Raw genomic sequence first — 51,496 nt, 5'->3', positions numbered from 1 at the left:
CCGGGAGGGGTTGCCGAATTATACCGAAGGCATCGGGGTGCGCGCCGTCGCCGGCCTTTTTCTACAGCCTCAACGTTTGACGTGAGGGGCCGCCGTAGCGGCGAAGCCGCGAAGGGAATCCACAAGCGCAGCTTGTGGGCGGTCCCTCTCGACGGAATTGTTAGATTCAATTTAGCTAGAACGGAATGTCATCATCAAACCCCGGCATTGGCTCGACGTAACGTTTTACGGCATTTAGACGTGCGTGAAGATTGGCGAGTGCAATCCGCTGCTTTTCTAGCGGGGCGCCTCGAAGAAATTGAAGAAAGTCTTTAAGTATCCATGTCGCAAAACCTTGCTTTCTGTAGTAGTACTGTCCAGACATAAGTGTTCTGAGCATAGGCGCGCAATCTGGAATCTCAGTCTCCAACATGCAGTTTCGGTACGCGGCCTCTAGTTGACTCCTGATTCGATCTAGATCGTTTATATATTTTGTTCCTTCTTCGATCTTCGTTACATGTTCGATGACCGCATTTGCGAAGTATCTATAAGCGTTTTGCTCATGTTCTTCAAAGTCAATATCTTCCGACCGCCGAAGGGTCAGTTCATTTTTTGCCTCAAGGAAGGAAGAGATTCTTTCTGCAGGGTCTCGGCGACACATACGCTCAAGCAATGCAGTGTGCTTGAATTGCTCAATGCCAATTTCTGTGATCAGTTTCTCAAAGAGCTTGGCTACAAAATAAACTTCAGTAGAGTGATCGTAAACTCCCGCTGCAAATTCAAGCGGCGGTTCGCACCACCAATTTAAACTAATGCTCTTGTCAAAATCCACCGTAGCCTCAACGCGCTTTCCAAACCCAAGATCGATTATCTTCAGTATCCCATCGTCACGCACCATAATGTTTTGTGGACGAATGTCTCGGTGAAGAATTTGTGAGGACTCTAGGTAAGCAAAACCATCGATCGCCTGAATAAATACTTCGTTGACCGTTTCTGGCTTAAAACCAAGGTGCTCTTCAATATCCGACCCTTGCACATACTCCATAAGGATATAGCCGGTTAGCTTTTCCGGGTAGACGTAATAATTGAAAACGCGAACGACGTTTTGATGGTGCACTTCGTGCAACAATTTTATTTCTCTCAAAAAATTCTTGAAGAGTTCTTGGCGGAGCGATTCGATGATTGGCGAGTATTTCTTGCAAACGAAATTGCTCTCAATCACATCGTCACGAAGTAGAACAGTCTCCCCGCACGCGCCGCTGCCTAGGCGTTTCACTAGAACGTAATCTCGGCGTCGCAAAAACGGAATAACCGATCCAGGTGTAAGTGCGGTTGTCATGGCGCTTCAGAAATCTAACGTGGAAGTGAGTGGCCTGCGCGGCTTTTCGCGCAGGTCCGCTCGACTGAAAAGTTAGACCTCGGCGAGAATGCCGACATATATCCTCACGAGGTTCTTAAGAAGACTCGACATTCGAACTCCCTCGTCGCGAAGTGCATCCGCGGTGCTGTTGCATATGCCCTTCAGGACATCTCCGATCTCCGTAATCGCTCCTGTCTTTTGATCCTTCAGCGCATATCCACGCTCCCAAGCCATAGAAACGAGATTCAGGTCAAAGTGATCCTGCCCTTTCCATGTCGGCGATCCATGAACAAGGGAGTTTCGCAACTCGATCGTTGTTTGAAATGCGTCGTGAAATGCCTTTCGAACTAGTGGAACCTCTTCCTTCTTGACGTATCCGCGATCCGCAGCAGCCTTAACAACTTGGCTGTGAATTTCTCGAAACCGATAAAACTCGTGGAAATAGGTTCTGACAAGCAGGTAGAACCTGGTCTTAGGTGATCCTCGAAATAGAACGTAATCCGTTGGGAGCGAGCGCATGTCGTTAAGAACCATATTTAGGTTATCAATCACGCCATTGTTCTCGGAAATCCACATAAACAGGAAGAACGCTCGATCAAGAGGCTCAGTAAGCTTTCCCAAATCTATGTTGCCACTCTCAGTCGGAAGTCCATCGCGTTCCATTCCCTCGATCATCAACGGCCCAAGTTGTTTTAGGTCATCGAGATGTTCTAGAGGGAATGGGACCTCCTGTATCTCCGAAATGAGTTGGCGATGAAATGACATTGGCGAGGTCTAACGTGTAAGTAACCTGCAACCGCGCGAGGCGGCTCGTTCGAAGAGCGCACCGCTTTCGGTTGTCAGGTTGACCGGAAAGTTAGGATATGAATTATTCGAGATCATCTATTTGTAGGGCTTTGGGATAACGACGCCGAAGAATCCAAAATAGAAAAATCCCAAGTCCGACATAGAGAATCCCAGCGAGAAACAATATGACACTCGTGGGTCGTTGAACAGGTACAGTAGCCTCCGTAAATGGGAACAGTAGCCCGAATAGGCCAATTCCAACGCCAGCAATGGTCACCATTGCGGCAAGGAGTCGCGGGGACATCTTGAGAGGGAAGGCCCTTGCTGTTATGCGACGGGAAATCACCCGCCCCAAGTCCTTGGGTCCATTTGGCATGCCTCGAAGCGTTCCTAATAGCGAAAGATGCCTTCTTTCACTGGAATGCAGAACTTCCAATACGGCGCCATCACCGCGATCGAGGAAGTCAAAAGTAATCGTTGCTGCATTTGATTGTTCGCTAGATGTATTGACGCGAATACCTGTCACATCCCTGGAGTGTTTAAGAATTGATGCTGAAAGAATTTCTGCATCCTGGCTAACTTCTAATCTTAGAGGGTCGGCCCTCACTACGCCTTTACCATCGATCGTTTGTTCGCCTGCGTTCCAAAGAACAATCAAAGACCTGGTAAGCCTCGGTATGGGTCGTCCCTTGTACTGAACGGTTACCTCGGCGGGAAGCTTTGCCTCCGCATGCCCGAGTAACCTGTCACCCAAGGTCCTGTACGCGAGAATGGATCGCTGGCGGGTTAGAACGTAGGTAACTACAGCCGCAATGATTCCTCCTAGGCCAATTAAAGATCCCACCCAACCTGGCGCTAATGCACCGAGTATTTTTTCTATCAAAGCCATCCTTTCAGAGACTACAAGTGGAAAATCCTAACGTTGAAAATCACCGGACGAAGGCAAGCGCAGCTTGCCGGAGGTCCGGTGGATTGTGATGTTGGGCGTCGTGCTACCCATGAAGACAAGCCTCGGCAATTTGCTGCACGCGAGCCATTGTGATGCCCTGCTGCTGTTCAAGTGACAGCGGATGGTCGGAGGGCTCCAGAACAATGTTGGGACGCTCGCCAACAGGCATGGTTTGGACGCTGGTCTTGAGACTCAAAGTGGTGGGCTCGTAGGGCAACGCACTTTGCAGCCAACCAAAATACGGAGGCTCCGTTTCGCGCCCTTTGCTATGCCAAAGTTCGCTTGCCCGAAGAAAGCTCTTCTCGCTCAGCGAGACCCATGCAAGCCAAATGAACGGGCCAGGCCCATCGATGACAGGGAGAAGAATGCGACCGAGGACAAAAAAGTGCTTGTCATCCAACACACATTGGTCGGAGGTAAGTTCGCCGCGAGAACTGCGCTCAGCCTCCGGCAGGGAAAGCCAAAGTGCGGGTGCCCTAGCACCAAAGCACATTGGCAACTCATCGTGATATTGCCCGCAAGTGGCGCAGACGAAGCCAGTCATTGTGACGCCCATGGTTCAGGCTAAGGGGCCGGCTTTAGCCGGTCCCGAGTGAGCGAAGCGAACGACTTGAACCGATTGTTAGGCATGAGGTTACTCAGTAAGCCGTTGTATTGGCTCAATTTCATTATCCTCAAACCATGTGTCTTTATCGGAGGTTGGATGCCCTCCGAGCGCGTTGTAATTGACAGTTAATTCAGTGTCTTTTGTTATTTGAGATACAGCGATGAACCGTAAAAATTGACCATTACCACAAGCCTCATAGCGTAGGTTGGCTGGGTTTGAGTGGTTGTACATACTGCCATAACCAAGTGCGATTGCATGAAAGTCACTCATTTTGGCTAGGGCATTCCAGTTGAAAACTATATGACGTATTTCTGTGGGCAGATCATCAAAGTCTCCTGATACGAGGATTACAGGGCAGATCTCCACTATTTCCCCTGGAGAAATTGATCGGTTTGCATAGACTCCGCGACCAATAGCAGTCCCGGTATCTTTGACATATCCAATGGCTGGTTGTGAACGCATGCTTTTGCCTAACGTGTTGTAGACAGCAAGCCTGCTGCGTAAGTGGGAAATCTGACGAATAAAGCCAGAGATCCATTATGTTCATTTGTCATTGAAAACATCGCTTTACCCAACTTTTCGTAATCTTGAAAAGTGCATACGCAGCAGGCAAACCCGTCGTGTGTTCGGACTGCGCTTTCCCCATCCGTCCGCTTGCTTGTCCGGCACCGCAAACACGCCATCGACAAGCGCCACATAAGACTTCTCCAGTCTGCTCGCCAACGGCCGCCGTTCGCCGCAACGTCTTGTTACAGGCGTGTATCTTAAGCCAAAGCACGGCCTTCAGTGTTTTGGCATAGCCGCCCGGTATGACATAGATCACGGATCGGACATCTCGCTTCAGGCCCCGTCAAGACTGTCCTCGCTGAAACGCCAGCCGCGCCAGCATTTCAGGGTCTGTTCGAGCCTTTCAAGACGCACCGTCCGCGTCTGCCTCCGATCGCGCACCCACCTGCGCCACCTTCATCCGCATCAGCAACGCATGCAGCATCTCCGTCGACAAGCCATGCAGCACCAGCCGATACCCCGCTCGCAGCGTGCTCATCGGCACCAGCGGGTGCTTGTTGTTGAGCAGGATCAGGTGCTGCGGTGCGCCGAGTATGATCGCGGCGTAGATGCCGATGGTTTCGTCCAGCTGCAGCGAGTTGGCCGCGCGCCAGAAGTCGTTGTCGGTGAGGAAGAGCTGGTAGATCGGGGTGAAGCATTCGATCGCGGTCTGCAGGTCCATGAAGTTGAGCTTGGCGTCGGGCATGGCGTCGAGGCGGACGGCGGGGTCGGTGATCATGCTGAGGTCGGGCTGGGCGACGAGGCCGAGGGTTTGATTGCCGTCGCGCAGCGCCTGGTTGAGGCGGATGACGAAGTTGAACAGGTTGAGGTCGTGCTTGAGGAAAAGCTCGTCTTTGAGCTCGTCGAGCGCGACCGGGGTGATCGGGCTGGTTTCGACGGGGATGGGCGAGTTGCGGGCGATAAATTCCAGGATCTGGGCGCCGAGGGTGAAGTGGCGCAGCACCAGCCAGTTGGCCTCGGGCGAGACGAAGCGCTTCATGCCTTCGGCGAGCAGCCAGTGCAGTTTGCGCGAGGCGGCCCAGCGCTTGGGTAGCAGCAGCTTGACGACTTGGATCAGCACGATGAAGGCGCGGGCCAGCGGGCGCACGAAGGGCAGCAGGAACTGCCGCGACACCGAGCTGGAATCTGCCAGCCACGCGGCCTTGACCGGGTCGGGCAGGGGCGTGCTCTGGTCGAGGTAGAGCGCGAGCCAGGGGCTGGGGTCGCGCGGGTCGTGGGCGCGGGTGAGGAAGTCGGGGGCGGGCTTCACGCTTCAGTGTCCAGGATGTCGTGGAACTGCATCAGGTAGAGCTGGGCGGTGCGGCGCGCGGTGCCGAGGATGTGGCGGGCGGCGTCCGGGTCGACGGCGATGGCGAGCTCGACCGCGGCGAGCCAGCGCTGCAGGTGGTGCTGGTCGTTGGTGCCGTGGTAGTCGAGGAAGCGGAAGGCGGCGGGCGGCAGTTCGAGCTGGCGGCGCAGCAGCGGCAGCAGCGCGGGCACGATGCGCTGGCCGGTGCCTTCGATGATGTAGATGGCGCCGAGCAGGCCGAGCGGGTTGTCGGTGGCGGCGAGCGCGTGCAGGTAGGCGTTGAGCGCCTCGCCGCCCGGGTTGCGGCGCAGCGCATCGAGCGGCGCGGTGCCGCCGGCGGCGAGGTAATCCTCGTACAGGATGCGGAAGTCCTGCTGTTCTTCGCCGGCATGGGTTTCGATCAGTGCGCCGAGTGCGGCGAAGGGGGCGCTGAGCGAGGCCACCGCTTCGCGCATCCACTTGCTGCCTTCGCGCACCTGCGGCACCCATTGCGCGGTCCAGCTGCGGTAGTCGGCGACGGTGAAGCGGCCGGCGACGAGTTTGTGCACCACCGGCGTGCGCCACACTTCCGAGCGGTAGTCGTGCCAGATGCCGGCCAGATGGGTGAGCAGGTGGCGCAGGTGGGCGGGGGCGTCGTCGGGGTCGTGCGGCGGGGCGGGCAGTTCAACCGCGAGCGCGGAGGGGGCGGTTGCGGGCTGGGCGAGGCGTGATGCGGTTTGTGCGTTTTGCGGGGTGCTGTTCGGCGCGCTGTTCGACGCATCGGCGGCTTCGACTTCGAGCAGCATGTAGGCGGCGCTGATGCGGCCGGATTCGGGGATGAAGCAGAAGATCTGCTCGCCCGGGTGCAGCTCGCGGCTGTCGAGGAATTCGGCCAGCATGATGTAGATCGAAGCCGCGCCGGTGTTGCCGCGGGTGGCGAGGTTGCTGTACCAGCGCTCGCGCGGGATGCTCAGGCCGGCCTTGTCGAGCAGGTCTTCCACCACCGGGATGAAGCGCGCCGACGAGTAATGGCAAAGGAAGTGGTCGACCGTGGCGGAATCCACCCAGCCTTCGCGCACAAGCTTGACGTATTCGTGGATCGAGACGTCGAACAAATGGGGCAGCAGGCGGATGTCCTGGCGGATGGCGAGCGCGCCGTCGGCCTCGGCTGCGGACGAGGACGGATAGTCGAGGAAGGAGGTGCTGCGGTCGGGCGACAGGCCGAGCTGCATGCACACCGGGTAGTCGCCGGCGAAGCTTTTCTGGTGCACCCACTTGAGCTTGAGGCGCAGGCCCTTGCGCGCGCCCGGGCTGCGGGTGAGCAGCAGCGCGCCGGCGCCGTCGGACAGCATCCAGCGCAGGAAGTGGGCGTCGAAGTCGGCGTCGTAGCCGCGCGGGGCGAAGCGGCTCTTCTTGAACATGCGCGAGGGCATCTCGGCCGCGGCGGCGATCGCGTGCCGGTGTTCGCCGAGCTCGATCGCCTGCGCGGCGTGCTTGATCGCCAGCACGCCGGCGGCGCAGATGCCCTGGCTGGAGAGCGTTTCCATCGGCGGCGCGCCGAGTTCGCCGTGGATCATGCTGGCAAAGCCGGGCATCAGTGCGTCGCCGCCGGACGAGCCCACCGCGAGCAGGCCGGCGTCGGCCAGGTCGACGTCGGTGCGCGCCAGGCAGTCGCGGATCGCGGCGGCGGCGAGCTGGGCATGCGACATCGTGGTGTTGCCCTCGGCGTCGATCGCGTAGTGGCGCTGCACGATGCCGTTCTCGCCCAGGATGCGCGCCTTGATGCGGCCGGAGAGGCGGTTGAGCGGGGCGATGTAGGCGTCCATCTCGTCGTTGCCGATGGGCGGGCCGGGCAGGTGGAAGCCGGCGGCCTCGACATAGACGTGGTCGAAACGGGTGGGCATCAGGCGGTCTCCGAGGGGGGCGCGGCCGGCGCGGGGGCGACGGGGCGATGGTCGTTGTTATGGGAGGGGGCGGAAGGGGCGATCGGGGCCGTGTCGCCGGTGGCCATCAGGCTGCGGCTGCGCAGACGGGGCACGAACAAGGCAAGGACGAAGCTGCGGAACATGTAGGGCAGCAGGCCGCCGGCGTTCAGGCGCGGGTCGACGTGGTCGCGGTAGTCGCGGTGCAGGCGGGTGAGTTCGGACCAGTGCGCCCGCGGGTGTTCGTGGTGAGCGGTGTGCAGGCCGATGTTGAACAGCAACGGATTCACCCAGCCTTCGAAGTTGCGCGCGTAGTTGGTGCGCGAGTGGCCGTCGGCGTGGGCGTGCTGCAGGTAGTTGGTGGCGAGCAGCCAGTGCAGGCCGTGCAGTTGCGGCAGCAGTACCAGCAGCAGCCACTTCTCGGTATCGATCGCGGCCAGTGTGCCCCACAGCAGCGCGACCGCGGCGTACTGGTGCAGCGCGTGGCGCCAGGCGCCCGAGCCGCGCCGGCGCTGGGCCAGCAGCCAGCGCACGAACAGCGGGTAGAGCACACCCACCGCCTGCAGCGGGTGGATCAGGTAGCCCCACAGATGGTTGGTGTCGCCGCCGAAACGGTAGGTGCGGGCGACATCCAGCGGGCCGTGGCGGTAGCGGTGGTGGTTGGCGACGTGGGCCGGGTAGAACACATAGGTCGGGTGGCCCTGCAGCAGCGTCAGCCACAGGTCGGTGAGGCGGTTCAGGCGCTTGCTGCGCCACATCCTGCGATGGGTGTGGTTGTGGTGGATGACGCCGGTGCCCAGTGTCAGGAACAGCATCGCCGCATACAGGGGCAGCGCGATGCCGTGCACCCACTGCCACGCGGCGAGCGCCGGCAGTGCCGCCATGTAGGCCAGACTTTGGAGGTCGCGCCGGTTAAGCAGCACGGCCGGCCTGGCGGGCAAGGTCGCGGGCGATGCGTTGGTGCGCCGCGTCCGGCGGCAAGGCGGTGCCGAACAGGCGATCCATGAACGGGAACATGAAACCGTAGTTGCCGTTGAAGCAGGCGTGGTGCAGGTGGTGGCGGCGCGCGCCGTTGAGCCACCAGCGGTCGCGGTGGGCGTCGGGCAGGAAGTCGTAGTTGGAATGGCCGATGCAGTTGAACAGCAGGCTGAACAGCGGCGCCGACAGCAGTGCGGCGAAGGCGAAATCGTGCACCACCATGGGCAGGATGATGATGTTGCCGAGCATCGCCGCCTCCAGCGGATGAAAGCTGTAGGTAGCCCACGGCGTGGTGACGATGGAGCGGTGATGCGGCAGGTGGAAGCGGCGCAGCCAGCGCGTGTGCAGCAGCCAGTGGTTGGCGTAGAAGTGCACCTCGTTCCACACCACCAGTACCAGAATCTCCAGCACGATGCGCCACCACGCGGGCTCCACCGCCAGCCGCGCCCAGCCCAGCTGCAGCAGCCCCCACGGAAAGATCATGCCGGCGCCGAACAGCACCACCGACGAGGCCGACAGCAGCAGCTCGCGGCGCAGCTGGCCGGCGCCGAGCGGGCGCGGATCGAGCTGCCCGCCGTGACCGAGCGCGGGCAGGATGCGGCGGGTCAGCACCCAGGTGAGGGCGCCGAAGCCCAGGTAGATGGCACCGAAGAACAGCCACCCGGCGAGGATGATCTCGTACCAGCGGGATTCGAGCAGGAAGGCTTGCATGGGGCGCGAGGGTGGGCAGGTCGGGGGGCAGGTCGGCGGACCGGGCGAGTGTAAGCGACGATGCTCACCTTATGCCAATGGGTGATGCGGGCAGTGGCCCGGCTCAATGGGCAGCGCAGGGCCGGCGCAGGGCAATTTCCTTCAATACACGGACGCAGCGGATCGCGATCATGCCCTGGCTTTCACCACACCTGCATGGAGCGACTCCGCCGTGACTACGTATTCATCGATCCGCGATTCCGATCCTGTCCCCGATCCCGCCCTCGCAGCCGCGACGGCGCCTCCGTGGGCGTCGACATGGAGGCGGTCGCGCGGCGCGGCGACTTGTCCCGCGTTGGCCCACGTGGTGAGGGGGTGAGCGATGGAACCCGCGCTGTTCACCTCGATGGCCGGCTTTGCCGTGGCGGCCTCGATCACGCCGGGGCCGGTCAATCTGGTGGCGCTGGCGTCCGGCGGGCGCTACGGATTTCGTGCCGCGATGTGGCACGTCACCGGGGCAACGGTCGGCTTCGTTCTGCTGCTGCTCGTGACCGGGTTCGGGCTGCACGAACTCATCGAGCGCTGGCCGCCGCTTGCCGGCCTGATCAAGTGGGCCGGCGTGCTGTTTCTGCTCTACATGGCGTTCAAGCTCGCGCGCGATGACGGGCAGCTGTCGTCCGGCGGTGACGAGGGGCGGCCGTCGATGCTGGCCGGAGCGGTCATGCAGTGGCTCAACCCCAAGGCCTGGCTCGCGGCGATCGCGGGCATCGGGGTCTATTGCGCAAATGGCGACACCGGCTTGCTGTGGCAGTTCGCCGCGATCTACTTCGTGATCTGCTATGTGTCGATCGCGAGCTGGGCCGGGGCCGGCCTGTTCCTGCGCCGCTTTCTGCACGATGCGCGCAACATGCGGCTGTTCAACCGGCTGATGGCCGCGGTGATCGCCGGCAGCGTGGTGTATCTGCTGTAGTGTGGCTAGCGCCGAGGTGCGGTGTATTGGCGCGGGGTGGCGGCGACGTGGCGTTTGAACAGGCGCTGAAAATGGGCCTGGTCGGCAAAGCCGGCGGCGAGTGCGACGTCGGCGATCGGGCGTCCGCGCTTGAGTTCGGTCTGCGCGTAGCGGATGCGGCGGTTGATGAGCCAGGCGTGCGGGGTCATGCCGTAGCGCGTCTTGAAGGCCCGGATCAGGTAGGAGGGCGACAGCCCGGATGCGGCGCAGATGTCGTCGAGTTGCAGCGCGCCGGTGCAGTGGGCGTCGATGAAGTCGGCGGCCCGTTCGAGCCGGTGGTTCGGCGGCAGGTCGCGCTCGTCGCCGACTGGATCGAGCCGGTGGCAAAGCGTGTCGAAGTAAGCCACCGCCGCGCTTTCCATGCACAACACGTCGCTGTCGGGATCGGCGAGGGTATCGAACAGGGCGTTCAGCCCGCGGTAGAGGCCGGCGTCGGTGCTCACGATCGTGGCCAGGGCTCGAAAGTCGCGTGCGCCGGCGTCCTCGTGCCCGTACTGCCGGCGCGCGAGCCAGGCCACGTCCACGTAGAACATGCGGTACGACCACGCGAGGTCTGCAATCGGGTTGCAGGCGTGCACGTCCTCCGGGTTCATCAGCACGACCGTGCCCGGGCCGACGTGCGCCTGTCGCCCTTGGTTCCAGTAGATCGACTCGCCGCCGGTGATGATCCCCACCGAGAAGGTCGGGTGGGCATGGCGGTCGTAGCAGACCTTGCGGCCGTCGTCGACCGAGCGCGCCTCGATGAAGGGCAGCGCCGGGTCGCGCCAGAAGAGATGGGTGTCGGGCTGTCTTTGTGTCATGGGTAATTCAGCATCCCAAGGGTGAGGCATTGTGCGACCGCCGGCGGGAAATGTGTAAAGGGCAGGCGGTTTTTTCCCCACTGTGGTTTCGGGCGAGCTATCGACACATGCGGTACAGGCCCATGTCGACATGAAAGTGATCGCGATGGGCGGCGTTGTAGTCCGGGCCGAGTGTGCTGTTGAAGCTGGCGCAGGCGCCTTCGTGCACCCGGCGCAGGAAGCGTGCTTCGTCGCCGTCCGTGGTCCAGTCGCGCAGCACGCCGATGCGCCGGCCATCGCGCAGGCGGAAACCGACGATATCGAGCGCGTTGGCCGATGCATGCTGACTGCGCCGTTGGCTGCCCGCGACGCGCCGGCAGGCGAAGCTGCCGACATGCTCGACCAGCGCCACCGGCTGACCGAACACCGCTTGCGCGGCGGGTTGCAGGTGGTGTCGCTCGAACAGGGCAAAGGCCGCCGCGAGCGGGCAGCTGGCGACAAAGCTGGTGTTGAATTTCAGTTCGGAGGCCTGCACTCGCAGGACGTTGTGCAGCGGGCAGTCGGCATCCGCGCTGCTGTCGGGCAGGGGGATATAGCGCAGTGGTGAGGTGACCAGGGCCTGCCGACACAGCGCCGGATCGTCTTGCAGGCGCCAGAGCTTGTACGAGGTCAGCAGGTTCGGCGTTTCCCTGATATCGAGCGGCGCCCAGGGGTTCCAGCGCGCCGGTACGTCGAGCCATTGCCGGTACACGGCCACGGGCAGCGCAAGCAGGGCAAACACCACCACAAACAGCAGCAAGCGGCGCAAGCCATCCTCCTGTCAACGTCGACGCGCAGCACATCCGCAACCCGCTTGACCGGGACAACGGGGTTCGGTTCAGCGCGGGCGTGGCCACGCCCATCGCTTTCGGGCTGCCCGGGCGCTTGCGGGCGGTCTTGCCAACGATCCCGGCTTGGCCGATGCTTGAACGGCGAGCGTGACCTTGTCGATGCCGCGGGTGGCGGTCGGATGAGTGACAGCAGGAGGCCGTGATGGAGATGAAACGCATCAGTTCCGGGAAGTTGCGCGCGATTGGATACGATCGGCAGGCGCGCACCCTGCGGGTCGAACTCGACGATGGCAGCGCGATCGAGTATGCGGGGGTCGGGGAAGAGATCTGGCGTCGGCTGTCGGGTTCCGGCTCGGCGTGGAGCTATTACCGCGACAACATCGAGGAGGAGTTCGCCGGCCGTCGGGTCGCAGCGAACGCGGCGGAGAAATCGAATCCGCTTGATGAGCTGTTCAGGAAGTAGGGTTCGGCAGGTTTCACGAGCAAGGGAAGCGCTTCGGATCTCTGCAGCGTTGTGATCGGAAACCACGAATCGGAACGATCGTCCGCCATGTCCCGCATCTTCCTCAGCCACTCCAGCGTCGACGAACGCGAGGCCGTCGCCCTGAAGCAGTGGCTCGCCGACAACGGCTGGAATGATGTCTTCCTCGACATCGATCCGCAGCGCGGCCTGGCGGCGGGCGAGCGCTGGCAGGAGGCGCTGCGCCAGGCGGCGGATCGCTGCGAGGCGGTGGTGTTCGTCGTCTCCCCGGCGTGGGCCAAGTCCAAGTGGTGTCTGGCGGAGTTCCTGCTCGCCAAGAGCCTGAACAAGCGCGTGGTCGGCGTGGTGCTCAAGGAGGTGGCGCTCGGCGAACTGCCCACCGAGATGACGGCGGAGTGGCAGCTATGCCCGCTCGTGGGTTCCGGCAGCACCGAAGCGGTCCGGTTCGTCTATCGCGAAGCCGAGGACCGCATCGACTTTCTGGCCAACGGCCTGTTCCGGCTGCGCGACGGCTTGCGCCGCGCCGGGCTGGAGGCGGACTTCTTTCCCTGGCCGCCGGTGGACGATCCGCAGCGTGTCCCCTACCGTGGCCTGGAGCCGCTCGAGCCCTGCGACGCGGCGGTGTTCTTTGGGCGCGACGTGGAGATCCTGCGCGGGCTCGACGCCCTGCGCGGCATGCGCGCGAGCCTCGACAAGCGGCTGTTCGTCATTCTGGGTGCTTCCGGGGCGGGCAAATCGTCGTTCCTGCGCGCCGGATTGCTGCCCCGCCTGGCGCGCGACGATCGGTATTTCCTCACGCTGGCGCCGGTGCGGCCCGAACGGGCGCCGCTGACCGGCGAGCGCGGCCTGGCACAGGCGCTGCGACGGGCGCAGGTGGCGTTGAACCTGCCTGCCACGGCACCGGGGCACCTCAAGGCGCGGCTGCGCGGCGAGCAGGGGCCGGCAGAGCTGGCGGCGCTGTTGCGTCAATTGCAGGACGCCGCGGCCGTCCGCCTGCTCCATCCTTCCGACGGCGCCCCGCCGCCCACGCCGGTGCTGCCGGTGGACCAGGCGGAAGAGCTCTTCAACACCGATGCGGGGGACGAGGCCCGGACCTTTCTGCGACTGATCGGTGGTGCGCTGGGCGCGGCGGGGCAGGACGTGGACGGCTTGATGCCGGTGCCGATGATCGTCGCGTTCACCATCCGCTCCGACCGCTACGAGCCCCTGCAGGCCGCCCCTGAACTGGCGGGCCTGCAGGGCGTCGTGTTCGACGACCTCAAGCCGATGCCTTCGACCCGTTTCCGCGAGGTCATCACCGGCCCTGCGCGGCGTGCCACCGAGGCCGGCGAGCCGCTGAAGGTGGAGCCGGCCCTGGTGGACCAGCTGGTTGAAGAATGTACCCTGGGCGGCGACACCCTTCCGCTGCTGGGCCTGACCCTGGCCCGGCTGTACCGCGACTGGAGCAGCGACGGCGCGCTGAGGGTGGATGACTACCACGCCATGGGCGGGCTGGCGAGCGTGGTCAAGACCGAGATCGAGTCCGTGCTGGCGGCCGACCCGGCGCAGCGCGATCGGCAGCTCGAACTGCTCCATGCCGCCTTCGTGCCCTGGCTCGCCACCATCAACCCGCAGAACGACCAGCCCATGCGCCGCGTGGCGCGGCTGGCGGACCTGCCGCCGGACAGTCACGGGCTGATCCAGGCGCTGGTGGACAGGCGGTTGTTGCTCACCGACCAGCGCGACGGCGAGCCCGTGGTGGAGGTCGCCCATGAGGCGCTGCTGCGCCAGTGGGATGTACTCTCGGGCTGGCTGGCGGCCGAGCGCGAAGACCTCAAGGATGCCGACGTGCTGGAGCGCGCGGCGCAGGCATGGGACAAGAGCGGGCGGAAGGATGCCTGGCTGATGGAGGCAGAACGGCTGGCGATTGCCGAAGCGCTGGCGGGCAGGCGCGGATTTACCCGGCGATTGGAGGGCTGCCGGGCGTTCCTGCAGGCGTCGCGGGCGCGCGAGGATGCGCGGCGGGCGGAAGAGGAGCAGCGTCGGCAGGAGGAATTGGAAGCGGCCCGCCGGATTGCGGCGGAGCAGGAAAAGCGCGCGGAGGTGGAGGCGCAGGCAAGGCAGGATGCGGAGGCCGCTGCCCGGCGGCTGCGTGCGGGGCGGGTGAGGCTCAGGGTGCTGGCGGCGGTGGCCGTGGTGGTCGCGGGTGGCGCCTTGTGGATGTGGGACGAGGCCACCAAGGCCGAACAGCGGGCGACCGAATCGTCGGTGCGGGCCAATGCGCTGCGGCTGGCTGCGGAGGCCAGGGCGATGCTGGCCGGCGCCCTCGACGGCGGCGACGAGCGGGCGCTGCTGCAGTTGCTGGCAGGCGCCCGCAGCTCGCCGGGGTCGGTGGACCGGGAGATCCTGGATGTGCTCAAGGGACGGGAACTCCTGAAACTCAGGACGGTGGGCATCAATGAAGCGCCTCGTGCCGTGGCGTTCGGCCCCGACGGCAGCCGCGTCGTCGCCGGTGGCAGCGACGGCACGGTGGAGGTCTGGGACACGCACAGCGGCCGCTCGGTGGCCTTCGAGGGCGAAGTCCACCATGGACCGGTGAACGTCGTGGCGTTCAGCGCGGACGGCAGCCGCTTCGTCACCGGCGGCAGCGACAAGCGGCTGATGCTGTGGGAGGCTGCAGCCGGCCGGCGCATCGGCGAACCGCTCAAAGGGCACGACGGCGCCATCAACAGCGCGGCCTTCAGTCCCGATGGCGGGCGCATCGTTTCCGGCAGCGACGACAGGACGCTGCGGTTGTGGGACGCCACAACCGGCCGGGCCATCGGGGACCCGTTCGGCCAGCACGAGGCCGCGGTATTGGGGGTCGCCTTCCCGGATGCCGATCACGTCCTCGCCGGGGGTGCCGACGCCACCGTGCGGAAGTGGGACGTCGCAACCGGCCAGGCGGTTTCGTGGCCGCTGCAGGGGCTGTACTCGACCAGGGTACGAAGCATGGCCTTCAACGCCGAAGGCAACGAGGTGGTCGCCGGCACCGACGACGGGTCGCTGCTGGTGTGGGACGCATCCACCAGTGGGGAGCTGTTCCTGAATCCGATCAAGGGGCACCAGGGTGAGGTGCGCAGCGTGGCTTTCAGCGGCGACGGCCGCCGCATCGTCTCGGGCGGCGACGACAGGACGGTGCGAGTATGGGATGCCGGCAGCGGCGATCCGGTGGGCGTGCCGCTGGAAGGTCACGGCAACCCGGTACTTGGCGTGGCGATCAGCGGCGACGGCGGCCGGGTCGTCTCCAGCGGCAATGGCGAGCCCCTGCGCCTGTGGGATACGAGGGTGGCCCAGCCGCTGGCCACGCCCTTGGGAGGCCAGGACCACCAGGTGTCGAGCGTGACCTTCAGCCCGGACGGTAGCTTGGTCGTTGCCGGCAATCTGCGCAACGGCTTGCGGATGTGGGATGCGTCGACCGGCCAGCCGCTGGACGACAAACCGTTCAGGGGACATCTGTACTGGGTGTCGAGCGTGGCCTTCAGCTCCGACGGCAAGCGCATCGTCTCCGCCAGCCATGACGGGACCTTGCGCCTGTGGAATGCCGGGGCCGGCACTCCGTTGGGCGAGCCGCTGGGCACGCTGGGCGGCCCCCCCATGACGAGCGTGGCCTTCAGCCGTGACGGCAGCCGCATTGTTTCGGGTAGCGGGGACAACACCCTGCAGCGGTGGAATGCCAGCACCGGCGAGGCCCTGGGTGTGCCGTTGCAGGGACACCGGCAGGGGGTCGAGAGCGTGGCCTTCAGCCCGGACGGCGCCCGCATCGTCTCGGGCAGCCGCGACAAGACGCTGCGGCTGTGGAATGCGAAGGACGGACAGCCCATCGGCGAGCCACTCACAGGACACGAAGGCGCGGTGACTTCGGTGGCCTTCAGTCCCGACGGCAGCCGCATCGTTTCCGGCAGCCAGGATACGACACTGCGACTGTGGGATGCAGCCAGCGGCGGCGAGATCGGCAGGCCCCTCGAAGGGCACCGGGGACCGGTGTCCAGCGTCGCCTTCAGTCCCGACGGCCGGTACATTGTTTCTGCCAGCGGCGGCCCCCTCGGCATTTCGCCGCCCTCGCTGAGCTTCGAGATCGATACGGCCCTGCGGCTGTGGGATGCCCGGACCGGGCGGCCGCTGGGCGCGCCGCTGCAGGGACACACCGACGAAGTGTGGGGCGTTGCGTTCAGCCGCGATGGCAGGCGCATCGTATCTGGCGGGCGCAGCGGAACGCCCTACCTGTGGTCCGCCCCCGATGCATGGCCCGATGAGCTTTGCGCCAGGGTCCCCCGCAACCTGAGCCGCAAGGAGTGGCACGAGTGGGTCTCGCCGCAGATCGACTACCTATGTCAATGCCCCGGTCTGCCGATCCCGCCGGACGACCCGGATTCGAAGGCCGCTCCGGAACTTTGCCCGGGCAAACCGGGGGAGTCGTCGTTCGCCCCTGGCCGCCCATCCGGCTGAGCGCAGAAGCACCTTACGCCCGACCCGAACCGGCGCGGCGCGATCCGGTCCCGTGCGCCCAGGTCGTTGCCTGGGACGTCGCGGGCGCGGAGACAGCATCGAGACAGCTATTTCTTCTTTTCGCCATACATGCCGGTATCGGCGTGCCCCAGCAGGGCGTCCGGGTCACGGCCGTGGTCGGGGAACAAGCTGGTGCCGATACTGACCGAGACGGTCGCCGATTGCGTACCCAGCTGATAAGGCTCGCGCAGGATCTGATGGATCTTGTCGGCGATGGCACTTACGTTGTGTTGCTGGCTCGGTCCTTCGAGCAGCACGACGAATTCGTCGCCGCCCAGTCGCGCTATCGTGTCCTCCTCGCGCACGGTGTCGGTCAGGCGCCTGGCGACTTCGACCAGAACGGCGTCGCCGGCAGCGTGCCCCATCGTGTCGTTGACTTCCTTGAAGCGATCCAGATCCAGGAACAGCAGGGCAAAGCTTTCCTCCCTGCGCTGCGCACGGGCAATTGCCTGGTGCAGACGGCTGGTCAACAGGCTGCGGTTGGGTAGCCCGGTCAGCGGATCGTGATCGGCGGCGTAGGCCAGTTCTTCCGTTTTCAGCAGTGTTTCGGTCACGTCGCGCAAGATCGAAACCGCGCCCACCACCTCGTGATGGCGGTCGTAAAGCGGGGTTGCCAGCTCCTCGATGACCCGCCGGTCGCCGCACTCCTGAATCATGACCGTCTGCTTTATCACCGGGCTGGCCGTGCGCAAGGTGTCTTCCATGGCCGTGCTGGTGCGCTGGTGTCGATGCCGATCGAAGCTCTCGAACACCTCGCTGGCCGGACGTCCCTGCGCGCTGGTGGAGCTGCGGCCGCAGAGTCTTTCGGCAACCGGATTCAGGTACTCGATACGGCCTTCGGCGTCGATCAGGGCGACGCCCTCGCCGATCGAGCTCAGGACCGTCAGCAGCCGATCCTTTTCCAGCACCAGGGCTTGTTCGGCACGGTCGCGCCGCCGGTTCTCCTCTTCCAGTTCGCGCTTGTCGAAGCGCAGGATCAACGAGGTCCGAACCGAGCGATGGAAATTCAACGCGGAAACGACCGTGCTGATGAAGAATATCGAGGTCATGACACCCATGAGGATGTGCAGCGTCGTGCCAAGGGTGACGTAGCGAATCGCCAGCGGCAGCAGCGCGGGTAACAGGAACGCCAGGCAGCACTCCATCCTGAACGCCAGGACCGTGACGCTGCCGGCGGACATGCCGGCGAGGACAAAGGCGACGAATACCTCATGAGCAACCGATTCGTTCGGAATCATGACGTAGGCCGTTGCCCCCCAGACGATGCCAGCGAGGGCGGTACCGGCCAGATAAGTGAAGTTCCATCGCCGCGCCGCGTCGGGACCCGGACGGAGGCGGGCATAGCGGCGGACGAACCACGTGCGCAACGCCGTCACCGCGACGAGGGCTCCATACCAGGAAAGCACGGCCGGAGTGGCAACATGGGCGGTCTGAACAAATGCCAGGATTGCGCCATTGACCAGTGTGACAGAGTAGGCCAGCGGCGCATTCCTGTAGAGCAGGGCGACTTGTTCAGCGTAAAGCTGAACAGCGTACCTGCCTTCAACGCCGTCACCCTCCATGGCCGTCCCGCATGACCGCTCCTGGTCGCAGTTCGCAGTAACCGGACCCATCAGGCATCAAGCGCGATGATCGACGCACGCGGGCCGAGTCTCGGTCCAATATTCCAATCTAGGCCAAGTTCGCGCAGAAAGCTGCCAAACAACGCGGGTACGGACGACCGACAGGAACGGCTCGTCCGTGACCGATCGGTCTGCCAGGCTGGTCGGGCCCTTGCCGTCCGGTCTACCTGTCCTTGGTGCTCCCTGCGAACGCCTGGATATTGCGGGTCGGCCCGGACACGATCAACAGGTCTCCGGGCAGGACGCGGGAGCTGGGGGTCGCGTGTTGAAAGTCTTCATTGGCGCGCTTGATCCCGACCACCGTCACACCAAAGCTCTCGCGCACGGCCGATTCGGAAAGCGCACGGTTGTGTGTAGGCACCGGTGCGTGAATCTTGGCGATGGCAAAGCCATCGTCAAACTCGATGAAGTCCATCATCCGGCCGGTGATGAGATGCGCAACCCGCTCGCCCATGTCCGCTTCGGGATAGACCACGTGATGGGCGCCGATACGTTGGGCAATCTGGCCATGTTCCGCCGTCATCGCCTTGACCCAGATGTCCTTGATGCCCAGTTCGGTGAGCGCCATGATGGTCATCAGGCTCGCGGCAAGGTCGGTGCCGATGCCAACGATGGCGTGGGCAAAATCGGCAACGCCCATCTGTCGCATGACGTTCACATTGGTCGAGTCGGCCTGGACCGCGTGCGTCAACAGGTCTGCCCAGTCCTGGACCGGCTCTGCGTCCCGGTCGATCCCCATGACATCGTGCCCCAGGCGCATGAGGGACTGTGCGACCGAGCTGCCGAAGCGCCCCAGTCCGATGACCACCACACTGTCGCCTTTCGAAAAGGCGAACTGCTCCGTAAATAATCTACCCAACAATTGGATGCTCCTCAGGATAGCGGAAGGGCATACGCCGCTCGCCCAATACCAGCGACGCTGCAAGCGTAATGGTGCCGACCCGGCCGATGTACATCAGCAAGGTCAGCATGAGCTGACCCGATGGCGGCAGATCGGCCGTGATGCCGGTGGACAGACCGACCGTGCCGAATGCCGAGATGACCTCGAAGATGACCTGATCGGTGGGAAAGTCCGTGGTGCGCAGGATCACCAGTGTCCCGAGCACGACCATGACACTGCCGAGTACAAGCACCGTGATCGCCTGACGCTGGGCCGAAGGGCCGACGCGGCGCCCGAACGCTTCGCTATCGCTGCGTCCGCGAATCTCGGCAACGACCAGCAGCATCAGGACGACTGCCGTGCCGACCTTGACCCCGCCGGCCGTCCCGCCACTGCCCCCGCCGACGAACATCAGGAAGTAGTGCAGCGCCCAGCTCTCATGAGTCAGCGCACCGATGTCGATCGAGTTGAACCCTGCGGTTCGCGCCGATACCGAGGCGAAAGCCGCCGAGAGCAGTTTGTCCGGCATCGCCATCGGGCCAAGGGATCCGGGATTGGTCCACTCGAACAAGAGTACGGCGACAAAGCCGCCGAGCAGCAAGGCTCCGGTGCCGGACAGCGTGAGCTTGGTGTGCAGCGACCAGTGGCGAGGGTCCCCGATCTTGAAGCGCAAGTCGTGGAGGACGGGAAAGCCGATGCCGCCGACGACAATGGCGACCATCACCGGCAACAGGATCAGCGCATCGGTGGCGTAGCGCATCAAGCTGTCCGGGTGAATGGAGAAGCCCGCGTTGTTGAATGCCGAGACCGCATGAAACAGCCCGCTCCATGCGGCCTCGCCCCATGGCAGGTCGTGCGTGACGTGCAGCCTGAGGGTAAGCAGGGCAGCGATGACCATTTCCGAGACGAAGGTCACCACGAGTACCAGCCTGGCCACACTGGAGACGTCACCCAGGCCGAGCGAATGGGTCTCGACCTGGGTGATCAGCTTGGTCCGTAAGCGCAGGGATCGATTGACCATCAGGCCGAGCAAGGTCGCGGCGGTCATCATGCCGAAGCCGCCGATCTGGAACAGGATCATGATGATCGACTGGCCGAACGTGGACCAGTAGGTGCCGGTGTCCACAACCACCAGACCGGTCACGCAAACCGCCGAGACGGCCGTGAACAATGCGGTCAGCCACGGCGCGCCGTTGCCCTCGCCATGGGAGACCGGGAGCATCAGGACGACGGTGCCGAGCGCAATCGCGAACAGGAAGGCCAAAGCCACGGTGCGCGTGGGGTGCAGTAAGGATTTCATGGGAGGACTTCAGCGCTGCTGCGGGAGGGTTGCGGCGATCAGGAGGGTTACCGGAACCACGTTGGCGAAACGTGCGCCGCCCCACGGCGATACGATGCTGGCATCGGTTTTCTCATTGTGGTTTTCTGCGATCCACGGTACGGGGGGCCGGAAACCGCGGCAGAAGGTCAGGAGGCGGTGGATGTTAGAGGTCCGAATGTAAAGATGGTACAAAGATCGCAGCAGCACATCGCACCTTGCCACCGCGTACGGCATCGTGAACCTGAAGGACGGATGGGTTGCCGAGCGAGCGAAGGCGCCGATGTCCGAACCAGTGCCCGTTGCCCGCACGCACCGAGTGCTTCGCCGCCGACTGACAGTCACGGCGCCAGCGTCCGCGCCACGCGGAATCCCACGCAATAGCTGCGCTTGAACGGTTCCCACGCCTCACGTCGTGCAGAGCGCAACTGGGTGGGGGGGTAGGCCCAGCATCCGCCGCGGATCACCCGCGTGGCGCAGTTCGGGGCGACCCAGGCTGCTCCGGTGGCTCGGGTGCTCGCCGGCATGTCGGCGTAATCGTCGTGGTAGCAGTCGGCGACCCATTCGTGCACGTTGCCGTGGGTGTCCATCAGGCCGAACACGTTGGGGCGGTAAGCGCCGACGCGGGCGGTGCCGACGCGAACACCGTCGGCGCACCAACGGTTGGCGTTCCAGGTGGCGTCCAGCGCCCGGTCGGCACCGTTGCCGTACTGGCACAGGCGGCTTTCGTCGTCGCCGAAGGCGTAGCTGTCCTGGTTGCCGGCGCGCGCCACGTATTCCCATTCCGCCTCGGTGGGCAGGCGGTAGTCGGCGCCCGTCCTGTTGCTCAGCCAGCGCAGGTACGCCACGGCGTCGTCCCAGCTGACGCACACCACGGGGTGGTCGTTGGCCTGCTCGAAGCCGGGCGAGCGGAAGTCTCGCCCGGGAATGTCGTCCCACACCTTGGAGGGCGAGGCCGGGTCGATGATGCCGATGCACTCGTTGCCGGTCTGATGTCCGGTCGCCTCGACGAACTGCCGGTACTGGCCGATCGTGACCTCGAAGCGGCCGACTGCGAACGGTTCGGCGATGCGCACCGCCTGGCGCGGCCCCTCGTGGCGATCCTGCGCCGCCGTCCATTCGGTGTCGAGCGAGCCCATGAGCAGCGGCCCCGCGGGAATCACGATCATCTCGGGGCAGTCGGGGCAGTCGGCGAAGCGCGACAGCGGCTGCCGGCCCGCCGGGCCGTCGGTTGGCGCCGGCGGCATGCCCGCCAGGCGCTGCGCGGCGGCCTTCCCCTCGTCGCTGTCGCGGAAGGTGGTGAGGAAGTCGGCGACCTCGCGCCGGTCGTCGGAGTCCTTCACCTTGCTCCAGGCGCGCGAGCTGATGTACTGCATCCACAGGCCCGCCTCGCGGCCCTCGGGCGTATCCGGGTGGCGGTTCACGAAGTCCGCGAGCAGGGCGGGATTGGTCTTGTCGGCATAGGTGAGCGTGCGCCATTCGCGCGCCGACGGGCGAATCAGCGCTTCGAGGCCGAAGGCGGTGGGCAACTGCCCGGCGTAGATGGCAGCGAACAGGCCCCCGGCGATCAGCAGCACTGCCGCCGCGGCGAACAGCGCGCGCAGCAGACGGTGATGCCGCACCCGCAGCGGCAGGCGCCTGGAGACCGTGGCGACGAGGCGGTCCGAGTCGCGGTGGAAGTATTCGCCGCGTATCTGCAGGGCGTTGCGCTCGACCAGCGGGCGGATATCCTCGGGCAAGTCGCCGGCACCTGGCACGGCGGCGCCGTCGACCAGCACCGGAATCACGTGTACGGTATTGCGCCGCAGTGCCGAGGCGATTTCGATGCGCACGAAGTCGCTCGCATTGTCGATGCGCCGAAGCCCACCCGCGTCGGCCGAACTCAGCCAGCGCGGCCCAATGACCGCGAGAAAGACGTCGCACTGGGCGACCTGCGCGTCGAGCAGGTTCGCGAAATCTTCGCCGGGCGGAATGTCGTCCACGTCGATGAAGACGCGCCGCGGCGGCAGCGTGCGAACCAGACGGTCGCGCAATCTGCCCGCCCAGCCCGAGCTGTCGTCACGGCGGTAGTTGATGAAGACGTTGCCACTCATCGGTGTCTGTGCCGGTACCCCCACGTCAACCGCGGGGATGGGCCCTCCGTACCTTGTTGCAATGGTCTGTCCGGTGTCACTGTGGCAGACGAAGCACGAACAGCGCAACGGCATTGTCACGAACTTGACACCCGCCCGGGCGCCCACTAGTTTTAGACTAAAGTTTTAAGCCCATGTCAAATCAGGATCGGTTGGTTTTTATCTGCTATCGGTGAAAGATCGTTCGCCTCACGGGGACGGGAGGAACCAATGCGTTGCCTGCGAAGCAAGCGTGTGTACGCTTCCGTTCTCGTTGCGGCATTCACCTTGGCGAGCAACCATGGCGCGCTCGCCCAGAGTCGGGAGGTGACCAGCGCGCAGGCGTCCGCCATCCGGGCGATTCCCGGCACGGTAGGCCTTGCCGGATCGTACGGTCGCATCGAGGACGATCGCGAAGGCTTTCTCGGCACGACGCGCTGGCATCAGGAGTCGGTTTCCGGTGACATGCGCATGGGAGGTGCCTGGTTCGGTCTGACAGTCAATCACACCCGGTCGAAGAAGGACCTCGACGAGCACACGCTGACATCGGGCGCCGATGCCGGTGCGCGGGTGTTCGGGGGGACCTCGCGGACCGTTAGTAACGGGATCGTGCTGCGTGGCGGCACCTCGATCGGCGCTGCCAGCATCGGCGCCTTTGTTGGCTACGACACCGGCGAGACCGATGAATTTCGCGCGGGCGGGGGCGTCACGGCAGACTGGACGCGCGACGTGGATACCCGGTCCTTCGGTGGCTACGTTTCGACGCTGATCGATCTCGGATCGGGGTGGTACGCGATGCCGACGGTCCAATACGTATGGTCACGCACCGTGTCCGAGGCGACGACCGACTCCCTCGGCCAGACCGTTGCCGAGGAGCGCGACCGGTTGAGCCGCGGCCTGTTCGGCGGCGAGATCGGCTACCAGACCTTTGCGGGCGACTTGATCGCCACCGCCGGTGTGCGGCCCTATCTGGTCCACGACTTCCACCAGTTCCGCAATTTCTCCGACGACTCGGCGCTGGATCTGACCGCCTTCTTCACCCTCGGTGGCGAGCAGCTGTCTGCCGGCATCGAGGTGACGGGTACCGTCGGGCGCACCGACACCGACTCGGCGAGCGGCCGGATCTTCGTTTTGTGGCGCTTCTGATGACCCGTCAATCAACTACCGCATGCCGTCATCCCCGCGGATACGAGGGGAGCCATCACAGTGACAATGGATTTTCGCTCGTACAGGAATGCCCTGCGTGTCTGGGTGCCCGGGTCGATCCACGTCGGCGGAACACGTCATGCGGCAGTATGTCTACAGTTCGTTCGCGCGGCCGTGCGGCGCTGCCGGCGGGTCGCATCGGGACGGGAGGCATGACGCATGCTGAAACAAGGTAAGGCCGGGGCGCTAGCTCTCCTCGTGGCGATCGGCCTGCTGTTCGCTGCACCGATCGCTGCGCAGCAAATGGGTGGCAATATGGGCGGCGGCGCGGGCGGCGGCGCGGGCGGCGGCGTGGCGGGGGGCTACATCACCGCTCCGCCTCCGCCACAGCCGGTGATAGGCATGCGGCAGCAAGCCGTCGGCTCGTCGGACAAACAGGTCGACCAGCCGGACAAGTGCAAGACCTGCGAGAACTGCCTCACCGAGCAATGCCGCACCATGTGCTGGCGGCGCTATTGCCGCAGGTAGCTTCGCTTCGCTGGCGCCTGCATCGGCGCGGCAGCCGCACCCATTGCAGGCATTGGTCCTGCGGGGCGGGCACCTGCGGCCGACTGAGTAGGCTACGACAAGCGCTGCAGGGACGGGGCACGTCCGCCCACGGCAGTGTCAGCCCGCCAGGGCTTCCTTGACCCAGCCATTGGCCTGCTTGGCGTCGAAGTTGGTGCCGTACCTGGCCTTGAGCGCGCCCATGACCGCGCCCATCGACTTGGGGCTGCGATCGGCGAGACCGGCGACGGTTTCTGCGATGAAGGCCTTGACCTCGGCTTCGGAGGCCATCGCCGGCAGATAGCTGCCGAGAATGTCGGACTCGGTCCGCAGCACCGCGAGGCGGGCCTCGTCCTTGATCACCGCGAGCGCTTCCTGGTTGTTCTTGAGGAACTTGCGGATGGTTTGCTGGACTTCGTCGTCGCTGCTCTCGCGGTTGCCGGCGTTCTTGCCGACCATCTCGGCTTCGCCGATCAATGTGCTCAGCAAGGTGGCTCGCACGCTGTCGGCAGCCTTGCGGGCGAGCAGGGAATCCTTTTTCAGTTGGGCCATGAGACTCATCGAAATACTCCGTAGTGACAGTTCGTGATCGGGGGTGGGCGACCGGCCCGGCGTGGCGCGAAGGATAACGTACCCGCCTGCATGCGGCGTATCGATGTGACTCGAAACTGGGCGCGGCCCCGCAGCCCGACTATGCTTGATCGTACACGCCTTGGATCGCCGCAATCCGCGGGTGGTTCGGGTTAAAACATTTGCACAAAATAGATTTTATAGAATACGTGGCCGTAAGTCGGAACAAGGAAGTTCGATGTGTGGCATTGCCGGTGAGGTGAGATTCGACGGACAGTCGCCCGATCTGGGGGCGCTGGCGAGGATGAACGAACTGCAGCGGAGGCGCGGTCCGGATAGCGGGGGCGTGTTTGCGCAGGGGGCTCAGGCGTGGGGACACCGGCGCCTGAAGATCATGGATCTGTCCGAATCCGCCCAGCAGCCGATGGTCGATAACGAGCTCGGGTTGGGCATCGTGTTCAACGGTGCGATCTACAACCACCCCGAGCTGCGCCGCGAACTCGAGGGCAAGGGCTATCGCTTCTACTCCCACGGCGACACCGAGGTGCTGCTCAAGGCCTATCACGCCTGGGGGCCGGATTTCGTCCAGCGCCTGAACGGCATGTTCGCGTTTGCAATCTGGGAGCGCGACAGCGGCAGGGTGCTGCTCGGCCGCGACCGGCTCGGGATCAAGCCGCTGTATTACGCCGAGATTGAAAGTGGTCTGCGCTTCGCGTCCAGTCTGCCGGCGCTGGTCGCCGCGGGCGGCGTCGACACCGCGATCGATCCGGCGGCGCTCAATTACTACCTGTCCTTCCACGCCGTGGTACCGGCGCCGCACACCCTGCTCGCCGGGGTGCGCAAGCTCGCCCCGGGTACGCTGATGAGCATCGCGCCCGACGGCACCCGCTCCGAGCGCAGCTACTGGTCGCTGGTGTATCCACGGGATGCGGCCGACGAGGCGCGCAGCTTCGAGGAATGGACCGAGATCCTGCTCGACGGCCTGCGCGCGGCGGTGAAGCGTCGCCTGGTGGCCGACGTGCCGGTGGGCGCGCTGCTCTCCGGCGGGGTCGATTCCAGCCTGATCGTCGGCCTGATGGCCGAGGCCGGGGTCAAGGATCTGCGCACCTACAACGTCGGTTTCGAGGACGTGGGTGGCGAGAAGGGCAACGAGTTCGAGTACGCGGACATCGTCGCGCGCGAATTCGGCACCGTGCACGAGCGCATCTTCGTGCCCGAGGTCGAGCTGCTGCGGCGCCTGCCGGAGGCGGTCGAGGCGATGAGCGAGCCGATGGTCAGCCACGACTGCATCGGCTTCTATCTGCTGTCCGAAGCGGTATCGCGGCACAGCCGGGTGGTGCAGAGCGGGCAGGGCGCGGACGAGGTGTTCGGCGGCTACCACTGGTATCCGAAGCTCGCCGGCAGTGCCGATCCGGTGGCCGACTATCTCGCCGCCTTCCGCGACCGCGACTTCGACGAGTATCAGCAGGTCGTGAACCCGTGGTATCACGGGCTCGACTGCAGCGCGGCCTTTGTCGCCGCCAGCTTCGACGCGCCGGGCGCCGACAATCCGGTGGACAAGGCGCTGCGCCTCGACACCACCGTCATGCTGGTCGATGACCCGGTGAAGCGGGTCGACAACATGACCATGGCTTTCGGCCTGGAGGCGCGGGTGCCCTTCCTCGACCACGAGCTGGTGGAGCTGGCCGCACGCATTCCGGCGCGCCACAAGCTGGCGCATGGCGGCAAAGGGGTGTTGAAGGAGGCTGCGCGCAAGGTGATTCCGGCCGCGGTGATCGATCGGCCCAAGGGCTATTTTCCGGTGCCGGCGCTTAAATACCTGCAGGGCCAGGTGCTCGAGCGCGTGCGCGATGCGCTCTCGAGCCAGGCGGCGCGCGAGCGCGGGCTGTTCCGCAAGGATTACGTCGACACCCTGCTCGCCGATCCGTCCGCGCACATGACGCCGCTGCGCGGCTCCAAACTGTGGCAGCTCGGCCTCCTCGAATGGTGGCTGCAGAGCCATGTTTCCTGAAGGCCGCCCGATGATCCGCAAGCAACTTTCCCGCGCCCTGCGCGCCGGGCATCAGCCCCTGCATCTGCCTGCCGGTCAGCCCGAAGCGGTGGCGATGCCGGAGAACGTCATCATCGAATGCGGCTGGGGCCGTCTGCTGCCGGCGCAGACCTGGCGCGATCCTGCGCTGCTCGCGAGCGAGTTGCTGCAGGAGCGCCCCGGCCAGCGCGACATTGCGTTCTACGTCGAGAAGCCGCAGGTGGTGGTGGGGAGTGCCCCGCAGCAGCTGTTCCTCGACCCGTCGGACGCGTTCCGTCTGCAGCTGACGGGCTATCGCACCCAGTCGCCGGGGCGGCGGGGTTTCACCCTGCGCCGGCTGCGCACCCGGGTGGATGTGGCGGCGATCAACACCCTGTACCGCTCGCGCCGCATGGTGCCGGTGGACCCGCAGCGGGTGTGGCGCGAGCGCGCCAGCCGCGCGATCACCTATGCCCTGGCCGAAGACCGCGCCAGCGGCGAGGTGCTCGGGGTGGCGATGGGGCTGGACCATGTCGAGGCCTTTGCCGACGCCCAGCACGGCGCCAGCCTGTGGGCGCTGGCGGTCGCGCCGCAGGCCGCGCATCCGGGCATCGGCGAGGCGCTGGTGCGCTATCTGGCCGAGCACTATCTGGCGCGCGGACGGGCATGGATGGACGTCTCGGTGCTGCACGACAACGAGCAGGCGATCGCGCTTTACGAGAAGCTCGGCTTCCAGCGCATTCCGGCGTTCGCGGTCAAGCGCCGCAACGCGATCAACGAGCCCTTGTTCACCGGCCCGGCCGATGCGCTCTGCGCGCTCAATCCCTACGCAAGAATCATCGTCGACGAAGCCGGCCGGCGCGGCATCCATGCCGAGGTGCTGGACGCGGAGAACGGATATTTCCGCCTCACCCTCGGCGGGCGCGGCATCGTGTGCCGTGAATCGCTGTCGGAGCTGAGTTCGGCGATCGCGATGAGTCGCTGCCAGGACAAGCGCGTCACCCTGCGCCTGCTCGCGGGCGCCGGGCTGTGCGTGCCCGCCCAGATCGATGCCGACGACGCGCCGGCCCGCGCCGCATTCCTGGCCACCCACGGCGCGGTGGTGGTGAAACCGGTGGAAGGCGAGCAGGGCAAGGGCATCAGCGTGAATCTGGTGGGCGAGGACGAGGTCGAGGCGGCAGTCGAGCGCGCACGCCGGTTCTGCGACCGGGTGATCGTCGAGCAGTTCTGCAGCGGACAGGATCTGCGCATCGTGGTCATCGACTTCTGCGTGGTGGCCGCCGCCGTGCGCCGCCCGCCGGCGGTGGTGGGCGACGGTGCAAGCAGTGTGCGCGCACTGATCGAGAAGCAGAGCCGGCGCCGCGCCGCGGCCACCGCTGGCGAGTCGCGCATTCCGCTCGACGACGAAGCCGCGCGCTGCGTGCGCGCCCAGGGCTGGGAACTCGACGACGTACTGCCTGCCGACACCTGCCTTCAGGTACGCAATACTGCCAACCTGCACACCGGCGGCACCATTCACGACGTGACCGCCGAGCTGCATCCGGTGTTGCGCGCCGCCGCCGAGCAGGCCGCCCGCGCGCTCGACATTCCGGTGACCGGGCTCGATTTCCTGGTGCCGGCGGTGGACGGGCCGGACTACGTGATCATCGAGGCCAACGAACGCCCCGGCCTTGCCAACCATGAACCGCAGCCGACCGCCGAGCGCTTCGTCGACCTGCTGTTCCCGCGCACCCGTGCGCACACCGGAGGAATTCCCGCATGACGGAAACGCCTTTGCCCCCGATCGACTACGCCTATCTGGAAGAAACCCTGCTGCAACTGCTCGCCATCCCCAGCCCGGTGGGTCTGACCGATGCCGTGGTGCGCTACGCCGCCGGCCGCCTGGAAGCGCTGGAGATTCCCTACGAAATTACCCGCCGCGGCGCGATCCGCGCGACCCTGCGCGGACGCGAGGCGCAGCCGGCGCGCGCGGTGGTCGCCCACCTCGACACCCTGGGGGCCATGGTGCGCGGCCTCAAGCCCAATGGCCGGCTGGCGATCGTGCCCATCGGCCACTGGTCGGCGCGCTTTGCCGAAGGCTCGCGCCTGACGGTGTTCACCGACGACGGCCATGTGCGCGGCACCTGCCTGCCGCTGAAGACCTCCGGCCACGCTTTCGGCAATGAGATCGATACCCAACCGATCGGCTGGGAGCACGTCGAGGTGCGGGTGGATCTGCCGGTGAACGACCGCGCCGGGCTGGAGGCCGCCGGCGTGCACGTCGGCGACTGGATTGCCTTCGACCCACAGGTGGAAATCCAGCCCGACGGATACATCAATTCCCGTTATCTCGACGACAAGGCGGCGGTGGCGGCGCTGCTGACCGCGTGCAAGGCGGTGCGCGATCACAAGCTGCGGCTGCCGGTGGATGTGCACCCGCTGCTGACCATTACCGAGGAGATCGGCTCAGGTGCCTCGGCCGCGTTGCACGGCGAGATTGCCGAGATGGTCAGCCTCGATATCTCGATCGCGGCCCCCGGGCAGAACACCTCGGAACACGCCACCACGATCTGCATGCAGGACATGTCCGGGCCCTTCGACTACCACCTCACCCACAAGCTGATCGCCCTGGCCCGGGAACACGAAATCCCCCATCGGCGCGACGTGTTTCTGTATTACCGCTCCGATTCGGCGGCGGCGGTGGAGGCGGGCAACGACATCCGCACCGCGCTGATCGGCTTTGGTGCGGACGCCTCGCATGCCCAGGAACGCACCCACCGCGAAGCGCTCGAAGCGCTGACGCGGCTGGTGATTGCCTACATGACCAGCGAGCCGGTGGCCCGCCGGGATTGTCAGTCGATGGGTTCGCTCGATGGCTTCACCGAGCAGATCTGTCCGAGCGACATGGTGCTGCCGAACACGCCCTTGCCGGCACCGGATTCCTTCTTGGACGGAGGATTGACCGATACCGCGTCGGAGCGCCTCTGAGCCTGCCGTTCAGGCAGGCCCGGGGCAGGTCGCGACCGTCGCCGGTGCGTTCGGGCGCGCTAGATGCTGCAGGAGTCGGTGCGCCAGTCGGGCACCGGTGGCAGCCAGGTGGCGTTTGCACTGCTGCCGATCGGCATGCACACCGGCATGCCGTCGCTGCGGCACTCCTCGCACGCGCACAGGGTGTTCTGCTGATCGAGACTCAGGCAATAATGCCCGTGAGGGAACGCGCGCAGATCGGGATCGGGATCGCCATACTCGAAATCATCGACCCGCACCATTTCCAGGAACCGCTCGACCGCGGGCCGTCCGCGAAAGGTGGTGAGCTGGCCGTTGCTGGTACACACGCACCGACCGTCCATAGACAGGGTGTAACACTGATCCTTGGCTTCGCCCACCTGATGCACCCGGATGTTGACGGCCTGGCGGTGCCATTCCGGAGCAACTGCGAGTTCGAGCCATGTCGCTACGCGTCCGCTCATATCCATGTCTTCTCTCCTCGTATATTTTTTTACGGCTGTAAAAGAAGCATAGAAGACAGGTCGGACAAATTCCATCTCCTTGAGCATTCAAGTGTTACTTGATTTGTTGCGGCCAACGCATATGACAAAGGCGTCGTTGGGGTCGCGTCTGCGGCGACGCACCTGGCCCGCCCGTTTTCCCGCATTCCGATTACTCACCCGCGCGAGTGGCCGAAGCCACGCTTGTCGGTCGGAGTTCGCGACCCGCCAGTTGCGGGCACAGATCGAGCTCGACACAGGCCTCGCTGAGGTTGAGATCCCGCCCCAACAGCAGGCGCACGTCGGAGACCAATCCGGCCGACGAAGCCTCCAGGATGGTCGGGCGGAACGGCAGGCGCGCAGCGAGCGCTTCGGCCGCGTCGCGGAAACCTTTCCGGTACTGCACGACGGAGGCGGGCTCGTTGAAGGGGCGCTGGTTGGTGAGGCGGGGGAAAGTCATCCCGCCCCGCTGCAGCAGGGTCGCGATGCGCCGGGCCAGGCCCGTGTTGCCGTGGCCGTTGGAAACCTCGTAGCGCACCGGGCGCGACGATGGCACGGCGGGGGCGAGTGCGGCGGGGGGGAGTGCGGCGGGGGTGAGCGCGGCGAGGGGGGCCGCCGACGCGAGGGGGGGCGCCGACGCGACTGCGGTGGCGAACGACGCGGGCGACAGTCCCGACCTGACCGGCGCGGCCAAGGACACGGGCGACAACCCCGACCTGACCGGCGCCAGGGACAGCGCCCACTTTGCCGGAGGGGTTCGTTCCGCTGCGCGGGCGGGGGGCGCGGCGGTGGCCGGGGTGGTGAGCAGTTCGTAGATGTTCTCGGCGATCTTGACCAGCCGAGCGCCCACATTCGCCTGTACCAGCGCGGGTCCGGATGCACGCCCGACTGCCGACAGGCTGCCGGCCGTTGGCCGGGCCGGGTTGGCTGCGCCGGCATCGGCGATCGGACCCGGCCAGGTCCCGTCGGCCCGCGCTCCGGCAAGCTCGCTGTTGCGCTCGTCACCCAGGCGCCGATATGCGTCGGCGAGATTGCGCCAGGCGCGGCGGTTGTTGCCGTCGATCTGCACGGCGCGGCGCAGCGTGACGACCGCACCTTCGTCGCGGCCGGAGAGGAGCATCGCATAGCCCAGGTTGTTATGCAGATGACTTGCCGTGGGGGCGAGCGCCACCGCGCGTTCGAGCGCGCTCATGGCTTCCTCCATGTGCCCCAGGCGCGCGTGCAGGGCACCCAGCGCGTTCCAGGCGGGAACGAAGCCGGGGTCGACTTCGACTGCCTTGCGGTAGGAATCGAGCGCCTTCTCGGGCGGCGGCCGGTTCTCCTCGAGACGACCCAGGGCGTAGTAACCCTCCGCGTTGAGGTTGCCGTGGCGCACGCGCATGACCGGTTCCACCGTCATCGCCTTGTCCGGCATCACCGGGGCGGTGCTGCAGGCGCCGAGCAGGGTCGCGCTGAATGCGGCACCGAGGATGTGGGCGAGCCTCGTCGTTTTCATTATGGTTCTCCTTGGGCTAACCGCCGCCGGCCATGGTCGGCAGCAGGATGCGGTAGATCTGGATCATCGCCGGGCCGAGCAGGACCAGCATGAGCGACGGAAAGATGAAGAAGATCAGCGGGAACAGCAGCTTCAGCGCGATCTTCGCGGCGGCTTCCTCGGCGCGCTGGCGGCGGCGGGTGCGCAGCATGTCGGAATGGATGCGCAGCGAGGCGGCGATGCTGGTGCCGAAGCGCTCGGCCTGGATGATCATGGCGACGAAGCCTTCGACCTCCTCGACGCCGGTGCGGTTGCCGAGATTGCGCAGGGCGCGCGCGCGTTCAAGGCCGGCTCGCAGCTCGAGCGTGACCAGATGGAGTTCCTCGGCGAGCGTCTCGCTCTTGTGCTGCATCTCGTCGGCGACGCGAACGAGCGCCGCTTCGATGCCGAGACCGGCTTCGACGCAGACCGTCATCAGGTCGAGCGCGTCCGGAAAGGTCTCGAAGATCTCGCGCTGACGCACGAAGATCAGGCGGTTCAGCACAATGTTCGGCAGGTAGTAGCCGACCGCTGCAGCGAGCAGGACGACGAACAGCGTGCCCTGGAACTCGAGTTCGGGCGCCGACACCAGCACGGTGAAATACGCCAGCAGGGGCAGTCCGAGCGCGAGGACGGTCTTGATGCCGAAGAACGCGAGCGGTGCGGACGCATGGCGGATCCCGGCGTGCATGAAGCGCGCGCGCAGTGCGGAGGTGTCCTCGCTGTCCTCGGGGGTCGAGAGCTTGGCGAACGGGCGGGTGAGTTTTTCCGTGCGCTCGATCCAGGAGTCGGTGGCGGGCGCCGCCGCCCCCTTTCCGCCGGCCAGCGCGTTCAGCCGGTCGGCCGTTGGCGAACGCGAGAACAAACTCATGACGAAGAACGCGCCGGCCGTCACGGCGACGAACAACAGTCCGAGAAATGCGATCTGGGTGTGGCTCATGTCTGTCCCCTTGTCATTTTGTCCGGCTAGACCCGGATACGGATGATCCTGCGCATCCACAGGACGCCGACGACCATCAGGCACAGCGCGCCGTATATGAAGTTGATGCCTGCCGGGTCTTCCCACAGCACCTTCATGAAGTCCGGATTGACGATGTTGATCATGGCCGCGGTCGCAAACGGCAGGCTGCCAAGAATCCACGCCGACAGCCGTCCCTCGGCCGACAGCGTGCGAATTTCGCCATACAGTTTCAGGCGGGCGCGGATGATCGCGCTGATGTTGTCCAGCAACTCGGCGAGATTGCCACCGGATTCGCGCTGGATCAGGACCGCGATCACGAAGTAGCTCAGGTCGGTGCTGGCGGTGCGCGACGCCAGATTCAGCAGCGCCGTCTGTTGCGGCACGCCGTAGTTCATCTCGTCGAACAGGATCCGGTACTCGCCGCCGATCGGGTCCTTCATTTCCTCGGCGACCATCTTGATCGCGGTCGGAAACGCGTGGCCAGCACGCATCGCCCGCCCCATCAGGTCGAGCGCCTCCGGCAATTGCCGTTCGAAGTGCTGCATGTGCTGAGTGCGCGCCCGCAGCACGTAGAACGTCGGTAGCGCGGCCAGCACGCCGGCGGCGATCAGGCCGACAAACATGGGCCGGTGCAGAAGTACCGGCAGCGCGAAGCCAAGCGCGCCCAGCGCCACGGTCCAGCCGAGAAACTGGATGAGCGTCAGCGACAGGCGCGACTGGACGATCATCCGATTGACGCCGTCCAGGTGCGTTACCGCCGACAGCAGACGGTCGCCCGCTGCCGAACCGGTCGCGTTCTGCTCCTTGTACAGCGATGCCGCGCGCCCGCCCTGGGCGCCGGTCGAAACCTCTTCGAGACGCCGGTTGAGGCGCTTCACTTCGGCGCTGTGCGTCGATGCCCACCACAGATAGCCGCCTTCGAGGAACAGCACCACGGCGATGAAGGTCGCCAGCGCAAATAGCAGGGTCAGGATATCCATGTCAGCCTCACTCGAAGCGTCGCGTCGGGTCGAACATGTCCTCGGGCAAGCGGATGCCGAAAGATCGCAAGCGGTCGGCGAACTGCGGGCGCACGCCGGTGGCGGCAAATTGACCCTGCACCACGCCTGCTTCCGAGATGCCCTGCTGGCGGAAGGTGAAGACCTCCTGCATCGTGATCATGTCGCCCTCCATGCCGGTGATCTCCTGGATGCTCACCAGCTTGCGTTTGCCGTCGGTCAGACGGATCGCCTGCACGATCACGCCGATCGCGCTGGCGATCTGGGCGCGCGCAACCTTGGGCGGGAGGTTCGCGCCGGACATGCCGATCATGTTCTCCATGCGGCCCAGCGCATCGCGCGGGGTGTTCGCGTGCACCGTCGTCATCGAACCCTCGTGGCCGGTGTTCATCGCCTGCAGCACATCGAAGGCTTCGGCGCCGCGCGTCTCACCGAGGATGATGCGATCCGGGCGCATGCGCAGCGCGTTGCGTACCAGCGCCCGCTGGGTCACCTCGCCCTTGCCCTCGATGTTCGGCGGGCGGGTTTCGAGCCGCACCACGTGCGGCTGCTGCAACTGCAGTTCGGCCGCGTCCTCGATCGTGACGATGCGTTCGTCTTCGGGAATGTTGTGCGACAGGATGTTCAGCAGCGTCGTCTTGCCGCTGCCGGTGCCGCCGGAGATCAGGATATTTATCTTCGCCCGCACCAGCCCGGCGAGCAGTTCGGCCATCCCCGGCGTCAGCGCCTTGAACTCGATCAGCTTTTCGATCGTCAGCGGAATCGCCGCGAAGCGCCGTATCGACACCACCGGCCCGTCGAGCGCGAGCGGCGGGATGATCGCGTTCACCCGCGAGCCGTCGGGCAGGCGCGCGTCGACCATCGGGCTGGACTCGTCGACACGCCGTCCGACCCGCGACACGATCTTGTCGATGATCTTCATCAGGTGCGCGTCGTCGCTGAACGTGATGTTCGTGTGCTCGATCTTGCCGTGACGCTCGACATAGATCTGCTGCGAGCCGTTGATCAGGATGTCCGACACGGTCGGGTCGGCGAGCAGCGGCTCGATCGGCCCCAGTCCGAGCATTTCGTACTGGATGTCGCGGACGAGGTCGCGCCGTTCGCTGGTGTTGACGACGACGTTCTCTTCGGCGAGCAGCCGCTCGACCATCAGGCGCAACTCTTCGCGCAGCCGCTCGGGCGCGAGATTCTCCATCGCCTCGAGATCGATGCGCGACAGCAGCAACTGATGGATGCGCATCTTGAGGGCCTGGTAGGCCTTCGATCCACCGGTATCGGGTGCTGCCGGGCGCTGGCCGATTTCCGGCGAGACCGCTTCGAGACGCTGGCGCAAACTCATTTCATATTCCCCTGGTCATTTGGCAGGCTGGCCTCAGTGCGTCGCAAACAGGCGCGACAGCCAGCCCTTGCTCGTCTTTTCCGGGTCGGCGGCGAGCGATTCCGCGATCTCGCGCAGGACCTTCGTCACCGGACTGTTCTTCGCGAGCCGCGCGATCGGCTCACCCTGGTTCACCGACGCGGCGACCGCCTCGTAACAGTTCGGCACCGACTTGAACACCTTCGCATTCACCGTGCGTTCCAGATCCTCCAGCGTGATCTCGCTGTTCTTCTGATGGCGATTGACGATCAGCCCGACCTTCGACATCGAATAACCGAGCGACACGAACACGCCGACCAGCCGTTTCGCCTCGCGGATGAACGGCAAGGTCAGCTGCACCACCGGAAAGATCATGTCCGCCATGTCGAACGCCTGCAGGCTTACGGCGTCCAGCGAGCGGCCGACATCGACGATGACGAAGTCGTAGTTCGCGCGCGCCACCTTGAGGATCGCCTCGACGTTCTGGGCCTTGACGTCCGTCGCGTGGGCCGGGTCATCGGGCGCGGCAAACAGGTGGAAGCCGGGCGCGACCTCGATCATCGCCGACGCGAGGAAAGCGGCGTCGAGGCGATGGATCTGCTGGCACACCAGCGCGAGGTTGCTCGCCGGCTTCTGGTCGGTGACGTACATCGCCGCGTCACCGAACTGCAGGTTCAAATCGATCAGCGCGACCCGTTTGCCATGCGCCGCCGCCAGCACCCACGCGAGGTTCGTCGCGAGGAAGGTCGCGCCGCTGCCACCCTTGCACGATGTCATTGCCAGAATCTTGCCCTCGGCGGCGGCCCCGCCGGTGACACCGCGCTTGCGCGCGATACGTGCGAGCGCGGCGTGTAGTGCCTCGGCATTCGGTGCGCTCGGCAGCACCTCGCGTACGCCGGCGCGAAATGCCCGGAGCAGAAAGTCTGACGAGCTGTCGTCGGTGATGACGATCGGGTCGATCTGCGGATAGCGCAGCGTCAGGCGTTCGAGTGCCTCGAGTCCGCTCGGCTCGAACGCATCGAGCACGACGACATCGGGCACCGTGCCATTGACCGCCCCGATCGGTTCGCTCGACGTTGCATGTCCGACCGCGACGTCCATCGATTTGCCCGACTGAACGAGGATTGCGCGAAGGCGCTCGGCGTTGTCGTGGCTATCGGAAAGGATCTTGATCTTCATTGCGATGTTCCCGGTTGAAACTGGTTGATGCGGAAATCACTGACAAACCGGATTCGAAACCCCGTCTTTGTTGGTGCTTTCCATGCTCTCGTTCGGCAACGTGGTTGCAAATGCTGGCAGGGTCAGGGTCAGCGGAATGTAGGGAATTATCGTAGTGACGGGAATTGGGTCGATTCGGACGGTGATTTCGTAGCAGCTATCGGCATCGACACAGCCGGTCGGTGAATACGACACCTGAATCTTGTCTCCGGGGACAATCGGAAACAGGCTCGTCATCCTTGTTTTGATCGCGGTGTCATCAAGATCGCAGACCACTGCGATTCGTGCCCCCAGCCGAGTCGCCTCGGTTGCGGTATTCCAGTAAAAAAGGACCCGTCCCATTTCCATGATGCCGATGAGGAGGGAGAAGAAGACGCCCGCAACAAGCGCGAATTCCACTGCCGCAACGCCGCGCTGCCCCTTCCGATATCTACGTTTTTGCAGGGTCATGGCAGCGCCCCCCTTTGCTCCATCGTCGCGCGGATCGGGCCGAATGTGATGTTGGGCATCACGAACGGAACGAGAGAAGTGAACTGGAAGCCCGTAACCGTCATGGTGACCAGATTGATTTGGCCAAACGAGCCGCCGCCATACGTGACTTCCTGCAGGTTGTGATCGCCGGCGCAATTTGTGCGGTCGCAGGCGCTGACCATGCTCGAACTCAGCCCGGTCACCAACGCGGACGCGGCGGAGCAGGCAGTGGTGGTCCCGCACGCCGCCAGGTTCTTCGCGTTGTCGATCCGCGCCGCATCTCCCGGCGCCCCTTGAGCGAGGTAGCGCACGCCATCGCGAACGCCTTTCGCGATCGTGTTGTACTGGTAGATCGCGCGCCCGAACTCGGTGATGCCGAAGGCAAGCAGTACCAGCGGAATGATGAGGATGCCCAGTTCGACGGCAGCCACTCCTCGTTGTCTGGATCGCATGTTCATCATCTGTCTCACTGCACCAGGGTTGGCACGTTTGGGCCTGTGGCCGTGCTGCTTCCGGGCGAGCCGCCGGTTTGGCAAGGGCTGTCGTCGGCATTTCCGGCGCCTCGATACTCGAGATAAATCGTCCCGGTCGCGCCGTTCGACATCGGATTCAGCATCAGGACGCAGGCCATGCCGAGGATCGGAACCTGGTTGCCTGCATCGCAGTCGATCATCGGCACGCCGGCCAGACGGCGGTCGGCGCCGTAGGTCGCGTGCTCCGCGCTGTTGAGCGGTTGGCCCGGGATATTTCCGGCCGCACCCGTCGGGGCGTACTCGTTGCCGCTGAACGGGGCGTTACTGGCCCGCCTGTCCACGTAGTCCTCATAGGCGCTGGTGCCGACGTCGAACACGGGGCTGCCCGGCGCCTTGTTCGGATAGGCATAGCCGGTCGGGTCAGGCGGGGCCGTCTGTGGTGTGTACGCGTTGGCCCCATTCGGGTAAATGCCGAATCGGGTGTTGTAAGCCGACTTGGCGCCCTGCTGCGTGCCGGGCTGGCGGATGTCGTCGCCGACGCGAAGACCGCATACCGCGCCGCTGCCTGCCAATTGGTCGCGAATCTCCGAGTTGCCGCCAGCGCTGATGCTGAAATCGACCCACCTGAAGTTGCCCTCCAGGTTTTCATCGCTGTTGGCGCCGGAGTTGAACGTCGACCCGATCCACTCCCCGACGGTGTAGCCGAAATCGGGTAAGGCCGTGCCCGACTTCTTGCAGATGCCGATCGGCAATGACCCGCAGAAGGTTTTTCCGGGGGCGAGGGTTGCCACGGCGTAAGCGGATACCGCCTGTTCGCCGATTCCAAGGACGCCGATGAACCACGGCGCGACGCCTGTCGCACGTGTGATGCACATCGCGAATTTGGAGTTCGGATCGGCAGCAAGGCGCGACTGGTAGTTCGAGTTCGGCGCCAGCGCGGTACTGAACCTCACGTCAGCCGATGCGATCGCGACCGCGTCGCCCTGGAAGTCCTTCTTGTTCCGTTGGCCGACGAAGATCCCTGCCGCTTCGGCAGTTTGCAGTAACGAAGCGGGGCAGGTCCCCGTTACCGCCGGATCGCAGGTCAACTTGGTTGCGGCTGCCAGCGCACACGCGTCCGCGGCATTCTGCAATTCGGTCTTGTTGACATACAGCCGCCCAAGATCGAGCGCGAGGCCGGCGAAGCCGACCAGTGCGACGAGAGACAGCGCGGTGATGATCGCAACCGCGCCTCGCTGCTGGGGACGTGTCGTGATGGTCTTTGGCATGCCTGTTCTCCCGCCTCTCATCCGCTCAGCGTCCCGACCCACCGCCTACGCCGATGGTGAGCACGTCGGGCTGGGGCTGCGGCTGCGTGAAGCTCTTGGCATACTCCCCCATCGCCCCCTGAGCGGCCTTGCCGTCGATGCCCGTTACCGGGTCGGCGTTGCGCGAGGCATCGGGGGCGATCACCTGTTGTGCGGCCGCGGTCCTTGCGGCTTCGCCGAAACGGGCGTCCCAGTCGGGTGAGGTGGCGACACAGCCGGTCAGGCCAACAATCACCAGGGCACCGGTCAGTTGTGCGATTTTTTTCATGATCCGCCTCCTCACTTGGGTTCGAAGCCGCCACCGGCGGGCTCGCTTGCGGCAGGGAGAGGCGTCGCCCCCTCGGCCGGTGTCGGTGCGTTGCCTTCGAGCTTGCCGCGCCAGATCACGTCGGCGCGGCTCGGCTCGGTGTAGTTGTCGGTCGGCAGCACGAAATCCGGCGGCAGCGGCTTCACCAGGCGCGGGGTGATGACGAACACCAGTTCCGAGCGGTCGGTCTGGAATTCGGTGCTGCGGAACAGCGCGCCCAGCACCGGGATCTCGCCGAGGAACGGGAAGGCCCGGATGTTCGTGGTGGTGTTGTTCTTGATCAGCCCGCCGATCGCGAAGCTCTGGCCGTCCATCAACTGGACGGTGGTGAAAGCCCGGCGCGTGGTGAAGGACGGCAGGATCGCCAGGCCATTGACACCGGGCGCACTAATGCCGACACCCTCACGGTTCAGTTCGGAAACTTCCGGCCGCACGGCGAGGTTGATCCGTCCGCCTTCGAGCACGGTCGGCGTGAACTTGACCGAGACGCCGAATTCCTTTTCCTCCAGCGTGACCGTTCTCGTACCGCCGTCGTTTTGCGACACCGGGATGAAGATCTTGCCGCCGGCGAGGAAGCTGCCCTCCTGGCCACTGATCGCCATTACTGTGGGCTCGGCGAGAATCTTGATCAGGCCGTCGCTCTTCAGCGCGTCGAGGCCGATCAACGTGCTGTTTTTGCCGGAGATCAGCGGGACGGTCGTCGCGTCGCCGCCGATCGTCGCATTGCCGATCGGCGCGGTGATCGCGCCGGTGCCGCTGCTGTTGCTGATGGAGTCGACGATCCCTCCGCCGACGCGGGCGCCAACGGTACCGGACACCTGCCCCCCGACTGCGCTCTTGCCGCCAAAGACGCCAGACAGGAAGCGAATCATCGTGCCGTCGCCTGACGCGTAGGCGCGTGTGAAGTCGATGCCGAAGCGGTCGAGTACCGCCTTCGAGACCTCCGCCACCTTCACTTCCAGCATCACCTGCTGCGGCGCTCCGACCTTGAGCATGTTCAATACCCGCTCGTTGCGTCCGTTCTGGCCACCGCCGCTGTCCCGCACGTAAGCGGAGGCGATCTCCACGGCGCGATCGACCTTGGTCGCGTCGCTGACGGTGCCGGTCAGGACCAGTGAGTCGTAGGCGGAACTCACCCTGATGCCGGCTTCGTCAGGCAGCAGCATCGTGATCGCTCCCTGGACCGAGGTCACGTCCATCGCCACCGTCACGTCCAGCGCGGTGCAGCCGCCATTGCGGTCGACCAGCACGACGTTGGTCGAGCCGACCGACTTGCCGAGCAGGTAGATCTCGTTCGGGCTCAGCAGCAGCACATCGACCTGGGCGACACCGGGGCGGCCGTCGTCCTGCTTCGCCTGCTGCTTCCCTCCCTTGTCATCCTTCGCGGCTTCGACGCTCGGGCGCGCGGCCTGGGCATTGTCGGGGTTGCCCAGCAGGATGCGCGTCACCGGAACCTCGGGCCGGATCACCGAAGACTTGCCGACCGGAATCGTCACCATCGGCGCGATTTCGACCCGCCCGCAGGGCGAACCGCCGCTGGCGGCGACCGCGACCGGCTTTCTCGCCGGCGGAGCGCCGGTGACCGCGGCGTGGGCGGCACCGGACAGCATCAGCGCGATGACTGCCGACGTAACCCCTGCGACTCTGCGCCTGCTGTTGTTCTCGTTCCTGGTCATGATGTCCTCTGCGATCCGTGAGCGATTGGAATGGGCTAGAAGCATTCGTTGGCCTTGTTGACGCCGCGGATCACCTCGACGCAGACCTTTGCGCTGGGCGCCGGCGCGGGGCTCCGTTTCGCATACGTGCGGCGCGGGGCCACAGGCGCGGCCGGGGCGGGCGCCGCCACCGGCACCTCGACCGCAGTGCGCAGCAGCATTGCCTTGGTGATGCCTTCGGTCGCGGTCGGGCCCGAGTCGATCTGATTGCGCAGCACCAGCGACAGGTTGCCGACGCTGCGCGCGAGGTCGAGGCGCTCGGCCTGTTCCGGGGTGACTTCGAGCGTGACCGCATTCACCACCCGCGGCTTGGTTTCGTCGCGGTTGGCCTCTTGCGCGACGGCGAGCACGAGGATGCGCTCGAGCACGATCTTCGAGATCATCTGGTCCTGATTATTGCGGGTTGCCCCCGTGTTCTCCGTATTTACCATGATGTCGACATAGTTGCCGGGCAGCGTGAATCCGGCGACGCCGACGACGTCATTGACGCGCACGGTGATCGCGCGTTTGCCGTCCGGCACGACGGCGGACAGCCCGCCCTTCGTGCCGACCGGGGCCAGGCGCGACTCGAGCACCGGCTCGCCGGGCTGGATGCCCGTGATCGCGACGCGGCCGTCGAGTGTCGCGAGATCGGTGAAGGCGCCGTTGGGCACGCTGCCGGACGGCCAGACCACGAGGCGGACCGCCTCCGGCGTGATCCGGCCGCCGAGTTGCAGTTCGACCGCCGCGACCGCGATGCGGTTGGCGTCCCCGCCGGCTTTGTCCTGCAGCCAGCGTGTTCCGAGCACGACCGCGGCGAGTCCGGCGAGCAACGCGACGAAGAGAAAGATGCCACCCTTGGCCTTCATTTGAATCCCCTTGTTTCCGGACCGTCAGGGTTTCCTGCCGGTCCTGCAAGTGCCCGCCGTGGCGGGCGTTCCGGTGCAAGGCCGGCTGCCGTAGGCACGGCCGCCGGCCCCTCCCTCCGAGCTGCGGCCCTAACGGGTCGCGAAGTAGTTGTGCCAGGCCCAGTGCAGGGCGTCCGGGGTCAGTCGCGCGGGTTCCCCGAGATAGCGGGCGAGGTCGGCAATCTGGTTCACCAGATCGCGCGGGTAGCACGCCAGCAGCGGCTGCTCATGCACGGCGTGATAGTCGTTCAACAGGGTCTGAAAGCTGGCTTCATCGAAGGGTACGCCCCGTTCTTCGCAAACCCGCGTGAATATGTTCCTGTATTCATCCACATTCATCGGCCCGATGTGGATCTTGTAGCCGAGTCGGCGCAGGAAGGCGGGGTCGGCGACCTCGGAGGGCATCAGATTCGTCGAGAACACCAGCACGACATCGAAGGGCAGCGTGAATTTCGTGCCGCTATGCAGCGCGAGGTAGTCGTGACGGCGGTCCATCGGCACGATCCAGCGGTTCATCAGCTGTTCCGGCGTGACCAGTTGCCGGCCGAGGTCGTCGACCACGAACAGGCCGTTGTTTGCCTTGACGTGCGGCGGCGCCTGATAGAAGCCATTGGCGGCGTCGTAGTCGAGATCGAGCATGCGCAGCGTCAATTCGCCGCCGGTGATCGCCACCGGGCGCTTGCAGCGCACCCAGCGCTGGTCCGTGCGCGTCAGGTTGTCGAGGCTCGCGGGCCGCTGATCGTCATCGACCGGTGTATGAATCAGCGGGTCGAACACCTGGATGATTTCGCCATCGACGAGGATCGCGTGCGGCACCGCGACGTCGCCATCGAGCAGCAGTGCCAGCCGCTCGGCGAGGTAGGTCTTGCCGGCGCCGGCCGGGCCGTACAAGAACATCGCGCGTCCCGAGCTCATCGCGGCGCCGAGCTGATCGCGCACCTCCGGCTTGATGATCAGGCCGACAAACGCCTCGTTGACCCCGTCGCGGGTGACGCGCATCTTCGTGACCGACTGCCGCTCGACCTGGGCGACATACGCGGCGAGGCCGACCGGCGCCGCGCCTGCATATTTGCAGCGCCCGAGGAACTCGGCGGCGCGGGCGCGGCCGGCGTCGGTGAGCTCATACAGGATGTCGCCGTCGGTCTCGCCGCGCCGCATGACCTCGCACAGCCGCTCGCTGCGCATGAACGCGAGCAGGCTTTCGAGCACGCTCGCCGGCAGGCGTAGTTGCTGCGACAGCTCGGTGAGGCGCAACTGGCCGCGCACAAACAGCAGCTTCGCGGCCAGTTCGACGAGGAGCAGCAGCGGCAGGCCGGTTTCATCGAGCGTGCGCGGCGCGCGCGGGAACGCGCTGGCTTCGTCGAAGGGGATTACCTTGGCGCTGGAAGGGGTGTGCATGAGCAGGCTCCGCAATGTTCCGTTCAGCTCAGCGCCCAGCCGCCGGAGCGGACCAGGAGCAGTTGCAACAGGGTGCCGGTAGCAATCGCCAGCGCATACGGCATGCGCCCGGCGGTATGCTGCAGGGGTTCGAATGTCGGGTTGATGCCGTTGGCGGCCTTGACCGCGCTGGTGGTGAGCATGAGGCGCAGATTCATCACCAGTTGCGCAAACGAGCGCTGCCACAGTGCCATCGCCAGCGCAAGCACGCCGCCGGCAGCGAAGGTCAGGACGACAACCCCCAGTGTTTGCAGCGGGCCGAGAAAGGCGCCGACCATCATCATCAGCTTGACGTCGCCGGCTCCCATCGCCCGTACGGCGTAGAGGGGAAACAGCGCCGCAAAGCCGACGGCGACTCCGCCGAGCGCGGAAAGTAGTCCGATTGCGCCGGCAGGAGCCTGGAGAATTCCATCGCCATGTGCAGCAATGCCGTGGAAAGCCAAGGCTATAAGCAGACCCGTGACGATCAACAAATTGTGGACCTTGCCTGTGCGCAGATCGGTAAATACGGCGACTGCGAGGACGCAGAGCAGGCTGGCGAGTCCGAGGTTCATTTGAGTCACCGGTTCGTTCAGAGTCAGTCTTGTTCTCGGTAAGAGTCATTGGGCCGCGTCTCGGCGGTCCAATGACCCTTCCTGACCACGAGTTCTCTCAGAGAGCAGCGGTCAGTGCGGTGGAAACGTTGGTGAACACCAGAACCAGGTTGTCGCCGACAGCGTCCACGCTGGCGATGATGGTTACGGCGATGAGCGCCGCAATCAATCCGTACTCGATCGCAGTGACGCCTTCCTCATCGCGGATGAACTGTTTGAGCATTTCGAACATGATTTTCTCCTTCGTCAAAAGAACGCCGGACCTCCCGGCTACCAACCGGAGCGGGAGGCCCGATCCGGAAAACCGCTGCGAGTCGAATTCCATCTCGCATTGAAACCGCTGCTTGTTCAGGGCGCCGCGGCGGCCACCTTTATTGCGATGTCGTCATAGAGCAATTCAAGGCTGTCGCCGAGCAAACCGACCGAACCGACAATCGCACCGAAGATCAGCGCCGCCAGCAACGCATACTCGATGGCGGTGACGCCGTCTTGCTCCGTCCAGAATGCGTCGAGCATTCCTCCGATCTGCACGGTCTTCATTTCTGTCGTCCCGTCCTGTGTGCCTTGACTTCAGATTAGGCGCCTCGCCTTTTCACGGCATCGGCAAATCCACCCAGTGCGGCTAGTCATATATAACGAAAGGCAAGGGTGACAGTTGTCATGGCGGGAGGAGTGCCTCGGCAGGCGCTCTTCGCCGTGGCGTATCGGGTACGGGGGGCGCGGGCCGAGTGCGACCAAAGGGATAGTCGGGGCGCAATGCGCAAAAGGCCTCCCCGTTCCCGGAGAGGCCTCTCGCGCGCAGATCGGGGTTGCGTTTCAGAACACGAAGGGGATCAGCCGCCACTTGACGCGGCTCCGGTAGGCGCGATATTCGGGCGTTAGCCCGAGATGCCTTTCCTCGAAATGCACACGAGCGATGAGCAGAGTCGCACTAGCAAGTCCAAGCAGTAAATTTCTAGTCGAGAAATTTGCCGCCAGGTAGAACGAAAACGTGATCACGTAGCTGGTGTAGATCGGGTGCCGGACGAGCGAATACATGCCCCGGGTCTTGAGTTCGCGCAAGGCGGGAACAATGGCGAGGCTGCGGTTCAGCGATAGCACGCCGGCGATCTGCAGCACCGAGCCGACCATCAGGCCCCATTCGGCGATTGGTACCGGGGTATCCGTCGTAGGTCGGAGAAGCAGCGGAAGGAACGTCCCCGCGACCGCCACGATCCATTCGGAAGGTCTTGTCGTGAACGTCTTGGGCTGGGTGCGCAGCAGGAAGAAGGCCGCGATGATGGTTTCGGCAATGGCGAACAGCAGCAGGCCCGTTTTGCCGGTCAGCCCGAAGTTTGTAAGGTGCGCAATCGCGAACAGCAGCCACAACGCACAGAGGGCTGCGCCGGTTATCGATTGTGTTTGCGCCGAGGTCAGGATGTGTGCGGTACGGGCCATTTGAACGATCTCCACGTGTTGCCCGCCGGAGGTACGCCCGCCGTCGATGCCGCTACGAGCGGCGATGCAGCCCGGGCCGGGCAGGTGTCGAATGCCGCGAGCGGGCGCTGCGTTCTCACGATGACGCGTGCGCTCGGGTTCCTGTTTGCATGGTGATCCGGGCGCGCCACTTTGGCATCCGACGATGCGCCTGCTCCGGGTGATCGCGTTCGCCCGGGTCGCCCATGACAATTGTCACCCTCGATCCTTCCTTCAGCCGGTCGCCCCACGGATTGCCGCGATCAATTCTTCGCCCGCCGCTGTCTTCGACACGAAGCCGGCCGCGCCCAGGCGCAGCGCGCGCTGGCGTACGTCCGGATCGGCGAGGCAGGTGAACACCACGATGCCGGGACGGCAGGCGGCGTGCAGCTGGGGAATGAGCGCGAGTCCGTCCTCGCCCGCAAGATCGGCGTCGAGCACGATGACGTCGGGGCGGGTGCTGTGCGCGAGCGCCAGGGCCTGGACGCCGCAGCAGGCCCGGCCTGCGACCTGCATGTGCGGAGTCTCGCTGTCGATCAGCGCACTCACGCCGGCGAGGATGGCGCGCTGGTCATCGACGAGGAGGACGGTGATCGGAAGGTGAAGCGGGGCGCTGGGCATGGCAGCCTCGACACATGCGGCATCGGCCGCGAGTGGAGTAAAGATACCCGGGGTAGCGGGGGCGGGCCATGGGAAAACTTGCCCGCGCCGGGGGTGACAAAGTGACTGGCGAGAGCGCCGCCCCGGATAGCGCGCGTGTCGCTTTCCCGGTTCCCGGCCAGAGGCCGGCGCTGATCGTTGTGGCCGTGCCCTCAGCTCACGGCGGCGCCCAGCCCGTGCTCCTTGGCATACAGGTAGAGCTCCAGCCGGCCGTGCACGCCGAGTTTCTGATAGATCACGGTCAGGTGGTTGCGCAGGGTGTGTTCGCTGATGCCCATATCGTCGGCGAGGACCAGGCTCTTGGCGCCGCGATGTTTGACGACGGTGGCGAGCACCTCATGTTCCTTGGGGGTGAGGGTGGCGAACTTCGTGGTGTCGTCGTCGGCGCGAGGGCGGCTGCCGGTGAGGGTGTTCATGAGGATGCCGAGCAGGGCCTGGCTGAGCCAGATTTCGCCGTCGTGGATCTTCTCGATCGCACGCAGCAGGATATCGACCGATTCTTCCTTCTTTACCACGCCGCGGGCGCCGCCGAGCACGGCGCGCCGGTGGGTCTCGAGGTCACGTGCACCGGTGAGCACCAGCACCCGGGCGCTGACGCTGTGGAGCAGCGCCGTAAACGACTTGCTACAGTCCTCGCCGCCCAGGTCGAGGTCGAGCACGATCACGTCCGCGTCCTTGCAGCCGGGTGACGACAGCATGTCGGGGATGCTGGTGGCCGAGCCCACGAGGCGCATGCGGTCGGCCGCGCTGTCGATCAGCCGCTCCAGTCCCCACAGCGTGGCACGGTGGTCATCCACCAAAAACACGCGAATCCGGGTTTCACTCGCAACCATGGTCAATTACCACCAAATTCGTTGGTATTGAGATAATTAGATCAGTGAAACCCGGTCGATGCAGGTCGACTACTGCACACCCGTGCAAGGATTCTGCCCGCTCGGCGATCGAGCGTGGCACAAAGGGCGCCGGCGGGGTGTCCCCGCCGCCGTGATCGTTGCCGATCCGCAGGATCAGGGTATCGGGCTCGGCGGTGATGAAGATCTCAGCCCGCGTGGCCTGGGTATGGCGGCGGATGTTGGTGAGTGCTTCGCTGACGAGCTGGACGCAGGCTCCGGCAAGCTTGCGATTGGTGGGCACATCGACCTCGCAGTGCACCGCGACTTCGAGTCCGAACAGCTCCGTGAAGCGCCTGGCCTGGCGGCGCAGCGCCGGCGCCAGGGTGTCTTCGCCGGATCCGGCGCCGCTGCGCATGCTCGACACCACTTCGCGCAGTTGGTGAAGTTCGTTGATCACCATTTCCTGCAGGGCGAGGATGTCGTGACGCAGCGGGTTGTCCGCTCCGCTCTTGCGCGCCAGCGCTTCGATGCCGTACTTGATGCCGAGATAGGGCTGGATCGCGGTGTCGTGCAGGTCGCGGCCGATACGAGCGCGTTCGGTGGCCATGGCCTCGTCGGACAGTTGCTCGAGGAGGCCGGCATTCTCGATGACCGGTGTGAGTTGTTCCATGATGCCGAACAGCAGTTCCGCATTGCGCGTGCGGTAGCGCCGGTGCCCCGAGTCCAGCAACAGCCAGCACGGCCGCGGCGAGCGGCGGCAGATGGGAACGGTGATCAGCGATCGGGCGTCGAGCAGTTCGGCCAGGATGTCCATCGCCGGGCGGCCGACCGGGGTGGCCGCCCGGGTGGTGACGTGGAAGCCGCCGCGGTAACGGATGGGGTGCCGACCGAGAAGATGGGTCACGTGGAGTACGCTGGCGATGTCGCGCGGCAAGCGCCCGAGCGCTTCGAGCAAGCTCGCGAGGAGGTCGCCGTGCACCTCGGCTACGGCGCCGCTGCGGTTGCACCGGAACAGGCGCGGCTCGCTGCCGGGCAGCCAGATCAGCAGCAGGCCCAGGTCGGCTTCGAAGTGCTGCGCCAGTGCGCGGAGAACGGTATTGGCCACCTGCTCCACCCCCAGGCGCGGATCGGCCTGGTCCTGCAGCCGGTCGGCGATCGTCACCTGTTCGTTCATCTGTACCCCGGCCTGCGCCAGCCCTGCCACCAGCGGACCGAGACCGAGCAGGGCGAGCGGAAAGAGCATGGCTTCCGCCGACATGATGCTGGCGTGCTGGCCGTAGGCAATGAGCAGGCCGCCGCTGGCGGCGAACAGCGAGACCAGCAGCCCCGAGAGGAAGCCGAAACTGAGCGAGGCAAACAGCACCGGGAACAACAGCAGCAGCACGAAGAGGCTGCTCGGCGCCCCTGCAAGCCAGGCCACCAGCAGGATCCACAGCGCATCGATCCAGGAGGTGAGCGGGGACTGCGGTGGCGGACTGCCGTTGACCTCGATCCAGCACAGCCAGCCCGCGTAGGCGGCATAACACAGCACCGTGAGCACGATCAGCGGACGGGCCGCGAGCAACAGTGACAGGGATTCGATCGCGGCGATGATCGCGATGATCACCCGGATGTTGGCCAGCACCCGGCGCAGCTCGGGGCTGGCGCGCGAACCCGCCGCGTTGGGGCCAGGCCGCGGCGTGGCGATGGAACCCGCCCTGCTTCCGGTCATATGCAAACGACCTCCCGTCGGTAATGGCGCTTTCCGCGTCTTTCCGGGCCCGTCCAGCGCGGCCGGTGCCCCGCCTGCATTCCGTCGATGATAGCGACTTTACGTGTTTCGCGGATATCGCGCGAAGAACTTCGCCCGAATCGTGGCGCAGTGCGCAATCGGCGTCGCGGCAGCAGGGCAACGCAAAAACAAAACGGGCGCCGCCTTGTGGGCGCGCCCGTTTTCCGCCTCCGGGGTGGGGAGGCGTTTACTTGAAGGTCGGGTCGAAGGGCAGGCCGACGTAGTTTTCGGCGATGGTGGTCTTGCCCGCGGTGGAGCTCATCAGGTAGTCGAGTTCGGCGAGCTGGATCTTGTGCTCGATCGGGTCCTCGTTGAACTTGTGCATGATCGAGGTGAACCACCACGAGAAGCGCACCGCGGCCCACACCCGGCGCAGCGCGGTCTCGGAGTAGCGGTCGAGCAGGTCGGTGCGGCCGCCTTCGTTGTAGAACGCGATCAGCGCGGTCGCCAGGTAGTACATGTCGGACGCGGCCAGGTTCAGGCCCTTGGCGCCGGTCGGCGGAACGATGTGGGCGGCGTCGCCGACCAGGAACATGTTGCCGAAGCGCATCGGTTCGGTGACGAAGCTGCGCAGCGGGGCGATGCTCTTCTCGATCGACGGGCCGGTGACCATGTCCTTGGCGATGTGCTCGGGCAGGCGGCGGCGGATCTCGTCCCAGAAGCGCTCGTCGGACCAGTCTTCGACCTTCTCGTCGAGACCGACCTGGATGTAGTAGCGGCTGCGGGTCGGCGAGCGCATCGAACACAGTGCGAAGCCGCGCTTGTGGTTGGCGTAGATCAGCTCTTCGTGCACCGGCGGGGTGTCGGACAGCAGGCCGAGCCAGCCGAAGGGGTAGATGCGTTCGAATTCGGTGATTTTCTCGCGCGGCACGGAAGCGCGCGAGGCGCCGTGATAGCCGTCGCAACCAGCGATGTAGTCGCAGTCGACGATGGTCTGCTTGCCTTCCTTGACGAATTCCAGCTTGGGCTTGCCGTCGAGGTAGCCGACCGGATGCACGTCGCGGGCCTCGAAGATCACGGTGATGTTGTCGTCCTTCAGCACCGCGTCGTATAGATCCTTGGTGAGTTCGGTCTGGCCGTACACCATCACCTGCTTGCCGCCGGTGAGTGAGGCCATGTCGATACGCTCTTCGCGGCCGTCGAAGGTGAGCACGATACCGTCGTGCACCAGGCCTTCACGGTCCATGCGCTCGCTGACCTTGGCGCGGCGCATCAGGTCGACCATGCCCTGTTCGAGGATGCCGGCGCGGATTCGGGCTTCGACGTACTCGCGGTTCTGGCGTTCGAGGATGACGCTCTTGATGCCGGCGAGGCTGAGCAGGCGGGCAAGGCAAAGGCCCGAGGGGCCGCCGCCGATGATTCCGACTTGGGTTTGCATGTCTCTCTCTCCTGTTATTGGGTACTGTCGTGCAGACAGGCTTGAACTATAGGCACGCGCACCGCCGGGCGCTTGAACTCGGCAGGGTCAATGCTTGTACTTTTCGAAAGTCGAGCTATGCTCCCGGTCAAGCGTTCGATAAGGCAGGCACAAGACCCATGAAGGACGCACGCGTCCCGTCGTACAAGCTGTTTGGCGAAAAGGCGTTGTGGCCGACGCCGGAGCCGGTGCATTGCGAAACGATCGCGGCGCGCAGTGCCCTGTACGATTGGGAAATCACGCCTCATAGCCATGACAGCCTTCTGCATGTCGTTTTCCTGCAGGCGGGGGAGGCCGAGATGGTGCTCGAGACGGAGCCGCAGGCGCTGACCGTACCCTGCGTGCTGATGGTGCCGCCGAGGCGCATTCATGGATTTCGCTTTTCGCCCGACATGGTGGGGCAGATCGTCACCCTGCCGCAGACCCTGCTCGGCGAGCTGTTTGCCTTGTCCGCGGAGTTGCGCGGGGCGTTCGATGGTTTCCGCTACCTTCCGCTTGGCGAGCAACCCGACACCCTGGCCTTGATGCGCCTGCATTTCGAGCAGTTCGATCGCGAATACGCGGGTCGCCTGCCGGGACGCCTGAGCGCGCTGCTCGCGACGCTCGGGCTGGTGCTGGTCCAGCTTGCACGGGCGGGCGGCATCGCGGCGGAGGGCGTGGCCCACGATCGCATGCATGTGCGGGTCGAACGCTTTGCCGCGCTGATCGAAAACCACTTCCGCGAATGGCAGCCGATCGGCTTCTACGCCGGGCGCCTCGGGGTGTCGCCGGCCCAGCTCAACAACAGCTGCCGGCGCGAGGCGGGAACGAGCGCGCAGGACATGATCCACGAGCGCCTGCTGCTGGAGGCGCGCCGCCTGCTGGCCTATTCCGATCTCGACGTGACCGGCATCGGCTATGCGCTCGGTTTCAGGGATCCCGCGTACTTCTCGCGCTTCTTCAGCCGCAAGCAGGGCATGTCGCCGTCGGCGTTCCGCCAGGCACACGCGCGCCGGTTGGCAACGTAAGCCGGCAAGGCGTCGCCGACGGGCTGGATTCTATTAACCCGGCTTTCAATCAGGTGATGTCGAGTGGAGCGCGGCGCGGCTGCTCCCTCCCCTGGGTGCAACCGGCGCGGGAGTAACCCATCCCCCTCCTGGCCGGTAGTCTCGGCGAAGCCTCGCCGCTACACCGGCAGCGAGCAGTGCTCGCTGAAACCCCGGTTCCGCCCCCCTTGAAGGGGAGGAACAAGGTGCCAACATTGACTGCACGTGTTCAATTGCCGGGTTAATAGTGTGGGCCGCCGGGACGCCGGCCGGACCCGCGGCTCAGCTGACGACCCACAGTGCCACCAGCGAGATGCTGGGGAAGAGCACGAGCAGGAAGATGCGGAGGATGTCGGAGGCGAGGAAGGGCAGCACACCGCGGAAGATGGTGGCCATCGGGATGTCGCGGGCCACGCCGCTGATGATGTACACGTTCATCCCCACCGGGGGCGTGATCAGGCCGATCTCCATCACCACCAGCGCGACCATGCCGAACCAGATCGCCTTCTCCTCCAGGCCCAGGCCCCAGTACTCCATGCCGAGCACGATGGGCAGGAAGATCGGCACCGTGAGCAGGATCATCGACAGGCTGTCCATCACGCAGCCGAGCAGCATGTAGATCACGATGATCGCGAACAGCACGGTGAACGGTCCGAAGCCCATCTCCTGCACCCAGGCCGCGGCCTCGGCCGGCATCTG

Annotated in this window: 47 protein-coding genes; 9 read left to right on the top strand and 38 right to left on the bottom strand. The window is 65.0% G+C overall.

What is annotated here, in order from left to right:
* Positions 1-175: 175 nt before the first annotated feature.
* From AC3A35_RS26585 to AC3A35_RS26545, 9 genes are all read right to left on the bottom strand, one after another.
* A complete protein-coding gene (locus tag AC3A35_RS26585; protein WP_487439565.1) occupies positions 176-1,318 on the bottom strand; it encodes a protein kinase family protein in 1,143 nt (380 codons plus the stop codon).
* A 72-nt stretch (positions 1,319-1,390) separates the two neighbouring features.
* Complete coding sequence (locus tag AC3A35_RS26580; RefSeq protein WP_487439564.1) at positions 1,391-2,002, bottom strand: hypothetical protein; 612 nt, start codon at positions 2,000-2,002, stop codon at positions 1,391-1,393.
* Positions 2,003-2,207: 205 nt separating this feature from the next.
* On the bottom strand, positions 2,208-2,783 hold the full coding sequence (locus AC3A35_RS26575) for a hypothetical protein (RefSeq protein ID WP_487439563.1): 576 nt from the start codon (positions 2,781-2,783) through the stop codon (positions 2,208-2,210).
* A 334-nt stretch (positions 2,784-3,117) separates the two neighbouring features.
* A complete protein-coding gene (locus tag AC3A35_RS26570; protein WP_487439562.1) occupies positions 3,118-3,618 on the bottom strand; it encodes a DUF2199 domain-containing protein in 501 nt (166 codons plus the stop codon).
* A 90-nt stretch (positions 3,619-3,708) separates the two neighbouring features.
* The gene (locus tag AC3A35_RS26565) at positions 3,709-4,143 is read right to left on the bottom strand and encodes an SET domain-containing protein-lysine N-methyltransferase (RefSeq protein WP_487439561.1); all 435 of its coding nucleotides are present in this window, start codon (positions 4,141-4,143) and stop codon (positions 3,709-3,711) included.
* A gap of 448 nt (positions 4,144-4,591) precedes the next feature.
* On the bottom strand, positions 4,592-5,497 hold the full coding sequence (locus AC3A35_RS26560) for a DUF6999 family protein (RefSeq protein WP_487439560.1): 906 nt from the start codon (positions 5,495-5,497) through the stop codon (positions 4,592-4,594).
* On the bottom strand, positions 5,494-7,419 hold the full coding sequence (locus tag AC3A35_RS26555; RefSeq protein WP_487439559.1) for an iron-containing redox enzyme family protein: 1,926 nt from the start codon (positions 7,417-7,419) through the stop codon (positions 5,494-5,496). Before AC3A35_RS26555 ends, AC3A35_RS26560 begins: the two co-directional genes overlap by 4 nt.
* Positions 7,419-8,378, bottom strand: a complete 960-nt coding sequence (locus AC3A35_RS26550; RefSeq protein WP_487439558.1) for a fatty acid desaturase — start codon at positions 8,376-8,378, stop codon at positions 7,419-7,421. The genes AC3A35_RS26555 and AC3A35_RS26550 overlap by 1 nt, the downstream gene beginning before the upstream one ends.
* Entirely contained in the window at positions 8,350-9,126 is a 777-nt protein-coding gene (locus AC3A35_RS26545) for a sterol desaturase family protein (RefSeq protein ID WP_487439557.1), read from the bottom strand. Before AC3A35_RS26545 ends, AC3A35_RS26550 begins: the two co-directional genes overlap by 29 nt.
* 361 nt (positions 9,127-9,487) lie before the next feature.
* Here AC3A35_RS26545 and AC3A35_RS26540 point away from each other — a divergent pair, with 361 nt between their 5' ends.
* Positions 9,488-10,075, top strand: coding sequence for a LysE family translocator (locus AC3A35_RS26540; RefSeq protein ID WP_487439556.1), 588 nt, complete (start codon positions 9,488-9,490; stop codon positions 10,073-10,075).
* 5 nt (positions 10,076-10,080) lie between these two features.
* Here the strand turns inward: AC3A35_RS26540 and AC3A35_RS26535 are convergent, their stop codons facing one another.
* Positions 10,081-10,914, bottom strand: a complete 834-nt coding sequence (locus tag AC3A35_RS26535) for an AraC family transcriptional regulator (RefSeq protein WP_487439555.1) — start codon at positions 10,912-10,914, stop codon at positions 10,081-10,083.
* 97 nt (positions 10,915-11,011) lie between these two features.
* Positions 11,012-11,701 carry an extensin-like domain-containing protein gene (locus AC3A35_RS26530; RefSeq protein WP_487439554.1) on the bottom strand — a complete coding sequence of 230 codons (690 nt, stop codon included), beginning with the start codon at positions 11,699-11,701 and terminating at the stop codon, positions 11,012-11,014.
* 224 nt (positions 11,702-11,925) lie between these two features.
* Here AC3A35_RS26530 and AC3A35_RS26525 point away from each other — a divergent pair, with 224 nt between their 5' ends.
* Both AC3A35_RS26525 and AC3A35_RS26520 read left to right on the top strand, forming a co-directional pair.
* Positions 11,926-12,186, top strand: a complete 261-nt coding sequence (locus AC3A35_RS26525; protein ID WP_487439553.1) for a KTSC domain-containing protein — start codon at positions 11,926-11,928, stop codon at positions 12,184-12,186.
* Between the two features lie 87 nt (positions 12,187-12,273).
* Entirely contained in the window at positions 12,274-16,671 is a 4,398-nt protein-coding gene (locus tag AC3A35_RS26520) for an nSTAND1 domain-containing NTPase (RefSeq protein WP_487439552.1), read from the top strand.
* Between the two features lie 107 nt (positions 16,672-16,778).
* Here AC3A35_RS26520 and AC3A35_RS26515 read toward each other — a convergent pair whose 3' ends face one another.
* The 4 genes from AC3A35_RS26515 to AC3A35_RS26500 form a co-directional block, all read right to left on the bottom strand.
* Positions 16,779-18,293, bottom strand: a complete 1,515-nt coding sequence (locus AC3A35_RS26515) for a diguanylate cyclase domain-containing protein (protein ID WP_487439551.1) — start codon at positions 18,291-18,293, stop codon at positions 16,779-16,781.
* Between the two features lie 223 nt (positions 18,294-18,516).
* Positions 18,517-19,215, bottom strand: a complete 699-nt coding sequence (locus AC3A35_RS26510; protein WP_487439550.1) for a potassium channel family protein — start codon at positions 19,213-19,215, stop codon at positions 18,517-18,519.
* Positions 19,205-20,533, bottom strand: a complete 1,329-nt coding sequence (locus tag AC3A35_RS26505) for a TrkH family potassium uptake protein (RefSeq protein ID WP_487439549.1) — start codon at positions 20,531-20,533, stop codon at positions 19,205-19,207. The genes AC3A35_RS26510 and AC3A35_RS26505 overlap by 11 nt, the downstream gene beginning before the upstream one ends.
* Positions 20,534-20,892: 359 nt before the next feature.
* Positions 20,893-22,644 (bottom strand): SUMF1/EgtB/PvdO family nonheme iron enzyme, encoded by a 1,752-nt coding sequence (locus AC3A35_RS26500; protein ID WP_487439548.1) that lies wholly within the window; start codon positions 22,642-22,644, stop codon positions 20,893-20,895.
* A 249-nt stretch (positions 22,645-22,893) separates the two neighbouring features.
* Here AC3A35_RS26500 and AC3A35_RS26495 point away from each other — a divergent pair, with 249 nt between their 5' ends.
* A complete protein-coding gene (locus AC3A35_RS26495) occupies positions 22,894-23,808 on the top strand; it encodes a hypothetical protein (RefSeq protein WP_487439547.1) in 915 nt (304 codons plus the stop codon).
* Between the two features lie 219 nt (positions 23,809-24,027).
* Positions 24,028-24,336: a hypothetical protein gene (locus AC3A35_RS26490; RefSeq protein WP_487439546.1), complete on the top strand. Its 309-nt coding sequence runs from the start codon at positions 24,028-24,030 to the stop codon at positions 24,334-24,336.
* Positions 24,337-24,474: 138 nt separating this feature from the next.
* Here AC3A35_RS26490 and AC3A35_RS26485 read toward each other — a convergent pair whose 3' ends face one another.
* Positions 24,475-24,915 carry a GatB/YqeY domain-containing protein gene (locus AC3A35_RS26485; protein WP_487439545.1) on the bottom strand — a complete coding sequence of 147 codons (441 nt, stop codon included), beginning with the start codon at positions 24,913-24,915 and terminating at the stop codon, positions 24,475-24,477.
* A gap of 247 nt (positions 24,916-25,162) precedes the next feature.
* On the opposite strand from AC3A35_RS26485, the gene AC3A35_RS26480 reads away from it, so the two are divergent.
* The 3 genes from AC3A35_RS26480 to AC3A35_RS26470 are packed head-to-tail and all read left to right on the top strand — an operon-like array spanning position 25,163 to position 29,899.
* A complete protein-coding gene (locus AC3A35_RS26480) occupies positions 25,163-26,935 on the top strand; it encodes an N-acetylglutaminylglutamine amidotransferase (RefSeq protein WP_487439544.1) in 1,773 nt (590 codons plus the stop codon).
* A gap of 10 nt (positions 26,936-26,945) precedes the next feature.
* Positions 26,946-28,694, top strand: a complete 1,749-nt coding sequence (gene ngg, locus AC3A35_RS26475) for an N-acetylglutaminylglutamine synthetase (protein WP_487439543.1) — start codon at positions 26,946-26,948, stop codon at positions 28,692-28,694.
* On the top strand, positions 28,691-29,899 hold the full coding sequence (locus tag AC3A35_RS26470) for an osmoprotectant NAGGN system M42 family peptidase (RefSeq protein ID WP_487439542.1): 1,209 nt from the start codon (positions 28,691-28,693) through the stop codon (positions 29,897-29,899). The genes ngg and AC3A35_RS26470 overlap by 4 nt, the downstream gene beginning before the upstream one ends.
* 59 nt (positions 29,900-29,958) lie before the next feature.
* Here the strand turns inward: AC3A35_RS26470 and AC3A35_RS26465 are convergent, their stop codons facing one another.
* The 21 genes from AC3A35_RS26465 to pobA form a co-directional block, all read right to left on the bottom strand.
* A complete protein-coding gene (locus AC3A35_RS26465) occupies positions 29,959-30,387 on the bottom strand; it encodes a hypothetical protein (protein ID WP_487439541.1) in 429 nt (142 codons plus the stop codon).
* Between the two features lie 184 nt (positions 30,388-30,571).
* Positions 30,572-31,894 carry a LytR C-terminal domain-containing protein gene (locus AC3A35_RS26460; RefSeq protein WP_487439540.1) on the bottom strand — a complete coding sequence of 441 codons (1,323 nt, stop codon included), beginning with the start codon at positions 31,892-31,894 and terminating at the stop codon, positions 30,572-30,574.
* Positions 31,895-31,910: 16 nt separating this feature from the next.
* Positions 31,911-32,852, bottom strand: coding sequence for a type II secretion system F family protein (locus AC3A35_RS26455; RefSeq protein WP_487439539.1), 942 nt, complete (start codon positions 32,850-32,852; stop codon positions 31,911-31,913).
* A 26-nt stretch (positions 32,853-32,878) separates the two neighbouring features.
* Positions 32,879-33,853: a type II secretion system F family protein gene (locus tag AC3A35_RS26450; RefSeq protein WP_487439538.1), complete on the bottom strand. Its 975-nt coding sequence runs from the start codon at positions 33,851-33,853 to the stop codon at positions 32,879-32,881.
* Between the two features lie 7 nt (positions 33,854-33,860).
* Positions 33,861-35,210: a TadA family conjugal transfer-associated ATPase gene (locus AC3A35_RS26445; protein ID WP_487439537.1), complete on the bottom strand. Its 1,350-nt coding sequence runs from the start codon at positions 35,208-35,210 to the stop codon at positions 33,861-33,863.
* Positions 35,211-35,243: 33 nt separating this feature from the next.
* Positions 35,244-36,407: a CpaE/TadZ family protein gene (locus tag AC3A35_RS26440; protein WP_487439536.1), complete on the bottom strand. Its 1,164-nt coding sequence runs from the start codon at positions 36,405-36,407 to the stop codon at positions 35,244-35,246.
* Between the two features lie 36 nt (positions 36,408-36,443).
* A complete protein-coding gene (locus AC3A35_RS26435) occupies positions 36,444-36,896 on the bottom strand; it encodes a TadE/TadG family type IV pilus assembly protein (protein WP_487439535.1) in 453 nt (150 codons plus the stop codon).
* Positions 36,893-37,348: a TadE/TadG family type IV pilus assembly protein gene (locus AC3A35_RS26430; RefSeq protein WP_487439534.1), complete on the bottom strand. Its 456-nt coding sequence runs from the start codon at positions 37,346-37,348 to the stop codon at positions 36,893-36,895. Before AC3A35_RS26430 ends, AC3A35_RS26435 begins: the two co-directional genes overlap by 4 nt.
* A 35-nt stretch (positions 37,349-37,383) precedes the next feature.
* On the bottom strand, positions 37,384-38,658 hold the full coding sequence (locus tag AC3A35_RS26425) for a pilus assembly protein TadG-related protein (RefSeq protein WP_487439533.1): 1,275 nt from the start codon (positions 38,656-38,658) through the stop codon (positions 37,384-37,386).
* A 25-nt stretch (positions 38,659-38,683) separates the two neighbouring features.
* Complete coding sequence (locus AC3A35_RS26420) at positions 38,684-38,965, bottom strand: pilus assembly protein (protein WP_487439532.1); 282 nt, start codon at positions 38,963-38,965, stop codon at positions 38,684-38,686.
* 11 nt (positions 38,966-38,976) lie between these two features.
* On the bottom strand, positions 38,977-40,680 hold the full coding sequence (locus AC3A35_RS26415) for a type II and III secretion system protein family protein (protein ID WP_487439531.1): 1,704 nt from the start codon (positions 40,678-40,680) through the stop codon (positions 38,977-38,979).
* A 35-nt stretch (positions 40,681-40,715) separates the two neighbouring features.
* The gene (gene cpaB / locus AC3A35_RS26410; protein ID WP_487439530.1) at positions 40,716-41,567 is read right to left on the bottom strand and encodes a Flp pilus assembly protein CpaB; all 852 of its coding nucleotides are present in this window, start codon (positions 41,565-41,567) and stop codon (positions 40,716-40,718) included.
* A 129-nt stretch (positions 41,568-41,696) separates the two neighbouring features.
* Positions 41,697-43,004, bottom strand: a complete 1,308-nt coding sequence (locus AC3A35_RS26405) for an ATP-binding protein (protein WP_487439529.1) — start codon at positions 43,002-43,004, stop codon at positions 41,697-41,699.
* A gap of 23 nt (positions 43,005-43,027) precedes the next feature.
* Positions 43,028-43,597 carry an A24 family peptidase gene (locus tag AC3A35_RS26400; RefSeq protein ID WP_487439528.1) on the bottom strand — a complete coding sequence of 190 codons (570 nt, stop codon included), beginning with the start codon at positions 43,595-43,597 and terminating at the stop codon, positions 43,028-43,030.
* Between the two features lie 97 nt (positions 43,598-43,694).
* The gene (locus AC3A35_RS26395; protein ID WP_487439527.1) at positions 43,695-43,868 is read right to left on the bottom strand and encodes a Flp family type IVb pilin; all 174 of its coding nucleotides are present in this window, start codon (positions 43,866-43,868) and stop codon (positions 43,695-43,697) included.
* A gap of 116 nt (positions 43,869-43,984) precedes the next feature.
* Positions 43,985-44,176 (bottom strand): Flp family type IVb pilin, encoded by a 192-nt coding sequence (locus tag AC3A35_RS26390; protein ID WP_487439526.1) that lies wholly within the window; start codon positions 44,174-44,176, stop codon positions 43,985-43,987.
* Between the two features lie 276 nt (positions 44,177-44,452).
* Positions 44,453-45,073, bottom strand: coding sequence for a methyltransferase family protein (locus tag AC3A35_RS26385; RefSeq protein WP_487439525.1), 621 nt, complete (start codon positions 45,071-45,073; stop codon positions 44,453-44,455).
* Positions 45,074-45,325: 252 nt separating this feature from the next.
* Positions 45,326-45,712, bottom strand: a complete 387-nt coding sequence (locus tag AC3A35_RS26380; protein WP_487439524.1) for a response regulator — start codon at positions 45,710-45,712, stop codon at positions 45,326-45,328.
* A gap of 191 nt (positions 45,713-45,903) precedes the next feature.
* Positions 45,904-46,584 carry a LuxR C-terminal-related transcriptional regulator gene (locus tag AC3A35_RS26375; protein ID WP_487439523.1) on the bottom strand — a complete coding sequence of 227 codons (681 nt, stop codon included), beginning with the start codon at positions 46,582-46,584 and terminating at the stop codon, positions 45,904-45,906.
* Positions 46,571-48,295 carry a sensor histidine kinase gene (locus tag AC3A35_RS26370; RefSeq protein WP_487439522.1) on the bottom strand — a complete coding sequence of 575 codons (1,725 nt, stop codon included), beginning with the start codon at positions 48,293-48,295 and terminating at the stop codon, positions 46,571-46,573. Before AC3A35_RS26370 ends, AC3A35_RS26375 begins: the two co-directional genes overlap by 14 nt.
* A 247-nt stretch (positions 48,296-48,542) precedes the next feature.
* Positions 48,543-49,733, bottom strand: coding sequence for a 4-hydroxybenzoate 3-monooxygenase (gene pobA, locus AC3A35_RS26365; protein WP_487439521.1), 1,191 nt, complete (start codon positions 49,731-49,733; stop codon positions 48,543-48,545).
* Between the two features lie 158 nt (positions 49,734-49,891).
* Here pobA and AC3A35_RS26360 point away from each other — a divergent pair, with 158 nt between their 5' ends.
* Positions 49,892-50,779 carry a helix-turn-helix domain-containing protein gene (locus tag AC3A35_RS26360; protein ID WP_487439520.1) on the top strand — a complete coding sequence of 296 codons (888 nt, stop codon included), beginning with the start codon at positions 49,892-49,894 and terminating at the stop codon, positions 50,777-50,779.
* Between the two features lie 300 nt (positions 50,780-51,079).
* Here the strand turns inward: AC3A35_RS26360 and AC3A35_RS26355 are convergent.
* Positions 51,080-51,496 (bottom strand): TRAP transporter large permease subunit (locus AC3A35_RS26355; protein WP_487439519.1); only part of this gene is annotated, 417 nt, incomplete at its 5' end.

The organism is Azoarcus sp. Soil_N_20, from assembly GCF_057656155.1.
The sequence above is the reverse complement of the archived record's forward strand: the minus strand, read 5'-3'. Positions and strand labels throughout refer to the sequence as shown.

What these genes read in the sequence shown, in the direction of transcription:
- AC3A35_RS26585 (WP_487439565.1), bottom strand. Translation starts at nt 1,318, where the DNA reads ATGACAACCGCACTTACACCTGGATCGGTTATTCCGTTTTTGCGACGC.
- AC3A35_RS26580 (WP_487439564.1), bottom strand. Translation starts at nt 2,002, where the DNA reads ATGGAACGCGATGGACTTCCGACTGAGAGTGGCAACATAGATTTGGGA.
- AC3A35_RS26570 (WP_487439562.1), bottom strand. Translation starts at nt 3,618, where the DNA reads ATGACTGGCTTCGTCTGCGCCACTTGCGGGCAATATCACGATGAGTTG.
- AC3A35_RS26565 (WP_487439561.1), bottom strand. Translation starts at nt 4,143, where the DNA reads ATGCGTTCACAACCAGCCATTGGATATGTCAAAGATACCGGGACTGCT.
- AC3A35_RS26555 (WP_487439559.1), bottom strand. Translation starts at nt 7,419, where the DNA reads ATGCCCACCCGTTTCGACCACGTCTATGTCGAGGCCGCCGGCTTCCAC.
- AC3A35_RS26545 (WP_487439557.1), bottom strand. Translation starts at nt 9,126, where the DNA reads ATGCAAGCCTTCCTGCTCGAATCCCGCTGGTACGAGATCATCCTCGCC.
- AC3A35_RS26540 (WP_487439556.1), top strand. Translation starts at nt 9,488, where the DNA reads ATGGAACCCGCGCTGTTCACCTCGATGGCCGGCTTTGCCGTGGCGGCC.
- AC3A35_RS26535 (WP_487439555.1), bottom strand. Translation starts at nt 10,914, where the DNA reads ATGACACAAAGACAGCCCGACACCCATCTCTTCTGGCGCGACCCGGCG.
- AC3A35_RS26525 (WP_487439553.1), top strand. Translation starts at nt 11,926, where the DNA reads ATGGAGATGAAACGCATCAGTTCCGGGAAGTTGCGCGCGATTGGATAC.
- AC3A35_RS26520 (WP_487439552.1), top strand. Translation starts at nt 12,274, where the DNA reads ATGTCCCGCATCTTCCTCAGCCACTCCAGCGTCGACGAACGCGAGGCC.
- AC3A35_RS26515 (WP_487439551.1), bottom strand. Translation starts at nt 18,293, where the DNA reads ATGGAGGGTGACGGCGTTGAAGGCAGGTACGCTGTTCAGCTTTACGCT.
- AC3A35_RS26505 (WP_487439549.1), bottom strand. Translation starts at nt 20,533, where the DNA reads ATGAAATCCTTACTGCACCCCACGCGCACCGTGGCTTTGGCCTTCCTG.
- AC3A35_RS26500 (WP_487439548.1), bottom strand. Translation starts at nt 22,644, where the DNA reads ATGAGTGGCAACGTCTTCATCAACTACCGCCGTGACGACAGCTCGGGC.
- AC3A35_RS26495 (WP_487439547.1), top strand. Translation starts at nt 22,894, where the DNA reads ATGCGTTGCCTGCGAAGCAAGCGTGTGTACGCTTCCGTTCTCGTTGCG.
- AC3A35_RS26490 (WP_487439546.1), top strand. Translation starts at nt 24,028, where the DNA reads ATGCTGAAACAAGGTAAGGCCGGGGCGCTAGCTCTCCTCGTGGCGATC.
- AC3A35_RS26485 (WP_487439545.1), bottom strand. Translation starts at nt 24,915, where the DNA reads ATGAGTCTCATGGCCCAACTGAAAAAGGATTCCCTGCTCGCCCGCAAG.
- AC3A35_RS26480 (WP_487439544.1), top strand. Translation starts at nt 25,163, where the DNA reads ATGTGTGGCATTGCCGGTGAGGTGAGATTCGACGGACAGTCGCCCGAT.
- ngg (WP_487439543.1), top strand. Translation starts at nt 26,946, where the DNA reads ATGATCCGCAAGCAACTTTCCCGCGCCCTGCGCGCCGGGCATCAGCCC.
- AC3A35_RS26470 (WP_487439542.1), top strand. Translation starts at nt 28,691, where the DNA reads ATGACGGAAACGCCTTTGCCCCCGATCGACTACGCCTATCTGGAAGAA.
- AC3A35_RS26465 (WP_487439541.1), bottom strand. Translation starts at nt 30,387, where the DNA reads ATGGATATGAGCGGACGCGTAGCGACATGGCTCGAACTCGCAGTTGCT.
- AC3A35_RS26460 (WP_487439540.1), bottom strand. Translation starts at nt 31,894, where the DNA reads ATGAAAACGACGAGGCTCGCCCACATCCTCGGTGCCGCATTCAGCGCG.
- AC3A35_RS26455 (WP_487439539.1), bottom strand. Translation starts at nt 32,852, where the DNA reads ATGAGCCACACCCAGATCGCATTTCTCGGACTGTTGTTCGTCGCCGTG.
- AC3A35_RS26450 (WP_487439538.1), bottom strand. Translation starts at nt 33,853, where the DNA reads ATGGATATCCTGACCCTGCTATTTGCGCTGGCGACCTTCATCGCCGTG.
- AC3A35_RS26445 (WP_487439537.1), bottom strand. Translation starts at nt 35,210, where the DNA reads ATGAGTTTGCGCCAGCGTCTCGAAGCGGTCTCGCCGGAAATCGGCCAG.
- AC3A35_RS26440 (WP_487439536.1), bottom strand. Translation starts at nt 36,407, where the DNA reads ATGAAGATCAAGATCCTTTCCGATAGCCACGACAACGCCGAGCGCCTT.
- AC3A35_RS26435 (WP_487439535.1), bottom strand. Translation starts at nt 36,896, where the DNA reads ATGACCCTGCAAAAACGTAGATATCGGAAGGGGCAGCGCGGCGTTGCG.
- AC3A35_RS26425 (WP_487439533.1), bottom strand. Translation starts at nt 38,658, where the DNA reads ATGCCAAAGACCATCACGACACGTCCCCAGCAGCGAGGCGCGGTTGCG.
- AC3A35_RS26420 (WP_487439532.1), bottom strand. Translation starts at nt 38,965, where the DNA reads ATGAAAAAAATCGCACAACTGACCGGTGCCCTGGTGATTGTTGGCCTG.
- AC3A35_RS26415 (WP_487439531.1), bottom strand. Translation starts at nt 40,680, where the DNA reads ATGACCAGGAACGAGAACAACAGCAGGCGCAGAGTCGCAGGGGTTACG.
- cpaB (WP_487439530.1), bottom strand. Translation starts at nt 41,567, where the DNA reads ATGAAGGCCAAGGGTGGCATCTTTCTCTTCGTCGCGTTGCTCGCCGGA.
- AC3A35_RS26405 (WP_487439529.1), bottom strand. Translation starts at nt 43,004, where the DNA reads ATGCACACCCCTTCCAGCGCCAAGGTAATCCCCTTCGACGAAGCCAGC.
- AC3A35_RS26400 (WP_487439528.1), bottom strand. Translation starts at nt 43,597, where the DNA reads ATGAACCTCGGACTCGCCAGCCTGCTCTGCGTCCTCGCAGTCGCCGTA.
- AC3A35_RS26395 (WP_487439527.1), bottom strand. Translation starts at nt 43,868, where the DNA reads ATGTTCGAAATGCTCAAACAGTTCATCCGCGATGAGGAAGGCGTCACT.
- AC3A35_RS26390 (WP_487439526.1), bottom strand. Translation starts at nt 44,176, where the DNA reads ATGAAGACCGTGCAGATCGGAGGAATGCTCGACGCATTCTGGACGGAG.
- AC3A35_RS26385 (WP_487439525.1), bottom strand. Translation starts at nt 45,073, where the DNA reads ATGGCCCGTACCGCACACATCCTGACCTCGGCGCAAACACAATCGATA.
- AC3A35_RS26380 (WP_487439524.1), bottom strand. Translation starts at nt 45,712, where the DNA reads ATGCCCAGCGCCCCGCTTCACCTTCCGATCACCGTCCTCCTCGTCGAT.
- AC3A35_RS26375 (WP_487439523.1), bottom strand. Translation starts at nt 46,584, where the DNA reads ATGGTTGCGAGTGAAACCCGGATTCGCGTGTTTTTGGTGGATGACCAC.
- AC3A35_RS26370 (WP_487439522.1), bottom strand. Translation starts at nt 48,295, where the DNA reads ATGACCGGAAGCAGGGCGGGTTCCATCGCCACGCCGCGGCCTGGCCCC.
- pobA (WP_487439521.1), bottom strand. Translation starts at nt 49,733, where the DNA reads ATGCAAACCCAAGTCGGAATCATCGGCGGCGGCCCCTCGGGCCTTTGC.
- AC3A35_RS26360 (WP_487439520.1), top strand. Translation starts at nt 49,892, where the DNA reads ATGAAGGACGCACGCGTCCCGTCGTACAAGCTGTTTGGCGAAAAGGCG.